Here is a 57,671-nt window from a genome sequence, read left to right as displayed (position 1 = left end):
TCCAAGGATATAATGTTCTGTGAAGTATCTTATACCTACAGTTAAAGTTGCACCAAAAAATGTACTTAAAGTAAATACCATTATTAACAACAGTAAGATCGTTTTTTTCATCAAAATACCTCCATAACTAAGTTTTACTGTTCTCATTTTCAAAGTCTGAGACTTTTTGTTGTGAAATGTCTTTTATGATATTAGATACACCAATACCATTAGCAAATGGTTCTTTTTATCAAATAATAAGGGTGAAGAGATACCCTTCACCCTTATTTGTGAAATTGAATATTAGATCGTTTAATCTATCAAACCTAATCCTTCTAAATATTCTCTTGCAACGACTTCTGGTTCAAGACCCTCAACATCTACTCTGTAGTTTAGCCTTATTAAAATGTCTTGGTTTAAGTACAGTGTGAGAGGTCTTAAAATTTCCTCAATTTCAGGGTATTTATCAAGTGTATCTTTTCTCACTGCGAAAGAAATGTGATAATAAGGCCAGAAGTTTTTATCGTCTTCTAGTACATGTAGGTTGTATCTTAAAATTTTTGGATCGGTAGCAAAAACCATAGCGATATCTATCTTATTATTTGCAATTGCCTCGTAGGTTAATCCGAGTTGCATGGTTGATACTTGAGATTCAGGAATATCTAAACCATAGTGTTCAGCGAAGGCAAAGAAGCCATCTGGTCTTTCATAAAATTCATAGCCGACTCCTACCACAAACTCTTTTGGATGTTCGTTCCAGTAAGCGACTAAGTCAGAAAGGGTTTCGAAACCATATTTTTCGTAATCTTCTTGACGAATAGCAAGGGCATAAGTATTGTTAGCGTTTATTCTATCAAGCCAAACAACTCCATTTTCAGCGTCTAATTTTCTAACTTTTTCTAAAAGTTCATCTGGATCAGTGATTAATTCTTCTTGACCTAGGTAAGTTACCCACGCGGTTCCAGTGTAATCTGGATATAGATCAATCTGACCTGTTGTCAAACCTTGCCTTGCGACAAGAGAACTAAGGCCAAACCTTTCAACAACGTTAAAACCGTTCTCTTCAAGTAGCAGTGAAGCTAAGTTTCCAAGGACATACTGTTCAGTGAAATTTTTTGCACCTACGGTTAAAGTTGCACCAAATAGTGCAGTTAAAGAAAATACTACAACTAACATAAGTACTGCCAATTTTTTCAACGTTAACACCTCCATTTAAAAATTTTTTCACTATTCATTTTGTAACTTAATACCTTCCGAAGTCATTCTGTTTTGTATTGTTGCAAGCGCGAAATCAATTAAAACGGCCATTATAGATACTGGAATAGCTCCAGCTAATATCATCTCGAATTTGAAGGTCCCAAGACCTATAAAAATCAATTCTCCCAATCCTCCAGCACCTATGGCTGATGCAATTGTAGCTGTTCCTAAATTTATTATCGCTGCATTTCTTATTCCTGAGAAAATAGTAGGTACAGCGTTTGGGATTTCTACTTGCCACAAGATTTGCCTGTTAGTCATCCCCATTCCTCTTGCTGCTTCAATCATACCTTTATCGATGCCGAAAAGCCCTGATGCGGTGTTAAAAGTTATAGGCACTATACTGTATAAAAATAAAGCGAAAATTGCAGGGGCAGGACCGATTCCCATGAATAAAAAAACGAGAGCAATAACAGCAATACTTGGGACGGCTTGGGCTATTCCTGTTATTGAAAGGGCTATTCTTCCGCTTTTCTCTCTTCCTGGGCGGGTAACATAGATTCCTATTGCCATTCCGACAACGATAGCAATTGCCCACGAACTTGCGAACAAATAAAGATGTTCCAAAGCCTTTATTCCCATATAACCAAGATTTTCAGCAACGTATGTAAAAAATTCCATGTTATCCTCCTCTCATCAAACCTCTTCATTACTTGACATTTGTTCAAATATAGCTTTTAAGTTGATCACGCCTATTACCTTTTGTTTGTCAGTAACCACAGGGATATTTGTACTTGAAGAACTTAATATTTTGTTTAAGGCTTCATAAAGGCTTGATTTTGCGGTAACGTAATCTTTTTTCAAAGAGCTTTGCAATTTAGATGAATCATTAATTCTGTTCAATCTTTTAGTTTCTATAAAACCTTTATAATTGTTATTTTGATCAATAAATATTGTGATAGGATACTTACTCTGTATAGCATTTTTAATTTTTGACAGGTCCTCATCAATTTTAAAGACTTGCATATCTTTGTACAATCCTTCGCTCACCTTAACAAATTCCAAAGCTTTGAATTGACTATCTTCCCCTAATATGTCCTTTACAAAATCATTTTTTGGGTTTTGAACAATATTTTGTGTCTCGTCGTACTGTACTAATTCACCATCTTTGAAAATTGCAATTTTGTCACCCAATTTTATAGCTTCCCTTATGTCATGCGTAACAAATATAATAGTCTTTTTGATCTTCTCTTGAATTTCAAGAAATGCATCTTGCAAAGTTTCTCTATTGATAGGATCTATTGCACCAAATGGTTCATCCATGAGCAATATGTCCGGATCGGCTGCAAGTCCCCTTGCTACTCCTACTCTTTGTCTTTGGCCTCCAGATAGTTGTGCTGGAAACTTATAAGCGTTAGTATCTGGATCAAGATTTACTAAATCTAATAGATCGTATACCCTCTTTTTTATTTTTTCTTCAGGCCATTTTAAAAGCCTTGGAACTACAGCAATGTTATCAAATACAGTCATATGAGGGAATAATCCAATTTCTTGTATAACGTAACCTATACTTCTTCTTAATTGTATGGGATTTATATCATCTATCGATTTTCCATTGAAGAGGATATCGCCTGATGTTCTTTCAATCAAACGATTGATCATCTTTAAGGTAGTTGTTTTTCCACATCCAGATGGACCTATTAAAATAGTTAATTTATTGTCTTCAAATTCGATATTTAAATTATTAACAGCGGTGAAATCACCATACTTTTTTGTGAGATTAACTAATTTTATCGCCATGTCAATGTTCCTCCTATGATTTTTATCTTATTCATTATCTTTTATTTTAAGACCTTTGGGAGTAATTACATCTTCAAACTTTAGTAAAAGATAATTAGCCAAAACACCCAAAATTGAAACCAATATTACCCCTGTTATTACCATTGGATACCTTGACCTACTTAATCCAGCAAAAATAAAGTATCCTAATCCTCCCGAAGCTACAAAATATCCTAAAGTAGCAACTCCAACTCCCATTACTACTGCATTTCTTACCCCGGACATTATAGTAGGGATCGATAAAGGTAAACGGATTTTGAATAATATTTGGGATTCAGTCATTCCCATCCCTCGTGCAGCCTCTATCATTCGTGGGTCAAGAGATTGAATAGCTACCAATGTATTTCTTATAATCGGAAGTAAAGAGTATATAATCAAAGCAATCACGGCAGGTGTAACCCCTAAGCCAGCTCCAAAAGGAGACAAAATCACAACCATAATCCCAAAAAGGGCTAAACTTGGGATAGTCATTAGAATACTGGCAATGTAAATAACTATGTTTGCGGCTTTAGGATGCCTTGATATGAAAATTCCTGTTGGTACTCCTATACCTATAGAAAAAGGCAAAGATAAACCTATGATTTTCAAGTGATTTAGAAACTCTCTAATTATGATATTTGAACTACTAGAAATATATTCGAAAAATTCCACTGTTTCACTCCCTTCTTCTTATTGTAAATTAGTTTGTTCATCATCGTAATAAATATTATAACACATTATTAATCTTTTTAAAATATAAATAGGTTACAATTAAGTAAAAAAACAACACTAAAAATCTTTTAAGATATTTTATAATATAATTAGTTTGCTAATAAAATGTTTTCGAAGACAAAATAAGGGGTCCTGAAAAGGTTGTATAATAATAATTTATTAATTATAATCATGTTGGAGGTGAAAACTTTGAATGAAAATGAGAAGAAATGGGAAGCTATAGATAAGAAAGCTTTATTAGACTTGGTGTATGAGATTAAAAAAAGAAGGTTACAAATGGGAATTACACAAAAAGATCTAGCTGAGCGGATGGGAACAACGCAGGCGATAATTTCTAAATTTGAAAAAGGAAACTACAATCCAACATTTTTGTTTTTGCAAAGATTGGCAGAAGTGCTGGATGGGAGTATTAAATTATATTTTGAGACTAGAGATAATAAAGAGATAAATAGAGATGAGTTTTCTAAGAATGATAATTTTGAAAAAATATTTCACTTAAAATTATAAAAAGGCGCTATATATAAAGTTTTAGAATTTCTAAAAACAATAATCTATAGAGTTTAGGAGGAGTTTTTGTGAAAAATAATGATAAAAAAATAAACATATTGAAAGATATAATTCTAAAGAATATTTTTTTGGAAAGTGAATTTTTCGAGAGAACAAGCAAAGAAGTAGTTGAAAAAATTGCTGAAATATCGATTAAAAGAGGATATGTATATGAACAAAAAAAGAGAAACTTAAACTTAATAGTTACTTATAGGATTTTTTTAGAAGGAGAAAAAAATAGAATAGCTTATTACGTTTTAACCTTCAGAGTGATTTTCGAAACGGATATGGATTTCAAAAGTTTTTCAAAAAACAAAAGGGCCGAAAAGTATTTCCTTAAAAATTTTGTAGATAGTGTACTTTGGCCCTATCTTAGAATTTATTTAAACGAAATTTTAATGAAGACATCATTGCCAAATATTGTACTACCTTTAAGTACGGGTAATCAACGTATTGATCTTCAAGATAATAAGTATTAATTATTAAGCTTTTTTTGAATTTCGAGAACTATTGCTTCAGCGGATGCTAAATTAGTAGCAAGTGGAATATTGTGTACATCGCAAATCCGTAAAACAGCGGATACATCAGGTTCATGGGGTTGGGCAGTCAACGGATCCCTTAAAAAAATCACAAAATCTATTTTTCCACCAACAGCAAGAGCACCTATTTGTAAGTCTCCTCCCAATGGTCCAGATTCAAAAGTTTGTATCTCTAAACCAACCTTTTCTTTTAAAATCTTTCCTGTGGTTTTTGTAGCATAAAGTTTGCAATTTTTAAATACATCCTTCCATTCTTTGGCAAAGAGTGCAAGGTCTAACTTCTTTTTATCGTGGGCTATTAAAGCTACATTGACCATAATCTTCCTCCTCTAACGTGAAAAATAAGTTCCTAAAAATTGGTTTTACTGAGTGTGTTCAACAGTTTCACCGTGTTTTCAACATCGCTATAGGATAACATCTCGTGAGGTGAATGTATGTATCTAGTAGGAATAGAAATAGTACCACTAGGGATTCCAGATTTGGTTCTTTGATAGCCTGCGGCATTTGTTCCTCCAAAGGTTAATACCTCGAACTGATACGGTATGTTGTTTGCCAAAGCAGCATTTTTTATCCATTCCACAACTTCTCTGTCACTTACAGAAAGATTGTCTTTTATTTTAATACAAGGTCCTTTTCCCAAGGCCATGCTCATTCTTTTAAGAGCCTTTGGAGTATCCAAGGAATCCGTGACATCTATAGCTATTGCTCTGTTGACTTCGTAATCAAAAGCCGAAACAAAAGAACCGACCAAACCTACTTCTTCTTGGACTGTAAAAGCAAATAAAACGGTGTGTTGATTATCTTTCATATTTTTGATAGTTTCTATTAAAATGGCGCATCCTATCCTGTCATCCATCGCTTTTGACATACAATAATTACCATAATCGACAAAACCTTCAGCGAAAGTTCCAAACGTGCCTATAGGGGCAATTTTTTCCGCTTCTTCTTTTGAAGATACGCCTATGTCAACAAATATATTGTCCAAAGATAAGTTCTTATAATTATCTTTTAATTCTTTTTCACTTTCTCCCTCAACCCCTACAACCCCTATTCTTCCATTAAAAATCAACCTGGAACCAATTAAATTTACAGGGTTTTGGCCCCCAACTTGTTCTACTTTTAGAAAGCCTTTGTCTAAAATGTGCGTAACAACAACCCCTATTTCATCCATGTGAGCGTCAAATAGTATGGTTTTTCCAGAGTTGCCTTTTTTTGTAGCGATAAGATTTCCTAGCTTATCTGTTTTAATATCATCTACATGATCTTTGATCTGTTCTTTTATAAAATCTCTCACTTGATCTTCTCTTCCACTTGGTCCATAAAGTTCCGTAATTTTTTTTATTAGCTCTTTCAATTTTTTTGCCACCTCTCTTAAAATGGTGTGTTAACAACTAGTTGTTTTACCAATTGGTAGGTATTTTCATAATCTTGTAAATTCATTATAGATTGTGGAGAATGTATGTATCGGCAAGGTACAGATATTACCCCTGCTGGAATTCCATAAAGAGTCTTTGCGAGCCTAGCCGCATCTGTTCCTCCTGCCGTTCGCATTTTGTATTGGAATTTAATCCCTAATTTCTTTGCAGTATCTACAATTTTTTCAAAGATCTCTTTGTTAAGTACTAAACCGCTATGCATGAATGTTAAGACCGGCCCATTTCCGATATGAGTTGCCCATTTATCCGGGGTGTTTTCAGGGTTGTCCCCAGCAGTTGTACCTTCTAATACAATAGCGAAATTTGGATGTATTTTTGAAGCTGCAGTTCCTGTACCTCTCAGCCCTGTTTCTTCCTGAGTAGCAAAATTGAAGTATGTGTCGTAAAGAGGTTTCTCGCTGTTCTCAAAAAAATAGTCAATTATATCCATCATAATAGAACATCCAACCCTATCATCAAAGGCTTTGGCTACAGCATAGTTATTTTCCTCATAATAAGTAGTATCAAATGTAACCATATCGCCCAAATGGACCTTTTTAGATGCTTCCTCTTTGTTGGAAAATCCAGCGTAGACCCTTATACTTTCATACTGCTCAACTTTGTCGGTTTCTTTTTCTAAGTGAATAGGTGTAGAATTGACAACAGCAGATATTTTTTCTTCGATTTTTAATCTCTGACTTTTTACTACCCTTGGGTCAACTCCCCCAACGGGAGATATGCCAAAAGTACCGTCTTCATTTATTCTGGTGATCATAAAACCAACTTCGTCCATGTGTGCATCGAGCATTAATTTTTTGGAGGAATCTTTACCTTTAATTAAACAAATTAGGTTCCCCATGTTGTCTTCGGTAATTTCATCGACCTTGTTAGCAACATTTGACTTGATGTACTCTTTTATTTTTTCTTCTCTTGAAGATATTCCAGCAAGATTGGTTAAGTCCTTTAAATACTTCCTCATGATTTTCGACGTCCTTTCCAAGTTAAACTAGTGTTTAAAGCAAAGAGAGATAATAATTTTGCGCTTTCTTCCACATCTTTTACATCTACAACCTCGTTGGGAGAATGCATGTTAAGGATTGGAACTGAAACAACACCTGTTTTTACTCCGGTAGAAGATATTTGTACTACATCTGCTTCGGTGCCACTGCCTCTAGTAAAAGTTTCTATTTGGTATTTGATATTGTTATTTTTTGCAGTTTTTGTTAGTTCTTCGAAAACACTTCTTGTAACGGTGGTACCTATACCTATAACTGGCCCTTCACCGATCTTGATAGGCTCGACATTTTCCGGTAGTTTTTCGCCAAAGGTTACATCAATTACTATGGCAAAATCTGGTTTTAGATGGTAGACACTACCTTGTGCTCCAACTAATCCCACTTCCTCACCTTTGTTAAAAGATAACATCAATTGCCCTTCAAATTTAAGATTTTGTAGATACTCTAACGACTTAATAAGTACCGCAGCACCGACTCTGTTGTCTAAAGACTTATTTGATATCTTCCCGTTTTCAAGTTCAACAGCCTGGACTTGTATAACGCCCATATCGCCAACGTTGATATTACTTGTTCCCCCTGAAATTGAAAAATCGACGAAAAGCTCATCAAAGGAGGGAGATTTTTCTCTGTCTTCTTTTTTTTGAAGGTGAGGGGCTAAAAACCCTATTACACCAGTTTTTTCCGAGTCATTTGTTTTAAAAAGAACCCTTTTTCCTACCAAGGTTCTTGGATCGACTCCGCCAACGGGAGAAATACGAGCGAAATGTTCATCAACTATTTTTGATATAACTATTCCAATTTCGTCTACATGAGCAAAAAAGGCAATTTTGGGACTTTCATTTCCATAAGTTGCCACTAAATTACCTATTCCTACTTTTTCTGATTTTACATCTGGTGAAATGTTTTTTAATTCTTTTTCAATCAAAGGAAAGGTATAATTTTCAAAAGAAGACACCCCAAACGTATTGGATAAATTTTTTAGTAAAATAGAAGTATCCATTCATAACCTCCTTTTTGGTTTTCACACAGCATAAATACTGTTTTAAAAATTAAAAAAAATTGATTTAATGTTCCTTTGCTCCACTATCTTTTTACAGTTCAACGGGTTCAACCAATGCTTTATTTTCTTCTATCCTTATAGAAACGGGTGACTTTGGCCATTCATAGTTAAAGAAAGGGATACCCGAGATTTCTACTAATGGTGAATTTAATTCGTAGGCTATAATGAAAGCATTTTTTTTGTTGGTAATTCCTGCTCTTAAAGTTCCAAATACCTTTCCAAATATTATAATACTTCCACCCGCGTTAACTTCTGCACCTTGGTTTACATTTCCAAAAACTATGATGTCTCCAGGATTTTGTATTACTTGGCCGGATCTCAAATGTTTTCTATAAATTTGGGTACTCGAAAGGGTTAACTCTTTGTTTCCTACTTTTCCTTCGGGAAGCTTTCCAAAATAGGCTCCCGCAACGTTCAATTCAAGACTGTTGGCGAATTTTACGATTCTATTTAATAGATTATGCTGAGAACCGTCTTCGAAATATACGTAAAAACTATCTCCAATGTTAAAAAAACTTTTCATCTTAACAAGTTCTTTTTTAAAATGTTCAAAAAGATCTTTTTGCGTGTTCCCTTTCGAAAAATAAAAGATTATGTCTCCGTCCATAATTTTTGCATATACGGGTTCATCCATCTAAACCCCCCCTAATACAATTTTTAAATCAAAAACAAAATTCTATGACCATATATATAATAACATAAAATATAAGAAATATTACATAATCAAAAATTATTTGACAAGTTGGTTGTAAAGAATTCATTGACCATAAAAGAAAAATATGATACAATCTAACAGTAAACATTTTTTGTAATAATTTGTGTTATAAAAAAACTCTTAACGGCAAAACTCTTTTGGATAGAGAGCGAAGCGAAGGTTTACTAAGGCTAGTTTTAGAATTTTTAAATAGAGTTTAAAAAGAAAGAATAATTTTGGAGGTGTATTTATGTTAGAAAAAGTATTTGATTTTATAAACTTTGGTCCTGCAGGTGCCACAGATGCCGGTAACACAGTTGAACAAGCGCAAACTGCTCCCACAGGTGGGGGATTTGGTGGATTGTTGTTCTTTTTAATAATCATAATCTTAATGTGGGTTTTATTGTTCCTTCCACAAAGGCGACAAGAAAAAAAGCACAAGGAAATGATTTCCTCTTTGAAAAAAGGTGATAAAATAGTTACATCCTCAGGAATCATAGGAAAGATAATATCTATAACTAACGAGAGAATCAGAATTTCAACAGCAGATAAAACAGAGATTGATATAACGAAGAATGCTATTGCAGGGGTTCTTTCTAAAAGCGATAAACCCGAAGTAGCACCAGAAAAACCCGAAACTGAAGATGATAAATAGTATTTTAACATTGACTTTGTTCAGGGGGTGAAATAGTTGAGAAATCGAAGGATACGAATATTCTTTACTATAGTAGTTTTTGTTTTTGCATTCTTAGGCTTAATTTTACCTTTATCAGATAATGTGAATGATATAAGCATACTCCGGTTTTTCCCAAATATAAATTTAGGTCTGGATATTCAGGGGGGAGTACTTTTAGAGTATAGTTTAGATGTACCTGAAGGAGTAGATACTTCTGAGGTTGTAGGTAACGTAATTACAGTTCTAAGGAGAAGATTGGACAATGCTGGTTACACAGAAGCAATAGTTTCCGAAGTTGTTTCCGGTGGAGAAAGCAGAGTTCGTGTTGAGATTCCTGGTATATCAGATACTCAGAGAGCTGAAGAACTCATAGGTAGTAAAGGAAAGCTTTACTTTGCAGAAGTATTGGAAGTTGTGGAATCTGAAACACCCCCACAAATTACGAGAAATAGGACTATAGAAATAAATGGTGAAGAAATAGAAATGTATAGTTACGTTAGAGATAGTAATAACCCTAACCTTTGGTATAGGGTGAAAAATGTTTTCGAATTTGGAGATGCTCCATTTCAGATTACCGGTTTAGATGTCAGTGATGCCGTTGCTTCTCTTAATAGTCAAGGGGCAGGATTCGTTGTTAATTTGAATTTCAATAATGAAGGAAGACAAAAATTTGAATTAGCGACTGCAAATTTAGTAAATCAAAGAATTGCGATCATTTTAGATGACGAAGTAATAATTGCACCTGTTGTTAGAGAAAGGATATCGCAGGGAAGAGCCGAAATCAGCGGAATAGAAAGTATGGAAGAAGCGCAAAACATTTCTGTGTTGATAAAGTCAGGGAATTTACCAGTAGATTTGGTTAAATTTCAAGAAAGAACCCTCGGCCCTACTTTGGGAAGAGATATTGTGACTACGATTATAAACGCTGGAATCATTGGGCTTTTAATAGTAATGATTTACATGATTATTGTTTATAGATGGATGGGGATAATTGCTGATATTGCGCTAATATATAATACACTTTTGTTACTGGGAATTTTAAGTTGGACAGGAGCAATATTAACTCTACCAGGTATTGCTGGTATAATCTTAACTTTTGGCACTACAGTTGACGGAAACATTATTATATACGAAAGAATAAAAGAGGAACTTAGAATAGGTAGGCCCCCTTTAACCGCTGTAAAGTTTGGATTTAATAAAGTTTTTTCAACTATTTTTGATGCCAATATAACAACTATTTTAGCTGGTTTAGTTTTATTCTTTTTAACAAGTGGAAGTATTAGAGGTTTCGCAGTTACACTCATAATAGGTGTTTTAGGTGCGATGTTCACCAACCTTGTTGTAAGTAGGTTGCTATTAGAAAGTACTTCACACTTTTTGAAACCTGAAAAGTATGTGAAGGGAATTGTTGTGGAAAAAGGGGGGAGTAAATAATGCCAAATATAGATTTTGTGGGAAAAAGAAATTTTTTCATCTATTTATCTCTTGCGTTGATACTCTTTTCTGTAATAGTGATTTTTGTAAAAGGGTTCAATTTTGGCATTGATTTTTCTGGCGGTAGTGAAATAATCGTATCCTTTGATAAAAGTTATTCAATAGATGAATTGAGAAACACTTTGCAAACTATAGATCCAGATTATACCACCGCTAAGATAATTCAAACTAACCCAGGCGGAGGAACTTCGGATCGATTCTTTTATATAATTACAGTAAGTGATTCCTTTCCTACCCTGGAAGAAAAACAAATGTTTATAAATAGTTTAGAAGAATCTTTTTCTGATTCTAGTTTAAATATTGAACAATTCAACGATGTTTCAGGCTATGCAGCTAGGGAGATTCGATCGTATGCTTGGTATGCTGTAATTACTGCTTTGATAGTTTTGTTAGTATATATAACCATTAGGTTTCAGTTTTCCTACGGTGTGGGGGCAATTCTATCTTTAGCTCATGACGTTGTAATCACCTTAGGTTTTTATTCCCTGTTTGGTATAGAAATGAATTTAACTGCTGTAGCAGCATTTCTTACTTTAGCGGGTTATTCTTTAAACGATACTATTGTTGTTTACGATAGAATAAGGGAAAATAGAACTAAAAATCGTGGGATGGATATAGAGGGAGTTACCAATAAAAGCATTAACGAAGTTATTGTAAGATCATTAAACACTTCCTTGACAACATTCATAGTTGCTTTTATGATGTTCCTTTTGGGAGGTAGATCAATAGCTTCATTCGCATTTGGATTAACTGTGGGAGTCATAATTGGAACTTATTCTTCTTTGTATATCGCAAGTCCAGTTGTTATTGGTATGGTAAAAAGGCGTAAAAAAACACAAAAAGCTTAATTAAATTAGAATAATAAATTTAAGAAAAACATGCCCTCATTTGAGGGCATGTTTTAAAGCGTAACAAATGCTTTTTTAATATATCCCTCTTTGTCAATATATTCTACTTTATAAGTATCTCCTAAAACTCCTTTTAATTTTAGGATGTCTCCACGACTTGCAATAGCTATTATTTCTCCTTGCTCGTTTGTGATTTCTGCTTGATTAGTGAATACTTGCAGATAGATATTCTCAAACTTCAAATGAACATACTTTGTGGATTTATTTCCATCGTCGTCATAAGCCGATATTTCAAGCACATTTGATGTAAGCTTTTCAGGATTTATCTCCAATGATAGATAGTAAGATTGGCTGTTAACTAAAAAAGTTTGACCTAATATTTCAACTTTTGTAATAAGATTGTTATCAAAAGCACTAAGAAGCAAAGAGTTGTTTTTATCTGAAATCAAAAATTCTGAAGGTACGTTTATAACAGGACCCTCTAAGATAGGAATGTTTATAGATTCTTTCCTTTCGAATGTTACGGCTTCGAAAAGGCTTATAGGATTATTTTTATAGAAAAATTTGTTTTCTACTTGTTCAGGGATATTAGTGGTATACTCCCCATTTTTTCTATAGGAAACAGAATATCCTTTTTCAAAAATAATACTTTGCAAAGGTATATTATTTTGCTGAAGATCTATAAGGCTTAATAAGTTTCCTTTACTCAAGGCATACAAATACCTTTCATCATTACTCCAAGTTAAATCAACAATTTCTCCGTTGGAAACATTTATAGTCGATTCTAAGTTTCCGTTTTTACTATTCCAAATGTACACATTTCCATCAGTTGTTCCTGTGGCTATGTAATTATCATCGTGGCTCCATTCAATTGCCTTTATTGAAGCTGTAATAATCTCAAATCTTTTATATAATTGATTAAATCTTCCATCCCATAATCGTAAAATCCCTTCAAATCCTCCCATAGAAAGAAAATTTGAATTATTAGCCCAATCTAGTGACCAAATAATATATGGGAATTCTTCGATGTAAATTGTATTTTTAAATTTTGGAAAATCTGATATACTTACTTTTTTATCTAAGCTTGCCACTGCTATTTTAGTTTCGTTGTAATTAATAGAAATATCTTTTATCCAATTGTTATGAAGATTTTCAACTACCTTATAAACACTCAAATCTGGTAGCGTAAGTACATAAACATTATTCTCCCATCCCCCTGCAATTAAAAACTTTTCCGAAGGAGAAATCTCCAAAGTGGTTAATTTAAAATCACTTATCTTCTTATTTTCTATTAACGTACCTTCAGAATTGTAAAGCGATAGGTATCCAGAATTTTCTGAAAGTATCAAATATCCATTTTTTGTTATTTCAAAATCAACTATTTCTTCAGAAAAAGAAAAATGATTTTCAATTATTCCTGAATCAATATTAAATACACCTATTTCACTGTCGGAAGTTAAGTAATAAATATGATTATTATTTCTTATAATTTTTATAACATCGGGTTTTTTTAATTCCAGTAATTTTTCAATTGATTTTGAATAGATATTTAAAGAGTATATGTTAACTCCATCGTTTAAATAAAGAATATCGTTTTTTTCATTACTCCATTCAATAGCTTTTATATTAAAATTATCAGGCTTTAGTTCTTCGAGTATTTTTAAAGTTGAAGAATCAAAAAGGATAATCTGATTATTCATAGTTAAAACAGTAAAATTTTCATTTAATGGTGAAAAAGAGACCTCTCTAATTGTTAAACCTAATGAAAAAGAATTTATTATCTTCAAGTCTTTATCCAATACATAAATATTTCCGTTCATGGAAAAAGCAAAAACATTGTTATTTACAATCGATAGTTTAATTATTGAATAATTATCAATTTCGATGGCTTTTATTTCTTTATTGTTTAAATAATCTATCAAAAAAATCTTACCTGAATGGTCTGCTACCAATATTGTACGTTCGTCGTAAAATTCTGCAACCGTTGGGATCGTGGAAAATCTCCGTTGAAATTCGACCTTTCTTTTGGTAATATTGTATACGTAGACCGTTTTATCTAAGGAAGTAAATATTATTTTATCTCTAAAACTGGATAAAGAGGAAATAGATTCGTCGGTTACGTTAATTTTGTAGTTAAGAAGAGAGGTATCGTTGTTAAAAACTTCTATTGTTCCATCACTTTCGGCGATTATAGTATATTTATTGTCGAGGATCCATTCCACATGCGTTGGTATAGAAGAAGTTGAGTAATAATGGGTAATGCGCTTTTCTTTCAAATCATAAGTTTTAAGGTAATTATTCTCCACAATTGTAGAAATTTCGCCGGTATTTTCATTTACAAAAAAATCAATAATCTCCGAATGTTCAAAATTATTTACTATTAAATTGGAGAAGATGTTTATACTGAAAATAGTCAAGAAAAAAATTAAGAAGGATTTTCTCAAAGCACTCAACTCTCTCTCATAGATTTTTGATTCTCTATTTTCTATTATATAATAAAATGGCCTTAAAAAGAATGCCAGTATAAAAATTAAAGGCTTTAGAAATTAAACAGCGCTGAAATAGCTGGGTTGGGAGCGGGGCGAAATCTTTTTCTCTTCCTTATGGGGCGCTATATATAAAGTTTTAGGCTAAGAGCAAAAGGAGGCTTTAAATTTGAGTGAAAAAGTAAAAATAGTTAATGTAATAAAACAAGATGATAACTATTTCGCTACCATAGAGAATAATCCTTTTTATCCTGATGGAAAAGGAGGGCAACTTGGAGATAGGGGTAAAATTGATTCTGCTGAAGTTTTAAGCACCACAGAAAAAGGTGTGGTCTTAAACAAATATTTAAACCCTGGTGAGTATTTATATGAAATAGATGAAAGAAGAAGATGCGATATAGCTCAGCAACATACTGCACAACATATATTATCAGCTGCTTTTGAAAGAATAGCTTCATTAAAAACCGTTAGTTTCAAGATGGGTGAAGAATATTCTACTATAGATTTGAATGGACAGAATATCGGGGAAGAAGTATTAAATAAAGCCGAAGAACTTTCAAACGATATAATTTCTAAGTGCATAAAAGTGGAAGAAATATTTACGGATAAAGAAGGAGTTCAGAAATACAATTTAAGAAAACCTCTAAGTGATAAAGTAAATGGTGAAGTGAGGCTGATAAAAATCGATGATTTTGATATATCTGCTTGTGGTGGTTTCCATGTAAAAAACACAGGTAACATCAACCTTTTAAAGATAACAAATACAGAAAGAGTGAAAGGGAATTTAACGAGGGTGTATTTCTTAGCAGGTCTTAGAGCCATTAAGGATTATTCACAAAAAGATTTAATTTTAAAAAACATTTCTGCTATCTTGACATCGGGGTTGTATGATTTAAAAAACAAAATAGAAATTCTATTAAATGAGAACAAAGATTATAAGAATAGTATTAAAAAGTTAGCAGAAAAAAATGCATATTATCTTGCAAAAGATTTAATCGAAAAACCGGTGGTTGTGAATAAAAATAAAGTAGTTTACCATAAAAAAGAGGACGAAACAGCGGATTTCTTACACAAATACGTGGATTTAAAAGATTATACACTCATTATTGAAGATGAAAAGAACAAAACCTTTTCTATTTTCTCAAACAATATTAACTGTAAAGAGCTTATAGACAAATTAAAAATGAATAACAATATCAAAGGCGGTGGAAGCGAAGTAAGAGGTAACATAAGCGGCGATATAAAATTCGAAGATATTCTCAAAATATTAGAAAAATAGCCCAATCATGGGCTATTTTATTTTTCAGAAATAAACTTTCTAATTCTTAGATTCAAATATTTTCACGTAAAAATTTTCTATGTTTTGTTCGTTTGTATTGTTTTGAAGTAAAACTATATTTGTATATGGATCATAATTTTTGCCGGGTTCGTATAATTTGGAATTTGGGTCCAAGTCCAATAATCTTTCGATTTCATCTTTTGATAAATGAACGGTTTTTGGAAGAATGTGGATGTCTTTTCCTAATCCATCTTCTATAAATTTATCTAGACTAATTTCTTCATTTTTTTCATAGGAGACATATTTTAGGATATCTATAAATATCTCAGCTGGATACCCACCTGTAATTGCTCCAAAGGGATTTTGCTGTTCGTCAAAGAATACAAAGGTTGGTGTATATCTGGCACCAAAGGCATAAAACAACTGACCATAATTATATTCTTCTCCTTGAAATGTGGCTTTTTCAGTGGTAGGAAAGATTTCAACAAAAACAAATTCTGTGCGTAGCCATTTTTGAATCTCTTCATCCAACAATGTTGTTTCTTTAAATTGAGTACACGCTGGGCAAGTAGGTGATGAAAACATAACTACAACTTTTTTGTTTGTTAATTCGGCAACTTCGAAAGCTTCATTGAAATTTTCAAAAACAAATTCATCTAAAGGGACAGAAAATATTGTAATTACTGATAGAATAAATAACGTTACAACGAAAAATTTTTTCATAAAGTATACCTCCATTTTATAATACACTTATATTGTTAAAAATCCCAAAGGAAACCATAGCACCCACTACTATAAGTAAAATACCACCAATAATTCTCAAGGATTTTTGCCATTTAGGTTCTCCTAAGGTTACTTTAGATAATATTTTACTGACGATGCCACTAAAAAATAGAAACGGGATGGAAATACCCAAAGAATAAATAAAAAGTAAGAGAGCACCTCTCATTGCTTCTCCAGTAGTCGTTGCTAAGGTAAGAATCGAAGCCAATATTGGACTTGCACACGGGATCCATACTAAAGAAATTAGAATCCCAATTAAAAAGGCGGAAAAAAAGGAATTATTTTTATTGTATTTTCTTAGGTCTATATTCTTTGCAGAAATCAAACTTTTATTCATCAAAAACAGAAATCCAAATAATATTATTAAAACACCAGCAACTATGTTGATAACACTTTGGTACCTTGCAAGCATCATACCAATACTACCAGAAATACTGCCTAACAGGGCAAAAAAGAGAGAAAGACCAAGAAAAAAGCCAAAACTCCTTTTGATGACCAAACGAGTGTTTGAGATATCAGGGATCACCAATGCGAAAAAAACGGGTATTAAAGGGAAAACACAAGGGCTGAAAAATGATAATAACCCACCAGAAAATGCTGTTAAAAAACTAACAGAATTTGTAATGGCAAGAGAATTCATAGTGTTAACTCCTTTTCTAAAATTATTAAAAGTTAACGATACCCTACTAGGGTATTTTAATTATATCACATTAAAAGGAATTTTAGCAACAAAGGTGGAGATAAAGATTTCCTGAAGAAGTAGTAACGTTATTTACTCAAGGAAAGCAACAGATAATTAGATGGAAAAACTAGTAGAAGCTTTCTCGGACATATTGTACAAAATAAAGATAAAAGATAATATAAACATCAATAAAGAAAAGATGCTAAAAAATTTGGAATTTCTCTTTTTAAAAAGGTATCAATAAAACTTTTTAGGCAGGAAGTAGATAATTAATTTAACCACTTCCTGCCTAAAAAAGTTCACTTCTTTATCCAGTCGAAAACTTCTTTTTTTGAAATAGTGGCTAAAGCTATGTAGTTATCAGCTCCACCGTAGTAAACGTAGTATTGATCACCATATTCAACCAATGCATCTGAGAATACAACGTTTGGAACTCCTCCGAAAATCTCCCAGTTTTCCTGAGGTTCTAAAATGGGTTCTTCTGTTCTTTTTAAGACCTTTGTTGGATCTTTTAAATCTAAGAGCATAAAACCTAACCTGTAGATAGGTCTGATGTCTTCTTGAACACCATGATACAAAAACAACCACCCATAAGGGGTTTTTAAAGGTGGACCGCCTGCTCCGATCTTTAAGTTATCCCAATAATCTTTTCTTGGAGAAGCAATTTTTACATAATTGTCCCAATGTATTAAATCATCAGAATATGCAAACCAAATATCTGGTTCCAACCTATGAATTAAGATATATTTTCCATTAACTTTTTCTGGGAACAAGGCAGCATCTTTATTAGGACTTTCTGGTAAAATAGTTCCGTATCTTTCCCACATAAAGAAATTCTCTGTGGCAGCCAAAGATATTTTGATATTTCTCGGAGAATAAGCTGTGTAACACATATAATATTTTCCGTTTATATACGTTACTCTTGGATCTTCAACGCCGTACAATTCTGAGACATCTGAAGGTTCAAATACCGGTTTTTCCATTCTATTAAAGTGTATACCATCCAAACTTACTGCATAGCCAATCCGAGAAACCATATCTTCTCCTTGGGCGCGGTACAACATATGAAAAACTTTCCCGTCATACACTACCGCAGGATTAAAAACAAACCTAGACTCCCACAAATGCATTGGATTAGGTCCAAACAATGGGTTTGACAAATGCCTTTTCAACTTCAAATTCAATATATATCCCTTCCTTATAACGACAGTTTTTTAATTGTGATTATTTTAGAGACATTGAAATTCCTTGCAAAAATGCCTTTCTAAATATTATGAAAATGAGCACCATCGGTAAAGTTTGAATCACCGAACCTGCCATTACTGGTCCAATATACGCACCGTACTCGTGATTAAAGCTTGCAAGCAAGACAGAAAGAGGCATTTTATAATAGTCCTGAATAACAATGAGTGGCCACATAAAATTATCCCATACTCCGATGAAAGTGAATAGCCCAACAATGGCTATAACCGAATTATTTAAAGGTAGCATAATTCGAAAAATAATAAACATATCAGAGGCTCCGTCCATTTTTGCAGCTTCGATGTAGTCGTTTGGTGTCCCTCTAAAGCTTTGAGTCATCATAAAAATGCCCCAACCACTCATAATAAAAGGAACGATTAAAGCTGCCAACGAATTCAACAGATGCATATTTCTCATTAATATATATAAAGGTATGGTAAACATGAATCCAGGGAACACCATTTGAAAAATAATAAAATTAAATATCCCATCTCTTGCCTTAAATCTATATTTTGACAAGGCGAAAGAAATTATAGCAGATGTTATTATAACACATACTGTGACGGTGACAGACACAAATAAACTTATAAAAAATGCCCTTATAAACGGTCTATTCATTCTTTCGGCGCTTTCTAATATAAATCTAAAATGTTCTAAAGTGAACCTCGTTGGTAGGAATCTGGTATAGATTTCAGCAGAGGGTTTTACCGATGCCAAGAATAGCCATGCATAAGGGTACAACCAGATTAGAGATAAAAAAAACATTACTATATGAAGAATTACATTTCCAGATTGTATTTTTTTATTTGTCATACTAAATCAACTTCTCTCTCCATAGTTTTCCTTATTACCCAAATCATTCCAAAGCTTATAATAGCTACAAACACTGCCATAGTTGCAGCGTAAGTTGGGTCCATTCTTTGAAATGCTGTAGTAATCATATGCATCATCGGGGTTAAAGTACTTCTCATTGGCCCACCCCCGGTTATCATATAGGGTTCTGTGAATATTCCAAAAGCCAAAGTAATAGCCAACACCAAGACCATTATTATAGAAGGATTTAATAGTGGCAATGTAATTCTAAAAAACTTTGTAAGACTTCCTGCCCCATCTAACTCTGCTGCTTCATATAAAGATTTTGGTATAGCGGTTAACCCTGCATACAGTATCAAGCCATAATAGCCAATGAATTTCCAAATAACAATCAATGCAATGGAAAACATCGCCCATTGTGGGCTTGTAAACCAAGGAATAGTGATACCAAAAAGACTATTTAGGGCTTTATTTATTGGTCCATTGACAGAAAAAAGGTTTGAAAACATAATTGAATAAGCAACTCCTGATGAAACATTGGCTACCAAAAAAGAAAGAGCTACAAATGTTTTGCCAAACTTTATTTTGTTCAAAGCAATGGCAAAGAGTAAAGCTCCTATTAACACAAGAGGAATATAGTACATCATAAAACGAAAAACATTAGTTACTGTTTTCCAAAAAAGAGGGTCGGTTAAGACCCTTGTAATATTGCGAAAGCCAACGAATTGGGGTGATCCGACAAACCTCCATTTAGAAAAAAGAAGTATGAACAACCATACAAAAGGATAACCCCAAAATATTGCCGCATAAATTAAATATATTGAAGAAATACCAAAGCCTTTCCTTGCTTCTTTTTTTGCTAACCCTATTCTTTTACTCATTGTTTTAACCTTCCCTTACCAAAGGATTCTGTTTATAGCCTTAATTGCATCATCCAAAGCTTTTTGAACATCTTTGGTGCCATGCATCAAAGGTTCAATCAATTCAACAGTCATGATATCTTGTACGTCAACAGTTGTTGTAATTGGTGCAGGAGGAACAGCATAGGGGACATATTTGGCATATTCAGCCGCTAAAGGATTTGCCTCCCAAAAATCAGCAAATATTTCATTAGTTAACAAGTCTTCTCTTGCTGGTGGCATTTTGGTGTATTCTAACCATTTCGAATCGAAATCTTCTCTCGAGAATACCCATTTAACAAATTCCCAAGCCTCTTCCAAGTTTTTTGTAGTATTAAAAATTACAAGCCCCTTTGCATCAGCAAAAGTATAAATCGGTTGATCACTTGGATAATTGTCAGGAACTGGTGGCGATGTAATAACAATATCATCAATGACGTCTGGATACTGATTCTCGGCATAAGCGATGCTCCAAGGACCCATCAATGTTCCAGCAATTGCTCCGTTATAAAATGGATCAGAACCTAAGTCTACAGCAGTCCATTGGTTATCAAACATTGTTTTGATAAACTGAGCTACTTCTTGGCCAACTTCGTCGTTGAATGTTGCTTTCATTCTTTCAGTATCTATATATGATTTTCCTTGACCTCCTGCATAGTAATACGTAATGAAGTCAAACCATCTATCCCACCAATTTCTACCTGCAATTACTTGGATGGAATATCGTTCCATCGGTACCACAAAGTTTTTAGAAAATTCGTAGATCTCCGAGTACGTTCTTGGGGGATTATCAAAGCCAGCTTCTTTCAATAAAGAATCTCTCCACCACATCAGAACAGGGTTTGAATAAATAGGTATAACATATGCATTACCGTTTATTTTCCAGCCTTCTATGATACTTCCCATCTTTCGTGTTTCAACAAGTTCATCGAAACCTTCCAATTCATTTAAAGCTACTAATTGGCCTATATCCGCTAACTGTGCCGCAAATCCTGAAAAGATGTTGGTGGAAATATCCGGGGCTCTTCCCGAAGCTATAGCTGTTAGAATAGCTTCTTCTGAGCTTCCTGCTGCAGGAATGGTAGACCACTCGATATCGATTTCAGGATGTAAAGTTTCATATTCAGCAACGACTTCCTTCCAAAACATTTCTTGTTGTGGATTAGGCGCGGTCCAAAAAACGAGTTTTGTCTGGGAAAAGGCAAAAACCGTCAACAATAACACAATAAAAACCACTGTTAACTTTTTCATACTGATCATACCTCCTTTGAATTATGTTACTACCCGATAATTATTTATAATTTTTTAAAATAAGTCATTTTATTTCTTATATTGCTTGATCACTATTCCTAATTCTTAGCTCTTATCGTACTATCCCTTTCGATAAAGGTGGTGAATAACGAGATCATTGCTGGATGAGGATTCTTTTCATTGATCAAATCTATTAGTCTATTTAAAGCGATATTCCCCATCTCAAACTTGAAAACTTTTACCGTTGACAGTTTAGGTTCAGAAACTGAAGAAGAGATAATATCGTCAAATCCAATTAGTTGAATATCTTTTGGGACATGAATTTTTTTCTTTTTTAAAAAATTTAAAATTATTAAAGCTATAACATCATTTGAAGCAAAAATTACATCAGGTTTTTTGGATAAAGATAAATTTAATGCATATAATATACCTTCTGGAGTTTCGTCACACTCAAATGTTTGAGGCAGCAATCCAAATTCAGTCATCGCTGCCGTGTATCCTTCAAATCTATTTCTAAATCCCCAATATGTAAGTGGACCGTGAATATGTACAATCTTTTTATATCCTCGTGAGATCATTTGTTTTATTGTATAATAGGCGCCATCAAAGCCGTTTGAGATTACGGAATCAACTTTTAAAGCAGGAATGTAATTATCTACAAGTACCTTTGGTAAATATGAATTTTCGACTAACTTAGGTAGACGGTCTCCTCCCATTATAAGCAAGCCATCTAAACCTTCCAGTAATTTTCTGTTTCCATTATCAAAGGTTTCCAATTTTATTTGGATGTTGTTTTCTTTTGCTAAACTTTCTATTCCTGCTAAAACAGTTGTGTAGAACTCTCTTATACCAAATGAATCATTCTCCTTGAGAATTTTGTCTATCCTTTTACTAATGACTAAACCAATGTTATAAAAACTTTTTTTGTTGGCTAAATTTCGAGCGATTCTCGAAGGTTTATAATCTAATTCTTCGATAGCTCGCAAAACTTTTTCTTTAGTTTTTTTTGAAACATTGTCTTTTGAATTCAAAACTCTTGATACTGAGGCTATCGATACACCAGCTAATTTTGCAACATCATCTATCTTTGACATTTAGTAATACCTCCATATTGTAAGCGCTTACAAAATAATTATAACATTATACTTAAAGAAAATCAAACTGGGTTATAGCCGAATAAAGTCAATTAAAGGTAATTATTCTCGATTATTTCAAAAAATCTTCGTTTTTCTAAGAGTTGATATTCGAAAAAATGCATTTAGAAAATAAAAATAAGAAAATAGGAGATTTTGACTGTTAAAAGTCCATAATTGCTTCTAATCGAGTTTAAACGGCTATAGTCGACTTTGCATAGATTCTTTTTAGATGCTATAATTATTAAGGAGATTGTAAGCGTTTACATAAAGATAAGACAGAAAGTCTGTTTAGTTTGGAGTATCCCAATAAATATATTTATGAAAGAGGAAAGGAGGAGGAACAAAAGTGAAAAAAGCGAGGATCTTTGTAACTTTAGTAACGGTTCTTCTTGTTACATTCACCCTTTTTGCAGAGGAAAAGGTGTTAAAAGTTTCTACCGAGCAAATGACAAACCTTGAGGTTCCATTTGTGGTGAGTTTTTCTGAGTTGTTGGATTTTGTTGGATATGATTTCGATGCGAACTGGAATTCTATCAGAATAAAAGATTCGAAAGGGAACGATCTTCCCTATCAGATTGTGGATGTAGATCAAAACGGAAGAATTTCTTCTTCAGATTTTCTCCAATTTGTATTTAAGAATGAAGCCAATATCGTTGTCTCGGATGATTGGGATTTAGACTTACTACAATTCGAACCAGCTTTCACAATCGAGGAAAAAGACGGGGAATACAATGTAATAAACAAAAATTTTATGGTCAAGGTAAATAACCACGGATTAGCAAATTTTACTAAATATGGAAATGTTGAAGGAATCTTGTACAATGAACTCGGGACAGCAAGAATTGCAGGCTGGTCAGGTAGCACATACTATGTAGACGGGAAATTAGGCAAACACGTTGAAACAACATCTATGGGATTAACCGTGAAGGATTTAAAAGTTTTTGATCCAGGACCTGTCGCTGTAACTGTTCAGGCTGTACTTTCCTATGAAGATCTTCCTGGTCTCACACAAAATTTAACCACACATATTTTTAAAACTGGTGATGTGTTAGTGGAAAATGAATTTTCATTCTCCAATTACGTGGACATAATGAAATTACAAGTTATGGCTACAGCACCTTTAACAACCGTTGATGATAGTTCTTTGCATATCACTCCTATATTTAGAAGAATGATTTGGTCAGAGCAATTAGGAGTAACTCCATATGAATATTGGAAGGAAAGAGATGCAGTAAAAATAGTTGATGGAAATGCTTATGTTGTTTTTCCAGCAATCGATTCAATGAAGCCTTTATGGTGGGGAGCAACCTATGCCTTTGTTTCTATGGAAGATTGGAGGGCTAATTTTTCTGAGAAATATAGTTTGATAGCTGCCGAAATATTACCCGAGACAGCCGTTGTTTATTCTGACCTTAAAAAATTTGTTTATAATGATTTTTGGTTTTACGAAAGTAGAGAATTTAGAGATGGAATTTTTAGATGGATCCCAGGAGAATTGAATAATTATGAAGCTACAAAAGGCACCTTTGAAGGAACTAATGAAGCTGATTGGATGATGAAATTCAAAGCCGGAGACAAAGTTACTTATACGAGATATTTCTCAATCTATTCCGCAAAGGACACTGTAGAAGCTATAAAATTGCTTGAAGGAAGAACACACGAGATACAAAACTTAAAACTTATTATTCAGTAAACCTTTTATTTCTGCAGCATTTATAAATGCTGCAGAAATATTTGTTAGCACAAAGTTTATAGGGAGGAACAATTATGAATCGGAGGAAATTCTTCATGTTTTCTTTTCTTTTTTTATCTGTAATTTCTTTTAGTGTGCCAGAGATGAATCTTAATCATCTTGAATTTTTAAGGGACGAGTTTATAATAGAAGGCGAGACAAAAATCGGTTATTGGATATATGCTGAAAAATTCGGAGATACATATGTTCACACAGAGGCAAAAGGCGAAGGAGTAACTTGTGTAGATGATGTAGCAAGGGTTGCAGTTTTGTACACAGAACTTTATAAACTTTATCACAACGAATTTTACCTTCAAAGAGCAAAAGAAGCTTTAGATTTTGTGATGGCACTTCAAGATTCTGATGGAGATTTCTATAACTTTATTTTTGATGATGGTAGTATTAATAAGCAAGGGATAACGAGTAGAAAATCAGCAAATTGGTGGGCGGCAAGAGGATTTTGGGCTATCTCAAACGCCTTAGAAATCTTTGATGAGGATAAGGATTTCCAAAAGAAATTAGACAATTCTGCCAAATTAGCTTATAGTTTTTTATCAAAGAGCTTGGATGAGGATTATTTTTTAAATAAAAATTCGGATGTTTCTTCCGTTTTCCTTTTAGGGGTTATTGAATATTACAAATATACGGGGTATGAAAGTGCAAAAGAATTGGCTATAAAAATTGGAGATTCAATTCTTAATACACAGATAAAAGAAGGACTAATGAAGGGGGCGTTCAACGAAGGAACGGATTACCAATTATGGCATAGTTGGGGTAGTAGACAAGGGGAATCTTTGATTGAACTGTACAAGGTAACAGGAAATACTAAATATTTAGATTCAGTAATCTTTCTAGCAGATGAATTCTATCCAGTATTGCTTTCTCTAGGTCCTGTTTATGAAATAGGAAAGTATATAAAAATGTATCCTCAGATTGCTTATGCAGTTGAACCAATAATTTCTACCTTGGTGAAATTATACTCCGTTACCCTTGAAGAAAAATATGCCTACATGGCCGCATTGTTTGGAGGGTTTTTTGAAAGGAACAACCATTTATCTTCTCCTATGTACGGACCAAACGGTGAAGGTTATGATTCTTTACACTCAATATATATAAACAGCAATGCTGGTGCTGAGTCGACAATATCTGCTTTGCTAAGTTTAGTCAGATTAAAAACCTTACCTTCCAAGGTTCAACCATTAACTTTGTCTAAAATAGTTAGTGGTCGAGAAACGCTAATATTCGAAGCTGAAAAAATGGATACGGGCATTTATTATTTTGAATTGGATAATACCAATAATATCCGGATTAAAACTGAGGAAAGCATAAGGATAAGACAAAAAATTGACAATTTTTATTCTGGTGAATATGAAGTTTACATATCCGGGTCTTTTGATTCTAAAACCTACGTTAAAGCTTCTTCTGAAGATAATTCAACAGATAAAAACTTAGATCCAAATGAGGGCATCATGTACGTTGGGAACTTAAATATGGAGGAAAATCAAATTATTTTGTACTTAAAACCTGAAAGTGGTTTTATTCACATTGATCAAGTTATTTTGAAACCAATTGATCCCATTTTTATATTTGACTTTGACCAATTTTATTATGAATTCTCAAAGGGCAAAATTGTAAAAACAGCTTATGAAACAACAACAGAAGAAAGTTTATATACTCAAACCGCGCAAGTTGAAGGTGTTTTTATTGACAATAGCTTTTTATTGACTATAGAAGAGCTATTTAACAACGACGGTATAGTAAGTTTTTCCGACAGAAAATCCGGCAATTTTGATAATTACGATGGAATAATAGGGGCAAAATACCCATCAGAGGAGCTTATAAAATATTTAACGAATAATGTGTTCTTTTATGAAAAGGAAGATGTTTATTTTAAATTTAAAATTGATGGAAAAGACAACCTAATACTAACTTCTCAAGTTATAAATCTAAAAGATATAGAAAAAATATCTGATTACATGTACATTGTAGGAGCGAGCGACCATGGAAATTATACAGGTAAAGTAATGATCCTTTACCAAGATGGATCAACTCAAGAAGTGAACATTGCCTTTTCCGATTGGTGCCAGACTCCAATTTATGGTGAAACTGTTCTTTTGGAATTTGGTTATAGATACGATAGCTTAGGAATAACAGAAAATATAAATCCGAAAATGTACTTGTTGAAGATTCCTTTAAAATCTACGCCTGTGCAATCTATCTTTTTGCCTCAAATTCCAACGATGCATATCTTCGCCATATCTTTAAAGTGAATTCGATTTAAGAGCCCACTTATACTTTTTGAAAATAGAAAGATGAAACTCATTAATGAATAATCGATTCTTATTCAAAAAAAGACTTGGGAGTATCCCAAGTCTTTTCTAAAGGATCATATCTTTTTTGATGACACTTCCATCAATGTCGTATATTTCGAAATGGATCTTTTTTATTTTTAAGATATTTGTTGGATCGTATGTTTTCACATCTATTTTGAAATCATTACCTACTTTTGTTATATCTATCTTTAAATTACCAAACTCACCTTTTGTAAAGTTGTAAGTGGTTCCATCGTCATCATAATAATTGTAAATAGCGTGATCGCTTACCAAACCAATAACTGTTAGTTCTGTAATTTCTTTTTCACCAACATAATTCATAGGTTCGGAAAGAAGTATTAAGTTATTTTCTTTTATGAAGAGAGGAATTTCGTTTAAATCTGCCTCAATGTAATAATCTCCTGGCTCATAAACTTTCATATTTCTTTCTTCGTATTTAGAAGCCGTCCAATTTAACCAATTCACTTCCGGCAAGTGTACATATCTTCCCTTTTTGTTTTGTTCGTGAACCGGTGCCACCATCAAAGAATCTCCGTACATGTATTGATCTTCTATATCTTTCACCCTATCCCCTTCAAATACAAAAGATAACGGTTTTACAAATGGAACCGATTCTTTCACGGAGTTCATATATTCTGAGTAAGTATACGGTAGAAAAGCGTATCTGAGCCTTACTATATCCCTCATGATGTTCAATGATTCTTCATCGAACTGCCAAGGTTCTTGAGGCCTTGTATTTAGTGCAGTATGGTTTCGATAAAAAGGTGTGAACGCACCTAACTCCATCCATCTTATGACTAATTCGGCAGATGAATCTGCTCCAAAGCCACCAACATCAGCTCCCGTATAGAAAAATCCCATCATGTTTAAAGATTGCAGCATTCTTATATTAACAAGCATATGTTCCCACCAAGATTTATTATCTCCCATCCATATTGAAGCCATCCTGTGAAGACCAGGATAACTGCTTCTTGACAGTAGCAAGTATCTTTCATTCGGTAATAACTCTTTAAGCTCATCCGCAGTTGCTTTTGTCATGTTGAATCCGTATAAGTTATGAACCGTATCGTGATTTATTAAACTACCGTTGTCTAGTTTGTGGTAAAAACTTATATAATCTTCTCTGTTACTGGCTATGTTCAAAAGTGTTTCTCTTGCCAAGAAAACTTCTATACCAGCATTTTCCTTATTTTCCTCTAAATATTTTAACATTTCCAAAAGATTGTCTAAACCTTTAGGAGTATAAAATATTGAAGGTTCGTTCATATCGTTCCAAAAGCCTTTTATTCCCATATCTGTAAAGAGTTTATACTTCTTACCCCACCATCTTCTAACTTCTGAGTTCAAAAAGTTTGGAAAGTGCGTGGGCCCTGGCCAGACAGCTGCAACAAAGTTATTACCGTTTTCATCCACGCAGAAAAAGCCTTTTTCCTTACCTTCTTCGTACATTTCATAATCCTTTTCTATTTTTACTCCAGGGTCTATAATCGGTATAATTCTTATTCCCATTTCTTTTAGGTCTTTTACCATCCCTTCGTAGTTAGGAAATTTTTCTTTGTTTATGGTGAAAACCTTGTAACTATCCATGTAATCTATATCGGTGTAAATGACATCACAGGGTATTCCAGTTTCTCTGAATTTTTTTGCTACATTTCTAACTTCCTCTTCAGAGAAGTAACTCCACTTTGATTGCTGAAACCCAAAGGCCCATTTTGGAGGGATATAAGGTTTCCCAGTTAAATCAAAGTATTCCTTTATTATGGATAGCTTTTCATCAGAATCAAAGATATACAAATCAAAATCTTTTGAAGGGAGGGTTATCTGTAAAATATCTTTATCTGTGAATCCTATGTCAAATATTATTTCAGAAGGATAATCAATGAACAATCCGAAAGTTTTTTTCCCATCCAAGATCATAAAAGGATGAGAACCGTATAAAGACATTTTGTCAGGGGTGTGTTCGGGATCATCCGTGTTGTAGAATCTATAAATTTTACCTCTTTTGTTCAATGCCCCAAGAGTTTCTCCTAATCCATATACAACATCTTCTTTTGACATCTTGTATATGAAATTTATTTTGTTGTCTTCTTCTTCAACTTGAAAATATGGGATAGTATCGTTTTGTTGAAAATCTTTGCTTTCTAAGTCAACTATCACCGCCCCAGTTTTAAAAGGTTTGCCGCTTCTGTACAAAGTAGTGTATTGTGTTAACTGCGTCTTTGCGAACATAGATAAATCCTCCTCAAATTTTTATTCTAATTCTATCAGAATAGTTGACCAATATTCAAGTATTGGGACTTTTACAATTAACCCATTTTCTTTTTCTAAAAAATCTATTTTTGAAAAAAATAACTGATTATCAGCTGAAGCAAAATATACATTTTTAATATTGTTTAAAGGGATAAAAATTTCTATATCATTGATTGTATTGGGTTTTTTTGTTTTCATTCTCCAAAAGTCTGTGCTTGTCCCTACAAAATTGACAAGATTAATGAAAACATACTTAGAGTTCATCTTAACATTGTACCATATAGAATCATTTTTTGGGTTTAAAGATAAATTATTTCCTTTTAATTCTACTTCTTTTTCTAAGATATCAAATAATTCTTCATATCTTACTTGGTAATCATAGTAATTCCTGAGTTTATTTAGTAAATCTTGACTTACAATATCTGCGTCGCCAGGGAAATAAGGCCCTCCGAGTATTAACAAATATTCTCCCATTTCTAATCTTCTTCCACCACTTATTGCAATAACCGCATCAGTCAAAATAATATTTTCTTCAAAAGAGGGATTGATGTAGGCAGCAGTTATGACATCCTTTTTGCTTCTTTCCTTAGCTTCTTTGATCATTTTGTACATATCTTCATATGTATTACATGATTCCCAAGGTTCTATATAAATCGCATCTGCTTGAGATTGTATTTCCTTGGGCCAATTATTAACATAATTAAAGATTACCGGAGCTTCTGTTTGTTGTTTCAATTCATTTATGAATTCCTTAAAACCTTTAGATGTTATGTAAGGTTTATATTCGTTATTTTCTAAGTAAAAAGATGCATTATCTTTAGGGTATCCATATTGATCTAAATGTATTCCATCAAATCCAAAATTTAAAGTTTCTTTACATTGTTGTATAAGAAATTTTGTCCAACCCGAATCTTGATAAGTATTTGTGATTAAAATTTTTTGATAAAAGTCAACCGGTTCATAATTCTCACCTTTTATTTCGTATAACAACCACTCGGGATGGTCTAAGCCAAGATTTCTTTCTACACCGTAAATAGGGACATAAGCCATAGAAAAAATATTTTTTTCATGTCCTTCTCTAATTAAATCTTTTAAAACAGAATTTGATATATTTCTTTCTCTATTCCAGGCATCTTTGTAATTTTTTTCTTTAGAAACTAGATATCCATAGTCATACATCCAATCATAATATTGCAAAGAGTTGATATGATATTGGGCTAAATAATCCATCGTTTTTTCGGCGTTAAATCTTCCTTCGCCAAAATCTGTTAAAAACCCATAGCGAGGTGACTCAGTCCATGAATTTAAAATCGAAAGGCCCCTGCTTAAGATCAGATTATCATTTACATAAAAGTCTAATCCATACCCTCCAACTTTAGAAGGAGCTTTTAAAGATATTTGCATGATTTCTTCCACTTTAGATATGTTCATACTTAATTCATTAATTGTTTGAATATCTTTAGTTATAACAATTTTAATTTTTTTAGTTTCGTTAGGAAGATTCAACAACCTTAGATTTATAGAATCATTTGGATAATAAAATGATTTATCAAACAAAATGTCCATACTTTCACCTCCAAATATAGATACGAACAAAAGTAAGATATAAAAGTTTAAAAATATGATTTTCTTTTGCAATTAAAAGTCTCTCCTTTCAAAGTTTTAAACCTCCTTCAGAAACTGATTGTATAAAATACTTTTGAAATAGGACATAAACTACTAGTACAGGGGCCAAAGAAATCATAGTTCCTGCAAATAAAACATTCCATTGAACGCTAAATTGACCTTTGAAAGTCATTATACCGATAGGTAATGTCCAATTGTTCTTTGAAGTTAATATCAAAGATGGCCAAAAATAGTCATCCCATATTCCCAAAAAAGACATTATAGTTAACGCTCCTACAGAAGGGAGAGCTTGTGGGAAAACTATATAAATAAATCTCTGCCAGGCATTGGCTCCATCCAATTCTGCACTTTCTTCGTATTCAACAGGCATAGCTTCAAAAAATCCCCTTAAGAAAAAGGCGTTGAACGCAATTCCTCCTATTCCTCCTGTTAAAATAAGTGTAATTTTGTTGTCCATCAACCATCTTATTTTACTAACAATGTCGAATTGAGGAATTATGAGAAGTAATCCGGGTACAGCTAAAGTAGCGATTAGAAGGGAGAAAAAAGTTTCTTTTCCCGGAAAATTATACCTTGCAAATCCATATGCCGTTAAAGTGGATAAGAGAACATTCAAAATAATTGCAGGAAGCGTTATGGTAACGCTATTTATAAAGTATCTGGCAAAATCTGCTTCTTTCCAGACAGTTATATAATTTTGGAATGTAGCAGGCTTAGGGATTAATTGTGGTGGAACGGTGAAAATATAACCTGTTTCCTTTAAGGAAGTTATAAACATGTAATAAAATGGGAAAGTCATTATTATGGCTCCTAAAATTAAAATACAAAAAACAATTATATTAATTATTTTTTTTGAGTTTTTTCTTTGCATTTTTTCACCTCTTAATAGAAACTTCTTTTAGCTAATAGTTTCCTTTGGATTTGGGCTATGGTAAAAACAATAATGAAGAAAATTACCGATATTGCCGACCCGTAACCAAAATGGAAATAATCGAAGGCTTCTTTAAACATATATGAAGACAAGACCTCCGTTGATCCCATCGGTCCCCCGCCAGTCATAACATAAACCGAAAGAAAAACATTAAATCCGCCAATGGTAAGCATGACAAGTTCAAACATAATTGTGGGCACCATTAAAGGTAAAGTAATTTTAGTTGTGGTTTGCCAACTGTTAGCTCCGTCTAAAGAAGCCGCTTCGTAAAGTTGTTTAGGTATTCCTTGAAGTCCAGCTAAGAAAATAAGCATCGACCACCCTATGCCTTTCCATATGCCTAATGTATAAATAGGTATCATTGCTGTTTTTGGGTTGGATAGCCATGCAATATCCTTCTGTATTATATGAAACATGTCTTTTAATAGAAAGTTTACTAAACCTCCTCTTGCTGCAAAAAGATATTGAAACAATATTGAGACTATTACCCAAGAAGTTACCACAGGCAAATAGTACAGCAACCGAAATAAAGTTTGACCTTTCATTTTTCTATTTAAAAGGAGAGCTACCAAAAAGCCAAAAATCATTTGTCCAGGAACTGTAATTAGTGTATAAAAAATAGTATTCTTAAGAGCTACATAAAATTTTGGATCTTGGAATAATTCGATATAATTTTCTAACCCAATAAATTTATTAGAAATATTCGGATTAATATTCCATTCGTATAAACTCATAATAAAACTTTTTATAATCGGGTACAAAGTCCACGCGAAATAAGTGATCAAACCAGGCAAAACAAAAAGAAGGCCAACCGATTTTCTTCTCTTTTCCCTAGTCATTCTTTATTCCTCCTCTAATACAAGGGATTATATTAGGTGGAAGAGAATATCCTCCACCTAGAATTTTTTTCCCATTATTATCTATATTCTTTCAGGATTTCTTCAATTTCATAAGCAGCGTTATCTAAAGCATCCTGTGGGTTTACTCCTCCTATAACCGCATTTTGCCAGGCACTATCCATAATATCGTTGATTTCGTTCCAAGCAGGATGAGGGGAGCGAGGAACAGCTGTTTCTAATTGTTTTAGATAAACTGGGAAGAATGGATGTTCTTTAATTTCGGGTTCATCAAGTAATCCATTCAATACAGGCATCTGACCAACAGTTGCAAATTTTAGCTGAACTTCCTTTGAAGTCATGAATTTTACAAACTCCCATGCTTCATTTTTGTATTTAGTAGAGTTGAAAATAACTATATCTTCACCCCCAACTACAGATTTAGAACCCCCTTTACCGGCAGGGACGAGGGAATAATTAATTTCTGCATCGGGATACTGACCTTTTATAATACTCTCAGCCCATGGGCCAGAAAAGGTCATAGCATAAATACCTTCAGCATATCCCTCTAATACACCAATTCCACCCCCTCCGATAGGTGCAATATAGCCCTGATTGTATAAATCTTTAAATGTTTTTAAAGCTTCAACACTTTCAGGTGAATTCACGTATCCTTCAGCCTTCGAATTTGTTGGATTAAGAATTTGACCTCCAAAAGAGTATATCCATGGCATGCTATTCCATGGTCCGAAACCAGTATCAGCAAAACCCCATTGGTCAATCTGTCCGTCTCCATCGGTATCTTTGGTTAAAATTTTGATATCTTTGATAAATTCTTCCATATTTGTTGGAGGCGCACTTAATCCACTTTCTTCAAACATTTTGCGGTTCCATAACAAAACCCTTGTATTTGTATCCAAAGGGACTCCGTAATAGTGACCATTCCAGTAATTTGTAGCCAGTGGTCCAGGTAAAAAATCATCTTTAATTTGTTGAAAATCTTCGGGAAATTCCTCATCGACTGGTAATAAGACGCCAATATCAGCAAATTGTGGGACCCAGATAATATCCATCCTCATAACGTCAGGGTATTGTGCAGCTGCCGTGCTTACGATCAATCTTCTTCTCATTTCATCGTAAGGAACTTGAACTTCTGTAATTTTGATGTTTGAGTGTTCTTTTTCAAATTCCGGTATAATTTCTTCAGTTAATAGTTTATACTCTCCAGAAGTAGTGGAATAACTATGCCAAAAAATAACTTCCTTAACCTGAGCCAACATGAAGGTGCTAATAAGTACCACAACCAACAGAAACAATGCTTTTTTCATAATACCTCCTCCTCATACTTTGATATAAAACATCTCCTCTTGAATTACTTGATACACACCCCCCAACATCCATGCTTTTGGTCCTAAGTTATCAACATCGTAAATCACCCTTTCACCTAAATTTCCGAAGGCATTTTTTCTTGCATAGTTTACAGAGTTATCTAAAAAATAATCTGAAAACTCTAAGGCTTCTCCGCCTATCAAAACGTATTCAGGAGTAAAAATATTGATTAAATTTTTTATAGCTGTCCCTATTAATGTAGAATATTCGTTGAAAACCTCGTGTGATACTTGAGGATCTTCTTTTAAAGATAATCTGATAAAGTCAATTTCTGATAACTCTGTATTTTTAAACGTTTTATAATACTCTTTGAGAAGGGTGTTTTCACTTTTTGTGTAGATCTTATTAACCAAAGATTCAAAGCTAGCTTCTGCTTCTAAGCATCCATAGCTGCCGCAACTACATTTATTTCCATTCTCTTTTATAGTCATGTGTCCAATTTCTCCGGCGCCGCCGTTTCCAGTGTAAAGATTTCCATTCACAATAAGTGAACCCCCTATTCCAACCCCGAGAATCATAACTAAGGCATGTTTATGTTTTTTTAATTTTCCTTTCCATAAGTGAGCAAGAGTGAAAGAATCAGCATCGTTTATTATGTAAATAGGTACCTTTAATATATTTTTTAAGATTTTCCCAAGTTCAACGTTTTTCCAATTTAAAATGAAAGAATCTAGAACAACACCTTTTATTGAATCGATTGTACCTGAAACAGCTACAGAAGCACCAATTAAATGATTTTTGTTTTTTTGTTCCACGTATTCTTTAATAAGATAGGAAATTTTATGTGGGTCAAGCTCTTCTCCAAACTCCTTTCGTTGCTGAGATAAGATTTTTCCAGATAGATTTGTGATTATCAGTTGAAGATATCCCAAACCTATCTTCACACCTAATATATTTCCGAAATTTGGATTAATACTTAAGAGGACGGGCTTTCTTCCTCCGGTCGAAGTGCTTTCTCCAACTACCCTGATTAAACCCTTCTTTAGTAAATCAGAGGTAATCTTTGTGACAGTTCCTCCACTCAAACTTGTTTTTCTCGCCAGTGAAGCTCTATCGATCTGTTTTTCTAAAAAGATTTCCTTTAATATTGTTTTCTCATTTATGTCCCTAATTAATTCTCTGCTACCTACTAAAGCCAATTTTTCTCCTCTTTTCTATAAATTTTAAAATGATTTTATTGTCTTACTTTCTTTACTATCGAAAGTAAGTTTATTTGAATCATAAAACTATTTACAAAGATAGTCAAGTTTGATTACAGCAGATTATGAACAATTACGAGAGATTGGATCTATTTAAAAGCGTTTAACTAGCTCTTTCTTAAAAATAGAAAATGAGGCACTCATATAGAGTGCCACAATATAATAGTGTAAATCTCACATTTCTATTAATTTTTCTTCTTTTAATCTATGCAGATAATGTTCAACTTCTGCCTGTAAATCTTCCTCAATTCCCAACTCTGCTTTTGCTATTATAATAGCTTCTTCCTTTGAAAATCCTAGTTCAAATACGTTCAAAAATACATCCATGAAATCTCTAAAGTTAGGTATTTTTTCTCTAATTTGGTTCATCCATTTTATATCTTCGATATTGTACCATGAATCGGAAATCGGTCCAATATTTTTTCTTACCTTTCTTTTTTGTAAGGGGATCAAATCAAAGGCAATTTTTTCTTTAAAAAATTCAATTAATTCTTCTTCTACATCCCCATATTTGGAAAGTTGCTTTAGTTTTAGATACGTCATGTAATTTACATAATTAGTGATGAGTTTGCTTTGAACATCGACTAACTTGAAATGATTGTTTATAATTTTGCCTTTTACTTGTACCGAAACTTCTTGACTCATGTTGTCTAGATCGTAGATAGTTTTTAAAACAGCTTTTCCTATCCAGTCAAGTGTATTTTTTGAACATTTATCAACCGTGTCGTCACTTGAATGAATTTAATTTGACATTCAAAAAATGTTGTAGTATAATTTGATTGTGAAAAAATTATCATAAAGGGGTGTTTTTAATGACAAAAGTTTTAACATCGCCAGGAAAATATGTTCAGGGCAAAAAAGTGATTAAGCAAATTGGAGACTATATTAAAAATCTTGGAGAAAAAGCTTTAATAATAGCTGATCCTATAGTTAAAGAATTATTTTTAGCTGATTTGGAAACAGGTCTGAAGAATTTTGATTATGAGATTGAATTTTTTAAAGGGGAATGTTCAAAAGTAGAGATAGAAAGATTTAAGAAAAAAGCTGCTGCAGAAGATGCAGATATAATAATTGGAATGGGTGGGGGTAAGACGTTAGATACTTCTAAAGCTGTAGCTTATTATTCTCAACTCCCAGTAGTTATTGTACCAACTATTGCAGCCACAGATGCTCCTTGCAGTGCATTATCTGTAATTTACACAGAAGATGGAGTGTTTGAGGAATATCTATTCTTACCTAAAAACCCGGATATAGTGATTGTTGATACTGAAATTGTAGCAAAAGCACCAGTTAGATTTTTAGTTTCTGGAATGGGCGATGCGCTGGCAACTTATTTTGAAGCTACTGCTTCAGCTGTAACTAGAAAAACGGCGATGTCAGGTGGAACACCAACAATGACAGCTCTTTATTTAGCTGAGCTTTGTTATAATACATTATTAAAATATGGAGTTAGTGCTAAAAAAGCAGCTGAGGCTGGTGTAGTAACTGAAGCATTAGAAAAAATTATCGAAGCTAATACTTTATTAAGTGGACTTGGTTTTGAAAGTGGTGGCTTAGCTGCAGCTCATGCAATCCATAATGGTTTCACGGTTTTAGAAGAAACACATGCTAAAACTCACGGTGAAAAGGTAGCTTATTCTACTTTAGTCCAGATGGTATTAGAAGGTAGAGATCCAGCCGAAATAGAAAAGGTTATGAATTTTTGCCAAGAAGTTGGTTTACCGACTACCCTTGCTGACCTGGGAATAACTGAGGTTACTGATAATAAAATTCTTAAAGTAGCAGAAGCAAGCTGCTCTAAAGATGAGACAATCCACAATATGCCATTTGCTGTAGATGCAGAAATGGTTAAAGATGCAATCTTAGCAGTTGATGCCCTTTCAAAAAATTTTAATAAATGATTAACCTAATTTAGAATTAAAACCCCTTCTTGAATTGTAAATTCATGAAGGGACTTTTTTATTTAAAAAATATAAGGTTCTAACACAAAAACTGTGGGTAATTAAGCCGAAGTTAAACTAAATTTATTAAGGCAATAAGGAATTTCTACGTTTTTTACCATTTTATTTGTTTTTATCCTAGCTGCCTTTGCATACGTATGAATGTTTCATATTGGAATAAATTTAATAAGTGTCTCCACAAGCTGTTGGATAGTTGATTCTCCTCGTTTTTAAAGAATGTCTTTTTCTTCTATAAGGTCACTGCAGGCTTGTTCGGGAGAAACATGGTTTATATGAAATCCTGTGCCCCATTCAAAACCAGCAACATTAGTTAATCTAGGTAATATTTCTATATGCCAGTGATAATATAGTTCCAGCCCGTCTATAAACGGTGAAGTGTGTATGAATAAATTAAATGGTGGATCGTCGAGTTTTTTATCAAACCTTTTGGTTATAATCGAAAGGGTTTTTGCTAAATCTTCAACTGATGCCGGATTGTTTTCTAGGGACCCAAAGTCATGTGAATGTTTGAGTGGAAGTATCCATGTTTCGTATGGAAATCTGGAGGCGTAAGGTTCTATAACAATGAACTCATCTGTTTTGAAAACGACCCTTTGTTTGTCCTTTAACTCTTGGTTTATTATGTCACAATAAACACATCTTTCTCGAAAGTCATAATAAGATTTGGAGCCTTCTATTTCGGATTTAATCGTAATAGGAACGATAGGAGTAGCGATGAGTTGTGAGTGTGGATGTAAAAGGGAAGCGCCAGCTTCTTCTCCCTTGTTTTTGAATATTTGAACGTATTTTATGTTTTCGTCTTTTCTTATTGTTTGAAATCTTTTTAGGTAAGCCCATATTATTTCTTTTATTTGATCCATTGGCATATCGGCTAATTTTGCGTTGTGTTGTGGTGTTTCTATAATGACTTCATGGTATCCATAGCCAGACATTTGGTCATATATCCCGACACCCTGTTTTTTCAATTTGTTTTCAGAGTCGAGTGCTGGAAATTTATTTGGAACAACACGAACCCACCATCCTGGGGAGTTTGGAGTAGAGTTAGCGTCTCTAAAGGCTATTATTTCTTCCGGCGTACTGTATTCATTTCCATAATCGAAAGGGCAGAAGGAGTTTTCTGTTTTTTGCTGTTGTTTTTTGAAATCCATGGGTCTTTTCGACCTTTCGGAAGATATTATAACCCATCTTTTTATTATAGGATCTTTTCTTAATTCCATCATTTTAATAACCTCGTTTTTTGTCAAGGGCGATTTTGTATAATTCGATGTATTTCTTCGCGGTTTTTTCGTAAGAAAAGTCTTCTTTCATACAGTTTTCAAAAATATTTGTCCAGTCATCTTTCTTTTTTTGGTGAAAGTATACGGCTTTCATTAAAGTGTATAATAAATTCGCTTCTTGGTATTCATAAAATCCGAATCCTGTTCCTTTCTTATCTTTTGGGTTGTATTCCGAAACCGTATCCTTCAATCCCCCTGTGTATCTTACAACAGGAACGGTGCCGTATCTCATCGAGTACATTTGGCCTAATCCGCATGGTTCGTACTTAGAGGGCATTAAAAATATATCAGATCCAGCGTATATTTTTTGGGCTAGATCTACATCGAAGGTTATGTTGATGGAAACTTTTTTAGGATAAATCTTTGTCAAAGTAGCAAAATATTCTTCGTATTTTTTATCTCCTGTTCCTAATAGCACAAATTGAATATCAGTGAGTAACAAAAGGTCTATTATTTTTGAAATTAAATCGATTCCTTTTTGCTCAAAGAGCCTACCAATAAAAGAGATTAGCGTTATATTTTCATCCTTAACGAGCCCTAAGTATTCCTGCAAACTTGTTTTATTTTTTAATTTGTCTTTGTATGATTCAATGGGATAAAAAATGTGAGGATCTTTTATAGGATCATAAATGCTGTAGTCAATGCCGTTTAATACACCAAACAAATCTTCAGATCGAACCTTCAATATACCTTCAAGTCCATATCCGTATTCTTCGCTCTGTATTTCTTTTGCATAAGTGGGACTTACTGTATTTATTATATTACTGAACAAAATTCCACCTTTCAATATATTTACTTTTCCATAATATTCCAAGGCGTTTATATTGAAGAGGTAATTAGGTAATCCAGCCTGATTTAGTACTTCAGGGTTAAAAAGCCCTTGATAACCTATGTTGTGAATAGTTAATATTGTGGCTATCTTTTTTAAAATATTGTCTTGAAAATAATTGGTTTTTAGATATACAGGTATAAGAGAAGTATGCCAGTCATTTACGTTGATAACGTTTGTGTCTGGTTCACATTCTTTTATAGTTTTTAAAACAGAGTCACAAAAATACGAAGTTTTCAAAAAGATATTTTCCTCATCATATATGTTTTTTGAATCGTAGAGGGTGTTCGTTTTAATAAAATAAATTGCTACAGAGGAACCTTCTAAATAACTTTTATAAACACTAAAAGGAGACTTATGTGTATGAGAATCAGGTATTAAACCTGTTTTTACAAGCTGAAATTTAGAAGTATTAAAATTATTTTCTATGTTTTTATGAAAAGGCATCACAACGTATATATCTTCTCCTGCATTTTTTATATATTTTGGTAAGGCTCCAGCTACGTCTGCCAAGCCTCCAGCTTTAGCAAATGGAGAAACTTCGTAGGATACGTAAGCTATTTTCATAATATGTATCGCCTCCTAGTGAGTAATTCTATCTTTTCTTTAGAAATTCTAAAAACTGTTTTAGCGCCCTTTCACCCCGCTCCCCACCCATAAGGAAAGGTGAAGTAGTATTTCGGTTCCGCAGCCCATTCGCAATTAGCTTTTTTACCTGTCTTTATCTCCATTTTCTTCGTATATACCTTCATACTCTATATTTTCTTCGTCTAATATATCAGAAATGAGGTCAATATTTTTAATACCTAATTTAAGACTGATCATTCTCTTTTCATCACTTATTTTGGCGGTCATTAGAGAAAGAAGGTTGATTTTTCGATTCGCAAATATGCTCAAGAGTTTGCCGAGTTCACCGGGAGCGTCATTTATCTTTATTAATGCCCGTGTTCCTGTTTCATCAATAGCTGAGATGGTTTTAAAGGCTTTTAAAACTTCAAAAAGTCCAAAGACTCCTACAGGGCGCATTTCATTGTTAACAACAGGTAAAACTCTCGCTCTGTTTTCTAACATCAAAACTAGAGCATCTTCTAATAAGTCAGTGTCAAATAAAAAAGAGTCGGTAGGATCTAATAATTCTATTAATTTCGTATCAAAATCATAAGAAGAAAATGTAGGTATATCGTTGAAAGTGATGAGGTTGTACAAAGTTCCATCTCGTCTCACAACGACCAAATTTTCTTCTTCACTGTTTATTTTATCAAAGGCTTTTTGCAGGTTTTCTGTGTACTCAATTGTTTGAAAAGTATCATTTTGCCATAATTTTACATACATCATATAACCCCCAATATAATCTGTAAGGCTCAAAACAATATAATTATAAATTACTCATAAGGTATGCGAAAACTTGGGTATCTTTAATTAAATTATCAATTTTCACGTATTCGTTAGGTTGATGTGCTGTTCCATCAATTGTTGACCAAACAGCAGCAGGAAACCCTGCCCCACGGACTATCGCTGTACAGGTACCTCCACCTATTCCACCAACTTTAGCTTCTATATTTCTAAGATTCATTATACTTTCTTTCAACATTTCTACACAGGGATGGTCTTTTGGTGTGGGTTTTGTTGATTTTTCAAGATGCTCCCCTTCAATTATTATTTTGACATTCCATTTATTCTCGTATTCTTTTGACAGGTTTTTAAGGTTGTTTATTATTTGCTCAACGTCATAATTTGGAAGAATTCTTCCATCGAAATATATAATATCTGTTCCAGGAATGGTATTTATGTTTTCAACATTTGATACTTTTTTTGTTGGTTCAAAAGAAGAGTAAGGATAATTAAAGAGGTCATCTCGTTGGTTGTAAGTTTCATGGAAATATTTATCCGCCGCAACTGCAAAATCCATACCCGCTCTATGGGCGTTAATGGAGATATTGGGCATTGATGCATGGCCTTGCTTCCCAATAGTTGTTATTTTTAACCACATAATCGATTTTTCTGCAACTTCGATGAAACTTCCATCAGGTTCTCCCGCATCAGGTACGTAGAACCAATCTCCTTCTTTAAATAATCCTTGTTTTAATAAGTATTTTATTCCAAATTCTGAACCCGTTTCTTCATCTGAAACCAAAGCTAAGGCGATGTTGTTTTCTGGCCTCATACCTAAATCCATAATGCTTTTCACGGCAAACAATGTTGATATTAGAGATGCTCCGTTGTCTTCGCTTCCCCTTCCAAAAATCTTTCCATCTTTTACTACCGGCTGAAAAGGATCTGTTTCCCACAATTTGATATCACCAGCAGGTACCTTGTCCATGTGAGTTACAAACCAAATAGTTCTTTGTGGATTTTGACCTTTGTAAATTGCAACTATGTTTGGTCTGTATCCATATTCAACAGCATTATCAGGAGCGTCGTATCTTTTAATTTCATCGAAATTCCAGCCTTTAATCAAAGATTCTAGCCATTCTGCAGCTTTCTTTTCCCCAGGTCCTCCTGCACGTGGGTTGACAGAATTAATTGATGTAAACTTTTTTGAACTTTCAATAATTTCTTCTTTTAATTCTTCTACTTTTTTAATTATACTTTCTCTCATTGAATTATACCTCCCTATAGGTATTTGTAATTCAAAACCATTTCTTCTTTTTGAATATAATGATCATAATTATAGCTATAGTTGCCATGATACCTAAAATTATAAAATACCCAAATTTCCAATGCAATTCTGGCATATTCTCAAAATTCATTTGTAACTTTCTCTTTCGAAAGTAGTGTAATCAATTGTTCTTCAAAGTGGGGATCGTATTCAAAAGTTATGGGATCTTGTAATGTTTTGATACTTATTATGTGACCCCTTTTTGGAGTCCCAAAATCGGATAATAGATAAAGATAGAATAATATTTGAAATTTATAATCGTTGATTTTTTTTGGATCTCTCAATTCTGAGTATTTGTAATCCAAAATCTCAATATCACCATTTTCTATGATGACTTTATCAGGAATCCCAAATAACATGTATTCTTTTTTTCCTAAATTCAATTTTTTCATGAGTCTCCATTCATTTTTTATTATTTTATTCTCGGTGGGTGTGAAGGCTTTTTTCACTATATCTAATTCATCAAAACCCTGTGGTAGCTCTCCGCTTTTTATCATATTTTTTATGTGGCTTATGTTTTGAGCACTTCTTAGTTTAGAGTGTAAAAAAGATCCTCTAAAGATAAGCTCTTGATCTGAAAAAATGTTTTTTGGATCAAAATAAGTTGAAGGAGATAGAATAGTTCCACTGAGGTCTTCGATTAAATCTAATTCTTCAGTTTTTATTTCCTTGATCATGTAAGTTGGGGCTATATACTTTTTATATGAGAGATTGGTTAAGTCTTTAAGATTTTGTTGAGGTATTTCTTTAAACAAAGTATTTTTTTCATCTTGGTTTAGAGGTTGGAGGGCGTTTTCTTGTGCTTGTTGAATATGATCAGATTGAATTATATCTATCATATCTGAATTTTTTACAGTTAAGAAGAAATTATTTAATGTATCGGCTTTCTCATTGGACACTAAGATAGGTATCAGCAAGTCTTTCGCTCTTGTTATTCCCACATATACTAATCTATTGGATTCGGTTTTATCCAAAAACTCATTGTTTTTAAACCATTTGAGTAGCCAGTGATCACTGTTTTCTACGCTCTCTTTATATACATTGTTTAAGATGTAATATCTATTTCCTGTCGCATCAGGGATCGAAAATTCTGCATTAGAACCATTTTTTGTGCCTGAAATAGAGTTGTGTAAACCGATCATTAATACAATAGGAAATTCCAAACCTTTAGATTTATGGATGGTCATTACTTTCACACTGTTAGATGTTTCATCTTCTATAGAAGCCTCTTCTTCAGAGATATTAGAAGCATTTTTCAAAAATCTGACCAATTCAGAAAAAGAATTTGCCATATTGTTATATTCTTCGGCTTGGTTTATAAGTTTTTTTATATTTGATATTGAAACTTCAGGATCATTTGTTAAAGCAAGTTTTGAGAAGTAATTGTTGTCGTTTACTATACCTTTCAGTATAGAAGAAGGAGTTAAATAGTATTTGAGATCTTTGTACTTTTTAAGCACTTTATAACTTTCCACTACATCTTCAGGGAATTCGCTTTGCATATTTTCAAAGGTTTCAAAGAAACTTCCTTGCCTTTTTTCTACTAATTTGGAAAGATCTTGAAAGCTCATACCTACTAGAAGTGACATCATATACCTTACAAACTGGTAGTCGTTGAGAGGATTTTGAATTGAGTTGAGAGCAGCGAAAATAGCTTGAATTTCTGGTCTGTTGTAAAAAGATTTGCTGCCGAATATATAAAAGGGTATATTGTATTTAAAAAAGGTTGTTCTAAGTATTTTCTCTGTATTTTTTAATTCTTTTGAAAGGACAGCGATATCTTTTGGTTCTATTTTTCTTCTTTCATAATATACTTTATTATTTTTTCTTACTTTGAAATCCATTTCTTGTCCTAACAACTTTTTTATAACTTTTGCCAACGTCTCTATTTCAATGGCAAGGCGATTTTCTTGGTTGTTTAATCCGTTGTCATCCGTGGGTTCAATTATTATGTATTTAACTCTTTTAGTATCATCTTCACTCAACGTGGGAATCGTTTCGGTCTCTTGGGGAGGGATTTCGGGTTCTGATATATCTTCTTCTTGGAAAGAGAGATTTTCTAAAAGGTTGGGATCGATATCTGGCATCTGTAAATTATCTCTTTTAAATAAAGAGAATTCAGAAAGACGATTCGCGAAATTTATGATTTGTTGATGGGATCTTCTGTTTTTAGTTAATTTTCCTAAAAGAACTTCTTCATCGGAGTTTTGAGCTTCTGTTAAAGAACGAGAAAATACAGACACATCCGCTCCTCTGAAACGATAGATGGATTGTTTTCTATCTCCAACATAAAAAAAGTAATTATCTGTGGTATGGAGTTTGTCAAAGATTTCTTTTTGAAGATAATTAGTATCTTGAAATTCGTCAACTATGATATATTTAAATTTATTTTGGTACTTTTTAAGAAGATCGGGGTTATTTTCGAACTCTTCTGCAACCTTTTCTAAAACCGCTTTGAAATCGTATAAAAAATTATCGATGGTTAATCCCAAATAGAATTCACTAGCGATAAGAGAAATAATTTTGACAAGCCATAAGAAGTTTTTGTAAAGTTCAGTGAGTTCTTTATCTGCTAATTCCAAATCATTAGTTAATAAAACTCTTGACATTTCAATACGCCAGTTGGAAACAATATCTTGAATTATTTTTTCAAACTTGTCCAATCCTATTTCAGAAAGTATATTTTTAAAGGATTCTTTAAATTTTGTTTTTTCTCTGTTCAAAGTTTCAACATACTTTTCTATTTTTTCCTTTCTTTTTGTGGATAAGAAGTTGAGCCAATCTATTTCTTTATCTTGATATATTTCTAAGGCGACTCTTAGAGCAGAATAAACCGATCTTTCAACTTCTCGATCTCTTTGAAAATCGCTTATTATACTAAAATTTGGGTCTACCCCCATGGAAATGTTGTTTTCTCTTATTATCCTTGAGCAAAAGCTGTCTATAGTTTTAATCCATGAGCGGGATAAATTAATTTTTACTTCGTTCCAATATTGGTACCATTCTAATTTGCTGATGCCATATGGAGGTTTTTTAACCAGTTTGTTTGAAACCTCTTCCATAATCCTATTCTTCATTTCAGAGGCGGCTTTATTTGTGAAGGTCACCGTAAGAATATTATCAACTATGTCAGCATTTGGGAAATTCTTTTCTAATACTTTTATAAAATATTGTGTAAGAATATAAGTTTTGCCCGTTCCCGCTGATGCCGAGATGAAGAAATTCCTGTTTGGATCATCTATCTCTTTGTAAACATCAACTTTTTTTACAGTCATTTAGTATCTTGTCCTTTCAAATTTTGAAACAATCTGTTTTAAATATTATACCATAATTATATTATTGATTAAAAAAGTAAAGACGCCCTGCTGGATAGAGCGTCTAGAAGATAAGTTATAATTATTTTTATTTTTTAATTAGCTGTAATTTTTTTAAATTCTTCTTTGTTGTGTATTTTTTCGTAGACAAAATCTTTTGTAACTTTTCCGTCTTTGATTTCCACTATCCTACTTGAATATTTTTCTACTATTTTCATATTGTGCGTGATCATTATGATGGTTAGTCCAAGCTCTTTATTTATCTTCATTGTTAGTTCCATCACCTTTTCGACATTTTTGGGATCAAGAGCTGCAGTATGTTCGTCTAATAGCAGAAGATCAGGCTTCGTTATAGATGCAAGTACCATGGCGAGAGCCTGTTTTTGTCCCCCGGAAAATTCTTTGACTTTTGTTTTAAGCCTATTTTCTAATCCCATGTTTAAAGACTTCAACAATTCTAATCCTTGATATTTTCCAAATGAAAAGAATCTGTTGCCTTTTTTGGATCCCAAGATCAAATTTTCTTCAAGAGTTAAATCAGGGAATACACCTCTATCAGGTTCTTGATACACTATCCCAACATTTCTAAAGAGTTTGTAGGGCTTGGTTCTTTTTATGCTTTTGTTATTTAGCGTGAAACTGCCTTCATCTAACACTACCTCTCCGGTTAAAACTTTAAGAAGCGTTGTTTTTCCCGCACCGTTGGGACCTATGATAGTGACGAATTCTCCCTTTTTAACGCTTAGTTCAAATTTGTCCAAGGCTTTTTTTTCATTAACTTGATTTTTATTGTATACTACTCTGATGTTTTTAAGCTCAACCATTTTTTAAATTCTACCCTCCTTAATCCTATTACTATTATTATGAACAACGCAGTTATTAGTTTCATATCGCTTGATTGGAAGCCGATTATGTAACCATATCTCATAGCTAATGCCAGTAAAAATTGATAGACAACAGCTCCAATTATGGGGCATAACATGTTATAGAACGAATTAAACCTGCCAAATATGATCTCCCCCAAAATAACCGCGGCTAAAGAAGTTACAACTATGCCTTGCCCCATATTTACATCTGAAAATCCACCGTACATAGAGAACAAGGATCCCGAAAGCCCCGCGAAGAAATTTCCTAAAAATAATCCGATTATACTCATAATTTCGGGATTCATACCGAGGTTTTTGATTCCTGCCTTGTTACCTCCGTATCCCCTGAGCGCAATTCCTAACTCCGTTCTCAAAAAGATTATTGTTAGAAGAGCAGATACAAATACTATCGAAGCTATTAGGATGGTAGAATTATATCCAGAGTTTTCTCTGAATGGTGATAAGGTTTTTTTGGTATCGTTTATTGGTAAATTACTTTGACTTTCATTTAAGCTACTCATACCTAAAATGTCATCTAACTTCGTTTTTTCCGTGTATTGTGCTTCTTGCTGGGCTGTTATTTCTTTTGGAACAGAAACGTTCGGCCCATTCATGACCCTTATGTTTATCGAATAAAGCATGGTCATAACCAATATGCTAGCTAACAAAGAATTGACTTTTAATTTGTTATGTATTAGTGCGGTTATTATTCCAAAAAAACCGGCCATTAAACCACCTAGAATCATACACAGTATCCAAGGCAGGCCTGCGTACATAAACGCAACGGTCACCGCTCCTCCCAATACATACGATCCATCAGGTGTTAAATCCGGAAGGTCGATGACTCGGAAACTTATAAACACGCCCATTGCAACTAGGGAGGCTATTAATCCTTGTTCTAATATACCGACTAAATCCATAATTTTCCTCCTAAAATTTTTTCATGATCATTTTGTATCTACTATTTCATCTGCAATGTCTAAAAATTGTTGAGGTATATTTATATCAAGTGCCTGAGCTCTGTCCAAATTTATATAAAAGGTTAGAGCATCTGCCCCCACTATTCTTGACTCAATTTCGTAAGGTTTTTTGCCGTTTATAAGATCGAGGACAATTTTTCCTGTTTCTATTCCTACTTGATAATAATCAAAGCCAAAACCTAAAACTGATGTTTTCTTTGCTATATCAATATCTCCTGCAACTACCGGAATCTCGTTTTTTTCAAATACTTGTCCTAAGATTTCAGCTGATGAAGCAACCAAATTATCTGTGTATAGATAGGCAACATCTATCCTGTTTGCCTGAGCGTTTAGGGAAGTTACAAGTTCGTTAGCGTTCGTTCCTGTAATTTCTATTACATTGAATCCAAGTTGAGGTGCAAATTTCTTGGTTTGATCTGCTAAAAAAACCGAGTTAGCTTCTCCGGTATTGTAAAGGATTGCTAAATTTTTGGCATCAGGGAATATTGTTCTTATAAGGTTTACATGAGTTTCAACAGGGACCATATCGCTTATTCCAACAACATTTCCTGGATTTTTACCAAATTTGGGGATCAAACCTGCACTGATTGGATCAGTAACGGCACTGAATACCACCGGCTTATCTTTTATTTCAGTTGCCGCTGCTTGAGCGGAAGGGGTTGCTATTGCAACTATTATATCTACATCTGTTTTGAATTTGTTGGCTATAGTTATCGCATTTTGAAAACTATTTTGAGCACTTTGATGCTCATATTCAAAATCTACACCTGACTCTTCAAGGTAATCAACTATTCCCTGATAAATCTTGTTTAAAGCAGGGTGTTCCACAATTTGTGTGATGCCAATCTTTACACCGAAAGCAAATGTGAATAGAGAAACGATTACCAAAGTTGTTAATACTTTTTTCATACCCTCACACCTCCTGGAGATTTTGTTTTCTCCGTATTTATTAAAAAAAAGGTGTCTACTTTTCGTAGACACCCACTTGTTTCTTCTTATACCTACTTGCTAGCTAATAGGTAATGGAAGGCACCAAGTTGGGTGTCTTTCCAATACCAAAAGTAGAAATATTGATTATTTTTTGATTTTACATCATTGAGAGGATTTGTTAAAAAGTGTAATGAAATTTTTTTCATAGTAACCCTCGCTTAATTGAAATTTAATTTTCCAAATTATACATCAATCAATAAGAATTGTCAAGTAAAAATTTTAATTTTCACAAGAGATTAGAGAAAATTTTGCTGAATGCTTCGGTAAATTTGATAAGGAAAGGTTGATTATTGAAGTAATCTTGAGAAATGTGAGAACTAATTTTTAAATCCTCAAGAAAAATATCTTCTATTTGTTGAGTTTTTTCCCTATCGTATATTAAGAGATTTGCTTCGTAATTCAGTTCAAAGCTTCGAATATCTATATTTGCGGTCCCTACGGTTGATATTAAACCATCTATGGATACAAATTTAGAGTGTATGAATCGATCTTTTCTGTAAAAATAGACTTCAACACCATATTTTATAATTTCTTCCAAATATGTTCTTGAAGCAAAATATACTAAAAAATGATCCATCTTTCCTGGAAATAAGATTTTTACTTTAATACCTGAAAGAGCAGCTATTTTCAAAGCCGAAAGAATACTATCATTTGGGATGAAGTACGGGGTAGCTATGTATATATGGTCTTTAGCAATAGTAATCATCTTATGGATCGTTTGCATTATGGATGAATTTTCTGACTCTGGGCCGCTCACCGCTATTTGTATTAAAGAGTTCCCTTTTCTCTCTTGTTTTTTAAAGTATTTACTAGGATCTATTTTTTCTTTTTTTCTCTCTGCCTTTACAATTGTTTGATAGTCTTCAAAGAAAATTTTTTGAAGTCCGTTTACAGCCTCTCCTCTAACTTTTAAGTGGAGGTCTCTCCAATATCCCAAACTACTTTTACCAATGTATTCATTTCCAATGTTTATCCCTCCGATAAATCCGATTTTAGAGTCAATTATCGCTATTTTTCTGTGATTTCTGTAATTTACCTGAGTATTTACAAATTTAAGTAAGGGCGATAAAAAATAGCTATAAAAAGCAATTTCAACTCCTGCATTTTCTAATTGCTTTATATAGCTTTTCTTTAGACGTCCTGAACCTATTTTATCCATAATAAATTTAATTTCTACTCCTTCTTTAGCCTTTTTTATCAGGAGGTCTTTGAGTTTTTTTCCTGTTTCATCGTCTTTTACAATATAGTATTCTAAATTGATAGATTCTTTTGCGTTTTCAATTTCTTTAAAGAAAGAAGAGAATTTTTCTTTCCCATTTTTAAAAATTTCTATGTCGTTTCCCAAAAATAAAGGTGACTTAGAGTTCCTTTTTAAAAGATTAATTAGTTGTAAGTATTGAATATCATTTTCCCCAAGTACCTTCTTTAGCCATTCTTTTTCTTCTTGCGATAAAGTAGTGTTTGAATTCAAGTAAATATCACTGGTAAGTTTTCTTCTTTTCCAGTTTCTTCCAAAAAAAAGATAGATTACAAATCCTATAAGTGGGATTACGGCGAATATTAAAAGCCAACTTATAGTTTTTTCTGGTCTTTTTCTTTCCAAGATGATGACAGTCGTAGCAACAACAGCATATATTAATACAAAAAAAGTCCAAAAACCAAATTTGAAAATTATAGCAAAGGCCATTTTATATTTCTCCTAAATCTCTTATGTTTTTCCATATAGAGTAAATCTCTTCATGAATTTCTTCGATTGTTTTTAATTCTTCGTTTTCTTTTAAACAGTTTATTATCTTCCAATTGTACTTTTGGGCAACATATTTAGCATTTTCATATGTCTTGTTTATATACTCAATATTTTTTTCGTGGATATCTTTTCCTGTTAGATCTATTATTTTTTCCTTTCTCTTTCTGAGCAATTCTATACTTATTTTAGGAGGAATATCTAAAAATATTACGTAATCAGGCTTTGGCAAATTAAATTTGTTGAATTCCAAATCCAAAAGCCATTCCAAAAATTCATCCTTTTCACTTTGATTTTCGAATTTTGAAGATTGATATATCATGTTGGAAGTTGTATACCTATCAGATATTAAAATTCCACCAGATTCATATAAAGGTTTCAATTCTTTTTGATAAGTTGCGAATCGGTCCACGGCAAAAAATGTGGAAGCAGCGTAGGGATTTATTGCTTCAGGATTTTCTCCAAATTCACCTTTTAAATACATTTTTATCAAAGCGGAAGAGTCGCTTTTGTAATTTGGAAATTCAACTTTAAATGCCTTGATTTTTTCATCTTTTAATCTTTGTGACAATATTTCTGCTTGTGTGGCTTTGCCACTTGCGTCCGTTCCAGATTCTATTACAATAAGCATTCCTTTTTTCATAAATATCCTCCTACCGTTTAAGCACAGGTGTCTGTGCTTATTTTACTGATTAACTAAGTTAATAAGTTAAAACTTAAAAATGATTCCAACAGCCGCTCCTAAAGCCAAATAAACTACAGGATGCTTTTTAAATCGTTTCATTAAATAAATGATGATTAGAAACAATATTATAGCCTTAAAATTGAACACAGAAACCAAAGTTTGAGTTTCTGTAAGCCTCTCAAGATAAAATAAGGAAACTTTTGCTACTTCATACGTTGCGGCACCTATCAGCCCAACCACTGCCGGTCTTAAAGCATAAAATCCACTTTGTATAAATGGTTTTTCATTGAACCTTTGAAAGTAATGGGCAATTGTAGTAATAATAATTATTGAAGGTGTCACTATCCCCAGCACAGCTATTATACCACCAAAAATACCTCCCGAGTTGTAACCCACAAATGTTGCTGTGTTTATTCCAATAGGTCCCGGCGTAGATTCGGATATAGCTATATAATCAGCTAAGTCATTAAGGGTTAACCAATCATACTTACGAGCTAGATCTTGAAGAAAAGGTATAGTTGCTAAACCTCCACCTACAGAAAAAAGTCCTATTTTAAAGAATTCAAAAAAAAGTATAATGTAATTCACTTTCTATCATCATCTTTATTTTGTTGTATAATCAATCCGACTATGAAAGAAGTTATCACAACTACAACTGGAGATAGTTTTAGGAAGGCAACAACAATAAAAGCAACTGAAAATATAATTATACCTATGTAATCTTTGATAGACTTTTTCCACATATTTATTATAGCGTTCAACATGAGTGCAACTACAACTACCCTAATGCCACCGAAAGCATTTTGTACTATTTGCAAATTTTGAAATTGTTCGAAAAATATGGCAATAATGGTTATTATTACGATAGAAGGGAAGACCATCCCTAAGGTTGCAAATATTCCTCCAAGGATTCCTTTTAATTTGTAACCTATGAAAGTAGCTGTATTTATAGCGATTATTCCGGGTGTACTCTGCCCAATGGCATAATAGTCAATTACTTCCTCATCAGTTGCCCAATTGTGTTTTTTAACAACTTCTTCTTGAATCATTGGTAACATTGCGTAGCCCCCGCCAAAAGTTAAACTCCCGATACGTGCAAAAGTGATAAATAAATTCCATAAATCTTTCATAAATGCTATTAGCTCCTTCTATATAATTTTTAGAATTGCTTGTGCTAACATTAAAAAAGACTTATGTACAGCATTTGATAAACTATACATAGGTCTTATTTAGAGAGTTTATGAACGGATTAAATGGTCTTAAGACTTTCTAATACTAATTTTGTGGCTCGACAATCATCTTCGTTGTATTTAAAAATATTTTTCAAAGCATTTTTATTGCCATTCAAATAGCTTTTGTATTCGGGTATAACAGCAAAACCATTTAACTCTGTTTTCCAATCAAAACCAAAGTATTTGCTGATGTCTTTTAATGAATAAGAGACAACAGGTAAGCTGTAATTTTTTCTTATTATCTCGTATAGATCACACGTTTTTGAGGAGATCTTGTTTAATTTATCTCTCAACATAGGATATTTAGATGAAAGTTTTTTTAAGGCTGTGAGATCGTTTTTATCGTAATGCAATAGCACCTTGTCTTTTTCATACAGAAAATCAACCATTTTTTCAGCGTTTTTGTATTCGTTTTTTCCTAAAAAGAAAGGAACATACGTTTCATTTTCTAAAAATCCAAACAAAAAGTCTTTGTTTAAGTAAGTTTCTACGTCAAAGACTATGTAATCTTGTGGAAGAGAGTTTTTATTAATAACGTAAACTTGGTTTTCAATTAGAGACTTTAGATTGTATAAAGGTTTTTTGAATCTTTTGTCTAATTTTTCTATTTGATTGGTTTTTATAACTGTCAAGGGTTCCAAATTCATGTTTTTTAAATCCTCAATCATAGGTTTACTTAAATTTGGGACTACGGAATAATCTCCTTCCCTTAAAAATTGCAAATGACATTGGTTTTTAATTTTGCAGAACTTGCAGTGTGGCCCATGGACTTTTTTCGTTGATTTAAGTTTGTTAAGTTCTTTCTTTATCCATTTTTCTCTTAAAAGAATATCAGAAACATTTATTTCGTAACTTCCATTGGATGTTTCTAAGACTATTCTTTTTATATGTTCACCTTTATCTTTGAAATATCTATATACGGTATATATATGTAACCAATAAGATTTTTTAAAATTGTTCCCCATTCTAATGATTTTCACTACACCGTTGTTAATACTTTCAAAATTAGCTTCAACGTTCAAACCATTTAGGTTAATTTTAAAGTATGTGCCTTGCCTTTTATAGGTAGGAACAAAATAACTACAACTTTTAAAATTTTCATAGTAAAGTAAATCCATTGTTCAAACACGCCTTATCTTAAAATTTAGCCCTTGTATAATTTTTCCACGTCTCCAATTTCATAAAACAGAGCAGATAAAGATTTTAAAAAACCTAGTCTATTACTTCTTATAGATTCGTCTTCAGACATAACAAAGATGTTATCAAAATATCTGTCAATATTTTCTTTTAAAGAGATTAAGCTTTCAATTGCCCCGTCGTAATCTAATTTTTTCAAACAGTTTTCAAATTGGGATTTGACATCCAAATATTTTTGAAATAATTTTTTTTCCTCTTCTTCTATGAATAGCCTTCCATGATATTCTTGTGAATAATGATTTTTTGAAATATTGTTTACCCTTTGAAAGGCAATAATAAAATCTTGAAATTCTTCTTTTTTTATAAACTTGTCCAAAGATTTTGCAGCCAAGTAAGCTCTTAAAGGTTTATATATATTTATTAAAACCGAATTTATAGCCTCTTTGGATATTTTTTCTCTTTCTAAAATGGTTTCTAAACGGTTGGATAAGAAATTTATTAACTCATTTTCTACAGATTTTATTGAGATATTAGATTTTCCACTTTCAACGAAGGTCTTTTCTGATAAATCGATAAGTTCTTTAAGATTCAGGTCCCAATCCAACGATATTAAGATTCTTAAGATTCCAAAAGCTTTTCTTCTCAATCCAAAAGGATCTTTTGATCCTGAAGGGATCTTTCCAATACCGAAGTATCCAACGAGGTCATCTATTTTATCAGCTAAGGAGACGAGGTTAGCGACTAAATTTTGAGATATTTCATCATTTTCCGAAAGAGGCTTGTAGTGTTCTTGGGCCGTTAAGAAAACATCTTCCGTTTCTCCTTTGTGTTTCAAATAGATTCTCGCCATAATTCCTTGCAATTCAGGAAATTCATATACAACTTTGGAAGGAATGTCAATTTTACATAACAACCCGGCTCTTTTAACTACATCTAAATTTTCAAAACCCAGTTTTTCGGCAATTTTTGAACTGAGTGTTGATATTCGCTCACATTTTTCTCTGTAATTACCTAATTCTACTTGATAAGTAATACTCTTTAAATCTTCAAGCCTCTTCTGTATATCCGCTTTTAAGTCATCTTCATAGTAAAAAGCCGCATCGTCTAATCTTGCGTTTATTACTCTAGTATAGCCATTTGTAACGTTGCCTTTCCTGCCAAAGCCGTCTTGGAAAGCTATGTATTTATTGATTACCTTTCCATCTTTCATCGCCACAAAACTTCTTTGATGGTGTCTTACAGTGACAATAATAATTTCTGGGGGTAGAAAAAGATATTTTTCATCAAAACTTCCAACTACCCCTTTGGGAAATTCTGTCATTTTGGCAATTTCTCGAATTAAATCCTCGTGCTCTTCCAAAGAAATCTTGATATTATATTCATCTTCTAACTCATGAATTTCTCTCTCTATTACTTCTATTCTTTCTTCATATAGAGGGATTACATAGTTCTTTTTTAATTCACTAAAGAAACTTTGAGGATTTGTAATCAATATCTCTTCACCAAAAAAACGATGGCCATAACTTTTGTTGGAGGATTTTTCATCGAATATTTCAAATTCTAAAATCTCTCTGTTGTACAAACCTAAGACCCAATGTACCGGTCTTACAAAGGTGTAATTACCTTTTCCCCACCTCATACTTTTGGCAAAATTCATGTTGGTTATCAATTCTGGAATGATATTTTGTAAAATAATTTTTGTAGGTTCTCCCGCTTTAACAGACTCTATATATGCGTATTCTGCGCCGTCATTGTTTTCAAATTTTACATCTTTTACCTGGACACCTTGGCTTTTAGCAAAACCTTCGAGTGCTTTCGTGGGTTGGTTATTTCCATCAAAGCAAATCTTTTTTGGAGGACCTTTTCTTTTTTCTTTTTTATCAGGTTGTTTATCTGGAAGGCCCACGATGTAAGCTCCAAACCTACGAGGGGAAATAAAGATATTCATGGATAAAAAATTTAAATCATTTTTTTCAAATGATTTTTTTAATTCTTCTTCTAATTGAGCTCGGATATTATCAAATTCTGATGGGGGTAAATCTTCAACACCTATTTCAAAAATTGCTCTATTCAACATCAATTACCTCCGCATTTGAACTGTCGATATATAGTTTTGCACAGCTTTTCGCCATATTCCTTATATCCAATATGTATTGATGCCTTTCGTTAACTCCAATGGCATTTCTTGCGTCCAATAAGTTGAATACATGTGCTGATTTTGCTAAATAGTCGTATGCAGGTAAATATAATTGTTTTGCAATTAGCCTTTGAAATTCTTTTTTATACATATTGTAAAGTGTTTTAAGCATGTCTATATCAGCTTCTTCAAAATTATAGTAAGAAAATTGCCTTTCGTTTTCTTTATATATGTCTTTGTACTTTACATTTTTATTCCATTTGGTTTCATAAACGTTGTCGATATTCTGTAAATACATAGCTATTCTCTCAATTCCATAAGTAAGCTCAACGGGAATATAAGTTAATGGGATGCCCCCCATCTGTTGAAAGTACGTGAACTGAGTAATCTCCATACCATCTAACCATACTTCCCATCCAACTCCCCACGCACCTAAAGTAGGAGATTCCCAATTATCTTCTACAAACCTTATGTCATGTTCCTTAGGGGATATCCCTAAAGATTCCAAAGACCTAATATATAGATCTTGAATGTCTTTGGGTGAAGGTTTGATAACTACCTGGTATTGATAAAATCGTTGCATTCTATTCGGATTTTCGCCGTATCTACCGTCTGTTGGTCTTCTACAAGGTTGAGCATAGGCAACTCTCCATTCATTTGCTCCAAAAGACCTAAAAAAAGTGGCAGGACTGTATGTCCCTGCCCCCATCTCAATATCATAAGGTTGGTCTATAACACATCCTAAATCGGACCAATATTTTTCTAAGTTCATAATCACATCTTGAATGTACAAATCAAATCCTCCATTCTTCTTGGATAAATTATTAAATGATTATTTGTCAGATTTCACTCAACGGAAATGAGAAGTGGATAATGCCTCTGTCCACCGTTGTGAATTTCTACCTCTATATTGGTGTATTTTTGGGTCAGATTTTTTACTAGTTGATCGATTTTTTCTTTTTTAGCCCCTTCACCATAAATTATAGTAATGATTTCATAGCCTTTTTTTATTAGTTCTTCTAAAACTTTTTCCGTTTCTTTATAAACATTCTTTCCATGAGCTTTTAATTCTTTCCCAAGAAATATCAAGTACTCGCCTTTTTTGATCTTTTCACCCTTAATGGTAGAATCCCTGACCGCATAAGTAACTTCAATTGGAACGATTGATTTAACGTATCCCATCATGGATTCTTGTAGTTCTTCTTTGTTCATATTGTCATCGAAACCAAGCATGGCACTTATGCCTTCTTGAACATGTTTTGTTGGTAATATCAGTATTTCTTTATCTGTTAACTCTGCGGCCTTTTCTGCAGCCAGAATTATATTTGGGTTATTGGGAAGTATGATTACTTTTTTTTGTGTAATTTTATTAATTGCTTCTGAGATATCTTTTACACTAGGGTTGGTAGATTGACCTCCAAAAATAACTTGATCCACTCCCAAGCTTTTAAAAATTTCTGAAATTCCTTTTCCTGGAGAGACTGCAATCACACCCCAATTTTTATTGTTCAAATTATTGTTAACGGCCACTTTGGCTTGCTCTATATCGGCTGTTTTGCCCTCTTTTTGTTTTGTTATAATGTGTTCATGTTGAGCTTTCATGTTGTCTATCTTTGTTTTGATTAATTCGCCATGTTCTAAAAACTTTTCAAAGACAAGACCTGGATGATTGGTGTGTATGTGTGTTTTTAATATGTCATCCTGATTAACTAAAACGATGGAATCTCCGAGACCTTCCAAAAAACTCCTTATTTCTTCTAAGGTCTTTTTTTGTATAGGCTGTTTCTGGAATTTTACTATCGCTTCTGTGCAATACTGGTATGTTAGTTCTTCATAGGCTATTTCTGTTATTTGTTCAGGTGTGGCAGACTCTAATTCCTCTAGTTCTACTTCAATATCACCGTGAAGTGCGTCGTTCATCCCTTTTATGATGTAAGCAAGTCCTTTTGCTCCAGCATCCACAACATTCGAATCGCGTAATTTTTTTAAATATTTTGGGGTTTCCTCTACTATTTCAAATGAATACTTTACCATCGCATCGAAAAAAACCAAAAAATCTTTTTCTTCGAACATAGTTTCTTCCATCTTTTCTGACAATCTTCGTATTAAAGTCAACATTGTTCCTTCAACTGGTTTCATAACGGCGTTATAAGCTCTATCTTTAGCATTTTTGAGAGCCTTTATAAAATCTTGGGTGTTGATTCTTTTCTTTTTTTCGAGAATTTCTGTTATTCCACGAAATATTTGTGACAAAATAACACCTGAGTTACCTCTTGCTCCTAACAAAAGGCCTCTTCTTAAACTTTCCATCATAGATTTCATATCGTTCTTATCTTCAACTTCATCCATACTTTTACAAGCTTCGAGCATACCCGCTAACATATTATTACCTGTGTCTCCATCTGGGACAGGGAAAACATTTAAGGCGTTAATTTCATCTTTGTTTTTAGCTAATTCTTCCGTACCTTTTTTTAAAGCTAGATATAGGTCTTTTGCATACAAAAACTTGAGCATTCAACAGACACCTTCTCTCAATATTTCAAGCCAGATATGCTCACGTTTACTTTGATATTATCAAAATTTAACATAGAGGTAACTCTGTGATGAACATTCTCTTGTATATTTTGAGCAACTTTTTTAATGGGGAGACCATATTCAAAAACGAGGAAGAGATCAATTACTATGCTTTCTTCATTTTCCGATACATTTATTCCTCTATCTTCACTTTTTGACCATAAACTTGATATCCTATCAAAAAATCCTTGTTTTCCAGAGATTTCAACCGTCCCATAGGATTCGATAACAGCTTTATAAACCAATTCTTTTATAACTTCGTTTTTTATATCTACAGTACCAAATTCTGTTTCTATTAACATGAGGTTCACCTCCATAGTTTATTATTTACTGTCTTTAGAAACTCTAAAACACGTATTGTAACTAACTTTTAATACCTTCAATATTGTACTTTTACCTCCTCAC

53 protein-coding genes and 1 pseudogene (1 of these 54 running past the window's edge) are annotated in these 57,671 nt (G+C 33.1%); 11 read left to right on the top strand and 43 right to left on the bottom strand.

The features are described 5' to 3' along the window. The 5 genes from ACW9JY_RS04905 to ACW9JY_RS04885 form a co-directional block, all read right to left on the bottom strand. A protein-coding gene (locus ACW9JY_RS04905; RefSeq protein ID WP_457283584.1) for a glycine betaine ABC transporter substrate-binding protein crosses the window boundary here: on the bottom strand, window positions 1–111 show its beginning. 774 nt of this gene lie to the left of the window's left edge; 111 of the gene's 885 nt are visible here — the first part of the coding sequence; it begins with the start codon at window positions 109–111; the stop codon falls past the left edge of the window. A gap of 180 nt (window positions 112–291) precedes the next feature. Next, window positions 292–1,185: a glycine betaine ABC transporter substrate-binding protein gene (locus ACW9JY_RS04900; protein WP_457283587.1), complete on the bottom strand. Its 894-nt coding sequence runs from the start codon at window positions 1,183–1,185 to the stop codon at window positions 292–294. Between the two features lie 21 nt (window positions 1,186–1,206). Then, window positions 1,207–1,857, bottom strand: coding sequence for an ABC transporter permease (locus ACW9JY_RS04895; protein WP_457283583.1), 651 nt, complete (start codon window positions 1,855–1,857; stop codon window positions 1,207–1,209). Between the two features lie 15 nt (window positions 1,858–1,872). Then, window positions 1,873–2,976: an ABC transporter ATP-binding protein gene (locus ACW9JY_RS04890; RefSeq protein WP_103077648.1), complete on the bottom strand. Its 1,104-nt coding sequence runs from the start codon at window positions 2,974–2,976 to the stop codon at window positions 1,873–1,875. A 27-nt stretch (window positions 2,977–3,003) separates the two neighbouring features. Then, window positions 3,004–3,666 carry an ABC transporter permease gene (locus ACW9JY_RS04885; RefSeq protein WP_457283582.1) on the bottom strand — a complete coding sequence of 221 codons (663 nt, stop codon included), beginning with the start codon at window positions 3,664–3,666 and terminating at the stop codon, window positions 3,004–3,006. A gap of 249 nt (window positions 3,667–3,915) precedes the next feature. Here ACW9JY_RS04885 and ACW9JY_RS04880 point away from each other — a divergent pair, with 249 nt between their 5' ends. Both ACW9JY_RS04880 and ACW9JY_RS04875 read left to right on the top strand, forming a co-directional pair. Beyond that, window positions 3,916–4,233: a helix-turn-helix domain-containing protein gene (locus tag ACW9JY_RS04880; protein ID WP_169925209.1), complete on the top strand. Its 318-nt coding sequence runs from the start codon at window positions 3,916–3,918 to the stop codon at window positions 4,231–4,233. A gap of 68 nt (window positions 4,234–4,301) precedes the next feature. Further along, window positions 4,302–4,751 carry a hypothetical protein gene (locus ACW9JY_RS04875; protein ID WP_457283581.1) on the top strand — a complete coding sequence of 150 codons (450 nt, stop codon included), beginning with the start codon at window positions 4,302–4,304 and terminating at the stop codon, window positions 4,749–4,751. Here the strand turns inward: ACW9JY_RS04875 and mgsA are convergent. The 5 genes from mgsA to ACW9JY_RS04850 all read right to left on the bottom strand — a co-directional run bounded on the left by mgsA (window position 4,748) and on the right by ACW9JY_RS04850 (window position 8,936). Further along, complete coding sequence (gene mgsA, locus ACW9JY_RS04870) at window positions 4,748–5,128, bottom strand: methylglyoxal synthase (RefSeq protein ID WP_103077645.1); 381 nt, start codon at window positions 5,126–5,128, stop codon at window positions 4,748–4,750. The two genes, ACW9JY_RS04875 and mgsA, sit on opposite strands and share 4 nt — an antisense overlap. Before the next feature lie 32 nt (window positions 5,129–5,160). Continuing rightward, entirely contained in the window at window positions 5,161–6,165 is a 1,005-nt protein-coding gene (locus ACW9JY_RS04865) for a M42 family metallopeptidase (RefSeq protein WP_457283580.1), read from the bottom strand. Window positions 6,166–6,182: 17 nt separating this feature from the next. Further along, the gene (locus ACW9JY_RS04860; RefSeq protein ID WP_457283579.1) at window positions 6,183–7,205 is read right to left on the bottom strand and encodes a M42 family metallopeptidase; all 1,023 of its coding nucleotides are present in this window, start codon (window positions 7,203–7,205) and stop codon (window positions 6,183–6,185) included. Continuing rightward, window positions 7,202–8,242, bottom strand: a complete 1,041-nt coding sequence (locus tag ACW9JY_RS04855; protein ID WP_457283578.1) for a M28 family peptidase — start codon at window positions 8,240–8,242, stop codon at window positions 7,202–7,204. Before ACW9JY_RS04855 ends, ACW9JY_RS04860 begins: the two co-directional genes overlap by 4 nt. 91 nt (window positions 8,243–8,333) lie before the next feature. Next, on the bottom strand, window positions 8,334–8,936 hold the full coding sequence (locus ACW9JY_RS04850; RefSeq protein WP_103077641.1) for a septum site-determining protein MinC: 603 nt from the start codon (window positions 8,934–8,936) through the stop codon (window positions 8,334–8,336). 310 nt (window positions 8,937–9,246) lie between these two features. Here ACW9JY_RS04850 and yajC point away from each other — a divergent pair, with 310 nt between their 5' ends. From yajC to secF, 3 genes are read left to right on the top strand one after another with little or no spacing between them, the layout of a single operon-like run. After that, entirely contained in the window at window positions 9,247–9,651 is a 405-nt protein-coding gene (gene yajC, locus ACW9JY_RS04845) for a preprotein translocase subunit YajC (protein WP_457283577.1), read from the top strand. A 36-nt stretch (window positions 9,652–9,687) separates the two neighbouring features. Next, window positions 9,688–11,106 carry a protein translocase subunit SecD gene (gene secD, locus ACW9JY_RS04840; RefSeq protein ID WP_457283576.1) on the top strand — a complete coding sequence of 473 codons (1,419 nt, stop codon included), beginning with the start codon at window positions 9,688–9,690 and terminating at the stop codon, window positions 11,104–11,106. Then, entirely contained in the window at window positions 11,106–12,014 is a 909-nt protein-coding gene (gene secF, locus ACW9JY_RS04835) for a protein translocase subunit SecF (protein ID WP_103078115.1), read from the top strand. The genes secD and secF overlap by 1 nt, the downstream gene beginning before the upstream one ends. Before the next feature lie 53 nt (window positions 12,015–12,067). Here secF and ACW9JY_RS04830 read toward each other — a convergent pair whose 3' ends face one another. After that, entirely contained in the window at window positions 12,068–14,431 is a 2,364-nt protein-coding gene (locus tag ACW9JY_RS04830; protein ID WP_457283575.1) for a WD40 repeat domain-containing protein, read from the bottom strand. Between the two features lie 238 nt (window positions 14,432–14,669). On the opposite strand from ACW9JY_RS04830, the gene ACW9JY_RS04825 reads away from it, so the two are divergent. Then, window positions 14,670–15,779 carry an alanyl-tRNA editing protein gene (locus tag ACW9JY_RS04825; protein WP_103078113.1) on the top strand — a complete coding sequence of 370 codons (1,110 nt, stop codon included), beginning with the start codon at window positions 14,670–14,672 and terminating at the stop codon, window positions 15,777–15,779. Between the two features lie 39 nt (window positions 15,780–15,818). Here the strand turns inward: ACW9JY_RS04825 and ACW9JY_RS04820 are convergent, their stop codons facing one another. Together ACW9JY_RS04820 and ACW9JY_RS04815 are read right to left on the bottom strand one after the other, a co-directional pair. Next, window positions 15,819–16,502: a thioredoxin family protein gene (locus tag ACW9JY_RS04820; RefSeq protein ID WP_169926251.1), complete on the bottom strand. Its 684-nt coding sequence runs from the start codon at window positions 16,500–16,502 to the stop codon at window positions 15,819–15,821. Between the two features lie 16 nt (window positions 16,503–16,518). Beyond that, complete coding sequence (locus tag ACW9JY_RS04815) at window positions 16,519–17,109, bottom strand: cytochrome c biogenesis CcdA family protein (RefSeq protein WP_457283586.1); 591 nt, start codon at window positions 17,107–17,109, stop codon at window positions 16,519–16,521. Between ACW9JY_RS04815 and ACW9JY_RS04810 the strand changes: the two genes are divergently transcribed. Further along, window positions 17,054–17,317 (top strand): hypothetical protein, encoded by a 264-nt coding sequence (locus ACW9JY_RS04810; RefSeq protein ID WP_457283589.1) that lies wholly within the window; start codon window positions 17,054–17,056, stop codon window positions 17,315–17,317. The genes ACW9JY_RS04815 and ACW9JY_RS04810 overlap by 56 nt on opposite strands. Before the next feature lie 45 nt (window positions 17,318–17,362). Continuing rightward, the gene (locus ACW9JY_RS04805; RefSeq protein ID WP_281256294.1) at window positions 17,363–17,488 is read left to right on the top strand and encodes a hypothetical protein; all 126 of its coding nucleotides are present in this window, start codon (window positions 17,363–17,365) and stop codon (window positions 17,486–17,488) included. Between the two features lie 55 nt (window positions 17,489–17,543). On the opposite strand, the gene ACW9JY_RS04800 is transcribed toward ACW9JY_RS04805, so the two are convergent. The 5 genes from ACW9JY_RS04800 to ACW9JY_RS04780 all read right to left on the bottom strand — a co-directional run bounded on the left by ACW9JY_RS04800 (window position 17,544) and on the right by ACW9JY_RS04780 (window position 22,543). After that, window positions 17,544–18,428, bottom strand: a complete 885-nt coding sequence (locus ACW9JY_RS04800) for a glycoside hydrolase family 130 protein (RefSeq protein WP_103078110.1) — start codon at window positions 18,426–18,428, stop codon at window positions 17,544–17,546. Between the two features lie 40 nt (window positions 18,429–18,468). Then, the gene (locus ACW9JY_RS04795; protein ID WP_103078109.1) at window positions 18,469–19,299 is read right to left on the bottom strand and encodes a carbohydrate ABC transporter permease; all 831 of its coding nucleotides are present in this window, start codon (window positions 19,297–19,299) and stop codon (window positions 18,469–18,471) included. Beyond that, on the bottom strand, window positions 19,296–20,180 hold the full coding sequence (locus tag ACW9JY_RS04790; protein WP_103078108.1) for a carbohydrate ABC transporter permease: 885 nt from the start codon (window positions 20,178–20,180) through the stop codon (window positions 19,296–19,298). The genes ACW9JY_RS04795 and ACW9JY_RS04790 overlap by 4 nt, the downstream gene beginning before the upstream one ends. A 15-nt stretch (window positions 20,181–20,195) precedes the next feature. Continuing rightward, a complete protein-coding gene (locus tag ACW9JY_RS04785) occupies window positions 20,196–21,449 on the bottom strand; it encodes an extracellular solute-binding protein (RefSeq protein WP_103078107.1) in 1,254 nt (417 codons plus the stop codon). Between the two features lie 98 nt (window positions 21,450–21,547). Next, window positions 21,548–22,543 carry a LacI family DNA-binding transcriptional regulator gene (locus tag ACW9JY_RS04780; protein WP_103078106.1) on the bottom strand — a complete coding sequence of 332 codons (996 nt, stop codon included), beginning with the start codon at window positions 22,541–22,543 and terminating at the stop codon, window positions 21,548–21,550. A gap of 388 nt (window positions 22,544–22,931) precedes the next feature. On the opposite strand from ACW9JY_RS04780, the gene ACW9JY_RS04775 reads away from it, so the two are divergent. Then, complete coding sequence (locus ACW9JY_RS04775) at window positions 22,932–24,278, top strand: hypothetical protein (RefSeq protein ID WP_103078105.1); 1,347 nt, start codon at window positions 22,932–22,934, stop codon at window positions 24,276–24,278. A 74-nt stretch (window positions 24,279–24,352) separates the two neighbouring features. Beyond that, the gene (locus tag ACW9JY_RS04770) at window positions 24,353–26,587 is read left to right on the top strand and encodes a hypothetical protein (RefSeq protein WP_457283574.1); all 2,235 of its coding nucleotides are present in this window, start codon (window positions 24,353–24,355) and stop codon (window positions 26,585–26,587) included. 108 nt (window positions 26,588–26,695) lie between these two features. Here the strand turns inward: ACW9JY_RS04770 and ACW9JY_RS04765 are convergent, their stop codons facing one another. The 7 genes from ACW9JY_RS04765 to ACW9JY_RS04735 form a co-directional block, all read right to left on the bottom strand. After that, entirely contained in the window at window positions 26,696–28,879 is a 2,184-nt protein-coding gene (locus ACW9JY_RS04765; RefSeq protein WP_103078103.1) for a TIM-barrel domain-containing protein, read from the bottom strand. A gap of 21 nt (window positions 28,880–28,900) precedes the next feature. Beyond that, window positions 28,901–30,466, bottom strand: coding sequence for a glycoside hydrolase family 66 protein (locus tag ACW9JY_RS04760; RefSeq protein ID WP_146026610.1), 1,566 nt, complete (start codon window positions 30,464–30,466; stop codon window positions 28,901–28,903). A gap of 88 nt (window positions 30,467–30,554) precedes the next feature. Continuing rightward, a complete protein-coding gene (locus ACW9JY_RS04755; protein WP_103078101.1) occupies window positions 30,555–31,397 on the bottom strand; it encodes a carbohydrate ABC transporter permease in 843 nt (280 codons plus the stop codon). Window positions 31,398–31,408: 11 nt separating this feature from the next. Beyond that, the gene (locus ACW9JY_RS04750) at window positions 31,409–32,296 is read right to left on the bottom strand and encodes a carbohydrate ABC transporter permease (protein WP_103078100.1); all 888 of its coding nucleotides are present in this window, start codon (window positions 32,294–32,296) and stop codon (window positions 31,409–31,411) included. Window positions 32,297–32,373: 77 nt separating this feature from the next. Continuing rightward, on the bottom strand, window positions 32,374–33,621 hold the full coding sequence (locus ACW9JY_RS04745; RefSeq protein WP_103078099.1) for an extracellular solute-binding protein: 1,248 nt from the start codon (window positions 33,619–33,621) through the stop codon (window positions 32,374–32,376). A gap of 12 nt (window positions 33,622–33,633) precedes the next feature. Next, on the bottom strand, window positions 33,634–34,821 hold the full coding sequence (locus ACW9JY_RS04740; protein WP_103078098.1) for an ROK family protein: 1,188 nt from the start codon (window positions 34,819–34,821) through the stop codon (window positions 33,634–33,636). A gap of 234 nt (window positions 34,822–35,055) precedes the next feature. Continuing rightward, window positions 35,056–35,526 (bottom strand): hypothetical protein, encoded by a 471-nt coding sequence (locus ACW9JY_RS04735; RefSeq protein WP_103078097.1) that lies wholly within the window; start codon window positions 35,524–35,526, stop codon window positions 35,056–35,058. A 167-nt stretch (window positions 35,527–35,693) separates the two neighbouring features. Between ACW9JY_RS04735 and ACW9JY_RS04730 the strand changes: the two genes are divergently transcribed. Next, a complete protein-coding gene (locus ACW9JY_RS04730) occupies window positions 35,694–36,782 on the top strand; it encodes a glycerol dehydrogenase (RefSeq protein ID WP_103078096.1) in 1,089 nt (362 codons plus the stop codon). A 269-nt stretch (window positions 36,783–37,051) separates the two neighbouring features. Here the strand turns inward: ACW9JY_RS04730 and galT are convergent, their stop codons facing one another. The 18 genes and pseudogenes from galT to ACW9JY_RS04640 form a co-directional block, all read right to left on the bottom strand. Next, window positions 37,052–38,062, bottom strand: a complete 1,011-nt coding sequence (galT, locus tag ACW9JY_RS04725; protein WP_103078095.1) for a galactose-1-phosphate uridylyltransferase — start codon at window positions 38,060–38,062, stop codon at window positions 37,052–37,054. Window position 38,063: 1 nt separating this feature from the next. Beyond that, on the bottom strand, window positions 38,064–39,515 hold the full coding sequence (locus ACW9JY_RS04720; protein ID WP_457283573.1) for a glycogen synthase: 1,452 nt from the start codon (window positions 39,513–39,515) through the stop codon (window positions 38,064–38,066). 144 nt (window positions 39,516–39,659) lie between these two features. Further along, window positions 39,660–40,280 carry a CBS domain-containing protein gene (locus ACW9JY_RS04715; RefSeq protein WP_103066010.1) on the bottom strand — a complete coding sequence of 207 codons (621 nt, stop codon included), beginning with the start codon at window positions 40,278–40,280 and terminating at the stop codon, window positions 39,660–39,662. A 43-nt stretch (window positions 40,281–40,323) separates the two neighbouring features. Continuing rightward, entirely contained in the window at window positions 40,324–41,547 is a 1,224-nt protein-coding gene (locus ACW9JY_RS04710; protein WP_457283572.1) for a M20 family metallo-hydrolase, read from the bottom strand. 31 nt (window positions 41,548–41,578) lie between these two features. After that, window positions 41,579–41,698 (bottom strand): annotated as a pseudogene (locus ACW9JY_RS04705) (CorA family divalent cation transporter); the annotation flags it as partial. Next, complete coding sequence (locus ACW9JY_RS04700; protein WP_457283571.1) at window positions 41,688–44,882, bottom strand: UvrD-helicase domain-containing protein; 3,195 nt, start codon at window positions 44,880–44,882, stop codon at window positions 41,688–41,690. The pseudogene ACW9JY_RS04705 and the gene ACW9JY_RS04700, both read right to left, overlap by 11 nt. A gap of 134 nt (window positions 44,883–45,016) precedes the next feature. Next, complete coding sequence (locus tag ACW9JY_RS04695) at window positions 45,017–45,745, bottom strand: ABC transporter ATP-binding protein (RefSeq protein ID WP_103066006.1); 729 nt, start codon at window positions 45,743–45,745, stop codon at window positions 45,017–45,019. After that, window positions 45,718–46,707: an ABC transporter permease gene (locus ACW9JY_RS04690; protein ID WP_103066005.1), complete on the bottom strand. Its 990-nt coding sequence runs from the start codon at window positions 46,705–46,707 to the stop codon at window positions 45,718–45,720. Before ACW9JY_RS04690 ends, ACW9JY_RS04695 begins: the two co-directional genes overlap by 28 nt. A 27-nt stretch (window positions 46,708–46,734) precedes the next feature. Then, window positions 46,735–47,676 (bottom strand): ABC transporter substrate-binding protein, encoded by a 942-nt coding sequence (locus ACW9JY_RS04685; RefSeq protein ID WP_457283570.1) that lies wholly within the window; start codon window positions 47,674–47,676, stop codon window positions 46,735–46,737. A gap of 307 nt (window positions 47,677–47,983) precedes the next feature. After that, window positions 47,984–49,444 (bottom strand): cardiolipin synthase, encoded by a 1,461-nt coding sequence (gene cls / locus ACW9JY_RS04680; protein ID WP_457283569.1) that lies wholly within the window; start codon window positions 49,442–49,444, stop codon window positions 47,984–47,986. 1 nt (window position 49,445) lies between these two features. Continuing rightward, the gene (locus ACW9JY_RS04675; protein ID WP_103077615.1) at window positions 49,446–50,144 is read right to left on the bottom strand and encodes a dTMP kinase; all 699 of its coding nucleotides are present in this window, start codon (window positions 50,142–50,144) and stop codon (window positions 49,446–49,448) included. 66 nt (window positions 50,145–50,210) lie between these two features. Continuing rightward, entirely contained in the window at window positions 50,211–50,774 is a 564-nt protein-coding gene (locus tag ACW9JY_RS04670) for a chromate transporter (protein WP_103065557.1), read from the bottom strand. Then, window positions 50,771–51,316 (bottom strand): chromate transporter, encoded by a 546-nt coding sequence (locus tag ACW9JY_RS04665; protein WP_103065556.1) that lies wholly within the window; start codon window positions 51,314–51,316, stop codon window positions 50,771–50,773. Before ACW9JY_RS04665 ends, ACW9JY_RS04670 begins: the two co-directional genes overlap by 4 nt. A gap of 119 nt (window positions 51,317–51,435) precedes the next feature. Further along, entirely contained in the window at window positions 51,436–52,536 is a 1,101-nt protein-coding gene (locus ACW9JY_RS04660) for a TM0106 family RecB-like putative nuclease (protein WP_457283568.1), read from the bottom strand. A 26-nt stretch (window positions 52,537–52,562) separates the two neighbouring features. Next, window positions 52,563–54,632 (bottom strand): glycine--tRNA ligase subunit beta, encoded by a 2,070-nt coding sequence (gene glyS / locus ACW9JY_RS04655; protein ID WP_457283567.1) that lies wholly within the window; start codon window positions 54,630–54,632, stop codon window positions 52,563–52,565. Then, window positions 54,622–55,485 (bottom strand): glycine--tRNA ligase subunit alpha, encoded by an 864-nt coding sequence (locus ACW9JY_RS04650; protein WP_103065553.1) that lies wholly within the window; start codon window positions 55,483–55,485, stop codon window positions 54,622–54,624. Before ACW9JY_RS04650 ends, glyS begins: the two co-directional genes overlap by 11 nt. Window positions 55,486–55,538: 53 nt before the next feature. Further along, a complete protein-coding gene (locus ACW9JY_RS04645) occupies window positions 55,539–57,206 on the bottom strand; it encodes a DAK2 domain-containing protein (RefSeq protein ID WP_457283566.1) in 1,668 nt (555 codons plus the stop codon). Between the two features lie 17 nt (window positions 57,207–57,223). Then, window positions 57,224–57,568 (bottom strand): Asp23/Gls24 family envelope stress response protein, encoded by a 345-nt coding sequence (locus ACW9JY_RS04640; RefSeq protein WP_158245213.1) that lies wholly within the window; start codon window positions 57,566–57,568, stop codon window positions 57,224–57,226. Window positions 57,569–57,671 lie beyond the last annotated feature (103 nt).

Source organism: Petrotoga sp. DB-2, assembly GCF_054051725.1.
Note: the sequence above shows the minus strand (reverse complement) of the source record. Positions and strands in the feature narration are given on the sequence as shown.

What these genes read in the sequence shown, in the direction of transcription:
- ACW9JY_RS04675 (WP_103077615.1), bottom strand. Translation starts at nt 50,144, where the DNA reads ATGAAAAAAGGAATGCTTATTGTAATAGAATCTGGAACGGACGCAAGT.
- ACW9JY_RS04710 (WP_457283572.1), bottom strand. Translation starts at nt 41,547, where the DNA reads ATGAGAGAAAGTATAATTAAAAAAGTAGAAGAATTAAAAGAAGAAATT.
- ACW9JY_RS04735 (WP_103078097.1), bottom strand. Translation starts at nt 35,526, where the DNA reads ATGAGTCAAGAAGTTTCGGTACAAGTAAAAGGCAAAATTATAAACAAT.
- ACW9JY_RS04855 (WP_457283578.1), bottom strand. Translation starts at nt 8,242, where the DNA reads ATGGATACTTCTATTTTACTAAAAAATTTATCCAATACGTTTGGGGTG.
- ACW9JY_RS04700 (WP_457283571.1), bottom strand. Translation starts at nt 44,882, where the DNA reads ATGACTGTAAAAAAAGTTGATGTTTACAAAGAGATAGATGATCCAAAC.
- ACW9JY_RS04805 (WP_281256294.1), top strand. Translation starts at nt 17,363, where the DNA reads ATGGAAAAACTAGTAGAAGCTTTCTCGGACATATTGTACAAAATAAAG.
- ACW9JY_RS04660 (WP_457283568.1), bottom strand. Translation starts at nt 52,536, where the DNA reads ATGGATTTACTTTACTATGAAAATTTTAAAAGTTGTAGTTATTTTGTT.
- ACW9JY_RS04755 (WP_103078101.1), bottom strand. Translation starts at nt 31,397, where the DNA reads ATGCAAAGAAAAAACTCAAAAAAAATAATTAATATAATTGTTTTTTGT.
- ACW9JY_RS04645 (WP_457283566.1), bottom strand. Translation starts at nt 57,206, where the DNA reads ATGCTCAAGTTTTTGTATGCAAAAGACCTATATCTAGCTTTAAAAAAA.
- glyS (WP_457283567.1), bottom strand. Translation starts at nt 54,632, where the DNA reads ATGTTGAATAGAGCAATTTTTGAAATAGGTGTTGAAGATTTACCCCCA.
- cls (WP_457283569.1), bottom strand. Translation starts at nt 49,444, where the DNA reads ATGGCCTTTGCTATAATTTTCAAATTTGGTTTTTGGACTTTTTTTGTA.
- ACW9JY_RS04760 (WP_146026610.1), bottom strand. Translation starts at nt 30,466, where the DNA reads ATGGACATTTTGTTTGATAAATCATTTTATTATCCAAATGATTCTATA.
- ACW9JY_RS04695 (WP_103066006.1), bottom strand. Translation starts at nt 45,745, where the DNA reads ATGGTTGAGCTTAAAAACATCAGAGTAGTATACAATAAAAATCAAGTT.
- ACW9JY_RS04770 (WP_457283574.1), top strand. Translation starts at nt 24,353, where the DNA reads ATGAATCGGAGGAAATTCTTCATGTTTTCTTTTCTTTTTTTATCTGTA.
- ACW9JY_RS04690 (WP_103066005.1), bottom strand. Translation starts at nt 46,707, where the DNA reads ATGGATTTAGTCGGTATATTAGAACAAGGATTAATAGCCTCCCTAGTT.
- yajC (WP_457283577.1), top strand. Translation starts at nt 9,247, where the DNA reads ATGTTAGAAAAAGTATTTGATTTTATAAACTTTGGTCCTGCAGGTGCC.
- ACW9JY_RS04785 (WP_103078107.1), bottom strand. Translation starts at nt 21,449, where the DNA reads ATGAAAAAGTTAACAGTGGTTTTTATTGTGTTATTGTTGACGGTTTTT.
- ACW9JY_RS04820 (WP_169926251.1), bottom strand. Translation starts at nt 16,502, where the DNA reads ATGAAAAAATTTTTCGTTGTAACGTTATTTATTCTATCAGTAATTACA.
- ACW9JY_RS04750 (WP_103078100.1), bottom strand. Translation starts at nt 32,296, where the DNA reads ATGACTAGGGAAAAGAGAAGAAAATCGGTTGGCCTTCTTTTTGTTTTG.
- secF (WP_103078115.1), top strand. Translation starts at nt 11,106, where the DNA reads ATGCCAAATATAGATTTTGTGGGAAAAAGAAATTTTTTCATCTATTTA.
- mgsA (WP_103077645.1), bottom strand. Translation starts at nt 5,128, where the DNA reads ATGGTCAATGTAGCTTTAATAGCCCACGATAAAAAGAAGTTAGACCTT.
- ACW9JY_RS04780 (WP_103078106.1), bottom strand. Translation starts at nt 22,543, where the DNA reads ATGTCAAAGATAGATGATGTTGCAAAATTAGCTGGTGTATCGATAGCC.
- galT (WP_103078095.1), bottom strand. Translation starts at nt 38,062, where the DNA reads ATGATGGAATTAAGAAAAGATCCTATAATAAAAAGATGGGTTATAATA.
- ACW9JY_RS04790 (WP_103078108.1), bottom strand. Translation starts at nt 20,180, where the DNA reads ATGAGTAAAAGAATAGGGTTAGCAAAAAAAGAAGCAAGGAAAGGCTTT.
- ACW9JY_RS04685 (WP_457283570.1), bottom strand. Translation starts at nt 47,676, where the DNA reads ATGAAAAAAGTATTAACAACTTTGGTAATCGTTTCTCTATTCACATTT.
- ACW9JY_RS04720 (WP_457283573.1), bottom strand. Translation starts at nt 39,515, where the DNA reads ATGAAAATAGCTTACGTATCCTACGAAGTTTCTCCATTTGCTAAAGCT.
- ACW9JY_RS04810 (WP_457283589.1), top strand. Translation starts at nt 17,054, where the DNA reads ATGACCAAACGAGTGTTTGAGATATCAGGGATCACCAATGCGAAAAAA.
- ACW9JY_RS04665 (WP_103065556.1), bottom strand. Translation starts at nt 51,316, where the DNA reads ATGAAAGATTTATGGAATTTATTTATCACTTTTGCACGTATCGGGAGT.
- ACW9JY_RS04640 (WP_158245213.1), bottom strand. Translation starts at nt 57,568, where the DNA reads ATGTTAATAGAAACAGAATTTGGTACTGTAGATATAAAAAACGAAGTT.
- ACW9JY_RS04745 (WP_103078099.1), bottom strand. Translation starts at nt 33,621, where the DNA reads ATGAAAAAAGCATTGTTTCTGTTGGTTGTGGTACTTATTAGCACCTTC.
- ACW9JY_RS04730 (WP_103078096.1), top strand. Translation starts at nt 35,694, where the DNA reads ATGACAAAAGTTTTAACATCGCCAGGAAAATATGTTCAGGGCAAAAAA.
- ACW9JY_RS04765 (WP_103078103.1), bottom strand. Translation starts at nt 28,879, where the DNA reads ATGTTCGCAAAGACGCAGTTAACACAATACACTACTTTGTACAGAAGC.
- ACW9JY_RS04895 (WP_457283583.1), bottom strand. Translation starts at nt 1,857, where the DNA reads ATGGAATTTTTTACATACGTTGCTGAAAATCTTGGTTATATGGGAATA.
- ACW9JY_RS04795 (WP_103078109.1), bottom strand. Translation starts at nt 19,299, where the DNA reads ATGACAAATAAAAAAATACAATCTGGAAATGTAATTCTTCATATAGTA.
- ACW9JY_RS04850 (WP_103077641.1), bottom strand. Translation starts at nt 8,936, where the DNA reads ATGGATGAACCCGTATATGCAAAAATTATGGACGGAGACATAATCTTT.
- ACW9JY_RS04715 (WP_103066010.1), bottom strand. Translation starts at nt 40,280, where the DNA reads ATGTATGTAAAATTATGGCAAAATGATACTTTTCAAACAATTGAGTAC.
- ACW9JY_RS04860 (WP_457283579.1), bottom strand. Translation starts at nt 7,205, where the DNA reads ATGAGGAAGTATTTAAAGGACTTAACCAATCTTGCTGGAATATCTTCA.
- ACW9JY_RS04890 (WP_103077648.1), bottom strand. Translation starts at nt 2,976, where the DNA reads ATGGCGATAAAATTAGTTAATCTCACAAAAAAGTATGGTGATTTCACC.